We start from the raw sequence: 57,671 nt of genomic DNA on the forward strand, positions 1-57,671 counted from the left end.
AAGACTACATATCCGCCAGCTCACACCGAAAAACAAGTAAATCTATTCTAAAAAATTATTACAAGACATTAAGATTACATTCTTTAAATCTTAATTTCTGCCAAGACCTTCCTTGATATCGACACCTTGATTATGATACCGAGTTTCTACTTTAATGGTGTCGTTGTTATTTTGTATTCATACTGGAGGGAATTGTGAGGCTTAAGTTTTTAGGATTATTGCTATTAGTAATGATGATCTCTGTATCTGGCTGTAAAACTGCTGGAACAGGTAAAGGCGGAGAGACTAACTATTCAATGTTCTTTACACCTGCTGACCACATCACGCAGTTGGTACAGCAAAAAGACCTGCTTAAAGCAGAACAAGTCTGGGTGCAGAATAAAGCTTTTTTCAATGAAAATCCTGAAAACCACCCACAGTTAGAAGCACTTGCTTCATCCATAAAGCTTATGTTTCAGCCTAAACTGACAGCCTCAAAAGCTCGTGTAGATTCTATTACATGGCCTGCTACGGTTGAGCAGTGGCCCATAATTGAAGATAAACTTACAGATGCCAGCGAAATGATTGCAACCGCAACATCTCAATCAATACTTACTGCATTTAATCAGGTTCCGGCTGAGCTTGCTCAGTTGCAGTCTTCCAAAGCAGAAAAAACAAAAATCATCACTGACGGCACAGCAGCAGCATTTCAAAAATACCCGCTTTTAACAGAAAAAAGTTTTTTTGAAGTCTATCCGGTAAAACTTAACAATGCAGATTTTCTGGATTCGCAAACAGATTTCTTCACGAAGACCATCCTTGCCGCAAAAGGAACAGGCGTTCCTCATTTGATGAACACTTACGGCCCTGATCTTTCAGAAAACTTCAAAAACAATCTTGGAGCACAGTACTACAAAAATGCTCTCCGCCGCGTTGCAGGGAAAAGCACACCCTCCTTACGCGCTATAATCAAAGCTTTCCAGAGCACTACAAAAGCCGGATTCGACGTCGCTGAAATTCCGGATTGTAAAATTGCCTTCGTCAGAGTTACCAGTAAAACAATGATGAAACAGCACGGCATTGAATTCGGGCTCGGCATTGACGTAGATATGCCCATTCAGGCTGAACAGGCTGAAGCACACGGAATGTTCAATTCGCAAACCGCAAAAGATGCGGATATCGTAATCCTGATCAATGAAGCTGTTTCAAAAATAAACCGCAAAACAACCGGCTACAAAGCAGAAAAAAGTAAGCTAATCACTGGGTATCGCGAAACTTACAATAATAAATACGATAAAGCTCAGATGATTTACCAGAACGCTCAAATGGCTAACAACGGCCTCCAATACAGAATCAACCAATTTAAAGCTCAGGGACTTGGCGGAGCTCTTGCATTAATGACAATGCAGTCAGAGATTGATCTGAATGAAAAACATTTTTTATCAGCTCAGGCCAATGCCACAAATACTCCGCGCATGCTGAATCTGCCAGTCTATCAAAAATACAACTACAAAATTGTAACTGTAAAAGACGCAAAACAGGCTTCAGTTCAATACTACATCATCGACCGCCGCAATAAATCCTACTATGAAAATCATTTTGATATAACACAGCAGCGTACTTTTAAAGTTGCTTACGGTGTTCAGGATGAAGACCCGGAAGCGAATTCTATCCTGTCCAAGTTCAAAACAGAGCAGGACCTTGAAAACTATGAAAAACAGCCTGTCAGCGTCAATTTGTCCGACATTTTAGGACATTATGCTTCGCAGAGAGGCAAAGACAAAAAATATAAAAATATAGCTAAAATTCAAAAATCTATTCTCAATGACCGGAACAAGGCTTTGGCTGAATTCTACTCAAATAAATATGATTCCGACACCGGAAACGATCCACGCTTTGATTCTGTTGTCGTCGTTTTCAACCCGCAAGGCGGAATGGGAAGCGGATTCTTTGTCACAGACGATGTCATTCTGACAAACTTTCACGTGGTTGAAGGAAGTCAGTTTGCTGAAATGAAACTCCATAATAATATGGAAACATTCGGTAAGGTGATGGTTTATGACATGCACCGCGACCTTGCTCTGATAAAAATACAGACACGCGGAAAACCAGTCACATTCTACTCGGAAAGAACCTTGCCCGCAGGTGTTACTCTCGAAGCGATAGGTCATCCCGAAGCATATCCTTACACCATTACCCGCGGTGTTTTCAGCGCGTACAGAAACCTTCAAGGCATGGGCCCGGCTCCTTCAGGCCGCAAGGTTCGCTACATTCAAACTGATGCCCCCATTAACCATGGTAACTCCGGCGGACCTTTGTTCTATAAAGATAAGTTGGTCGGTGTGAACACATGGGGACTCTCCAAACAAGCAACCGAAGGCCTTAACTTCTCAGTACATTACGCCGAAGTCATCGACTTTCTTAAACAAAACGGCATCAATTATCGCAAATAGGTATTTTAAATGACAAATAAAACAAGAATATTCAGCACTCTTCTGGCAATTATAGCTTTGACAATGATCCTCTCCGGTTGTCAGTCCAGACAGCGTATGGGAATGGTCAGAGAAAAAGGCACAGGTTTGATGTATGGTTCCTACATGAACGGCAACCTGTTCATGGACCCGTCACAGTTTTCAAACCCGACAATTAAATTATCTATCCGCAACACATCCGGTGACCCTGCGGTCGACCTGAAAGCTCTTCGCAATGATATTGAAAAAGCATACATCGAAAAAGGGTACAAGATTACCAAAGGCAAAAAATACGGTATTCATATTGATATCAACATGCGTTATTCCGGCCAGATATCCACAAACATGGCTATTGAATACGGCCTGCTTGGCGCGGCAACCGGCGGTTATGTCGGAAGTAAAAGTCCGAGCAGCATGGACGGCGCAGTACTCGGCACAGCCGGAGGTGCTACAGTCGGAGCAGTTCTCGGCAGCTATTCTACCGAAGACACGTACATAATGGTCGCTGACATTGCGATAGGACTTGTTGATTCCCTTGCCAAAAGAAAAAAATACGTGATCAACTTCGGTGACACTCAGATCAAAAAATATAATGAAGAAACCGGATTCACCGCATATCGAGCCCGTGAAAAATCACAGGTTGCTGTTTATGCGGGCGGTGACAACACTCACCAGTCTGAAATAGTTAGCGGCGTCACCTCACGATTCAAAAGAATACTCGAAGACGCAATCTAACCGCCTTCAATTTAGAACGACATCAATAAAAAAGTCTCCCCATTTACAATGTGGAGACTTTTTTTAAGAAACAAGAAAAATAACAGGCACATAAAACATATATTTTATTATAGGACTAAAAAAACAGTGTTATGCAAAATAATATGGTTATTTAACTGTTGAACACTGCTCAACTTGGTGGTAGGGCGGTTTTAGTTTTTTAAATATCACATTTCAGGAAGTATAAAATATGAGCGATAAACACCACAAAGCCGGACATTCAGTAAGAGATGCCTTTACATCAAATCTTGGAATGCTTGCCGCAACTTTAGGTTCTGCTGTTGGCCTCGGAAACATCTGGAAATTTCCGTCCATGACCGGAACAAACGGCGGGGCCAGTTTCCTTTTCGTATATCTAGCCTGCACAGTTGTTGTCGGCCTTCCCGTTATGATCTCAGAAATTATGCTGGGCCGTACAGTCAAAGCAAATGCCATCACCACTCTGCGCAAACTCTCTCCCAAAGGTCAGCCTTGGGGAATTGTCGGAATATCCGGCGTTGTTGCTGCTTTTTTAATTCTCTGTTTCTACACCGAAGTAGCTGGATGGGTTTTTGCTTATATATTCAAAGGAATTTCAGGCTCAATCCTTACAACCGACCCTACAATAGCCTCAGCGGCATTTGCAGATCTTATCTCTGATCCAGTTCAATCAATAGGCTGGCAATGGTTTGTAATCATATTTGTTTCAATAATCATCACTTTCGGTATTTCCAAAGGCATTGAAAAAGTCACCATTAAATTGATGCCTATTCTCTTTTTACTGCTGCTCGTCATCTGCGGCAGAAGCCTGACTCTGCCCGGAGCAGAAAAAGGACTTGAATTTCTTTTTGCGCCCGACTTCTCCAAAATTTCCGGCTCTGTCATTTTGATGGCAATGGGGCTTGCCTTCTTCAAACTTTCCATCGGAATGGGAACCATGATGACTTATGGTTCATACTTTAAAAATTCCCAGAACATTCCTTTAACAGCAACCCGCGTAGTACTGGCAGATCTTCTGATCTCCCTGCTGGCAGGTATCGCCATTTTCCCGGCTGTATTCGCATACGGTTTTGATGTGTCAGCAGGACCTTCTCTGCTTTTCATCACAATCCCTGCGGTGTTCGCATCCATGCCTATGGGCCATCTGTTCGCAGTTCTCTTCTTTGTATTAACAGCTGTGGCGGCAACAGGAGCAATGCTGTCTCTATTTGAAGTGCCGGTTGCCTACCTTTGTGAAGCACGCCAAATGTCGCGCAAGGCAGCCACTCTCACAACAGCACTGCTGATAATGCTCCTAGGTGCTCCGGCGGCACTTTCAAGCAGTCTGACCAAAGATGTAAAAGTTTTCGGTATGAACTTCTTTGACCTTTTCGACTTTCTTTCCTCCAATCTCTGCATGCCCGCAGGAGGATTGCTCATCTGCATTTTCACCGGCTGGGTATTTGGTAAAGACAGATTCAAAGCAGAGCTTAGCAATCATGGACTCATCAAAAACGAAAAAGTTGTCGATGTGTTATTCTTCCTCATCAAGTATGTGAGCCCGTTACTTGTTGCAATTGTCATGATGAATATGCTCAAAGTTTTTTAAATAAACAAAGCTGACTCGTTATATAAAACCGAAAAAGGTCGCCTCAGATTATCTGAAGCGACCTTTTTTATTAGAAAATCGAATTAAAACTATTCAGTATCATGAAAAGTTTCACGCACTTCGGCTAGTCCTTTGCGATATCCTTCAGCATCACCATACTGGAAAAAATGACGATAACGGCTATGCACAGACTTAACCGGACGGGCATGACGAATAGGACACCAGTACTGCTCTGTTCTTGCCCCGACCTCACGCACAAACCCGATAAGTCCGTTAAAATAGCTGCAATAAAAGCAATTAGCTTTTTCGATTAAATTTAAATACTTTAGAGTATGGCGATCAAGCACAACATAATCTCTGCGTTTCACCCTCGGAATTCCGTAAACAGGGAAGCACATAAGCTGATACAGCCAGACCGTAACATCCAAAATTAAGGCCGGAACAATAGGCATCCAGATAAACGGCAGAGTTAGAATAACCCAGATCCCTGAATCGTATACATAATCAACCCATCTAGCGGCAAACTCCCGATGAGCAGCCTTTACATCTGCGCTGAAACGCACCTTTCTTTCCTGTACCGTATAAAAAAACTTATTTTGCACATTCCGCAATTCACCACGAAGATCTCTTTCAAGGTCATCAATTTTACCGAGGATTACATCTATTTTATTCATTTGCTACCTTGTCTGTGACTTTCGTTTCAGATTCTATTGTGACCTGCTTCAAGTATCAATTTCCGTTTAGCCTGACATAGTAACCATTAAAAAAATAGTGCTTTTTCTTCAAGTGCCACAAGTCGTATAGAAGTAAAAAGGCCGCTTCGCAAAAAACGAAGCGGCCTTATAAATAGAATTAAGACTCAGAGATTAAAACAAAACAATATCACTTTGAACGACATCGTCACCTTCAACCGTGGCAATAAGCTCTCCTGGTCCGACAACGGTAACATCTAAATCATAAAACAATTTATCATTAGTCGGATCATAGATAAAATAAGCTCCAGTACCAGTTGCTCCAGTACCGGTATCAGCATAATCAGCAACAGTCTGGAACAGACCGGAACTGTAACTGACAGAGCTGAACTTAAAAGTATCGTTAGCTGAAATGAAATTTGTCACAGTATCTCCTCCCTGTCCGGAAGAAGTGTAACGGATCTCATTATTACCAGAACCTACGATCAGCAGGTCAGCCCCCACTAAACCAGTAAGGGTATCATTACCGGCGCCTGCGGTGATAGTGTTAGCATTTCCATTACCAATAAGAATATCTGCATAGCCGGAGCCTATCACGTTATTTACACCATGAAGAGTATCTATCCCGATTCCTGAATAATTAGTGCCAGTTCCAATAGCCTCACCGGAACTTAAGTCTAAATCAACAGAAACTCCTCCGATTGCATCTTCGTAAGAGGTTGTGTCGGTGCCATTCATACTTTCTATAAAATCATTTCCATTGCCACCGATAAATGTAGCAGCATTAGTTCCACCGAAAAAAGAATCGCCATACATTGAGCCGATTACACCTTCAAAACTTGTCAGTGAATCAATATCATCCCCATGTGTTGCTGTCCCGGAATCCATACACACAGTAACAAGAGTCGAAGAACTGGCATATGATACATAGTCAAGTCCGTCGCCACCATTCAGGGTATTAGATCCGCTGTCACCGCCAATTGTATCATCGCCGGCTCCACCAAGAATATAATCATTCCCGTGATCGCCGAAAATATGATCGTTTCCAGTATCACCATAAAGAGTATCATTTGAACCCGCCCCATGAATTGTATCGTTTCCGCCTAGACCGTTAATATAGTCAGTATTCGCTGTTCCTATCAAAGTATCATCACCGGAAGTTCCGTAAACCCAAGTAATCCCGTCATCAGAGGTATGCGTATGCCCTTCCCCATCATCAGGAATATCACCTGTCCCGGTATTTTCGATCAACTCTAGAATATCATCGTCGGTCGGAATATCTTCCAGCTTTTGAAGTAATTCCTGCGCTGTGACTAAATCTCCCTGAGCAAGGGCTTCCAGAGCATCTTGAGCAAGTCCGAGCATAAAGGCATCAACTGATTCGCCTAAACCTAATTCACCGGCCAATTCACCACCCAGCATAACGCCGACGCCTGCCTCAAGCTCGCCTCCTTCGCCTCCTTCGGCTCCTTCAGCTCCTTCTTCGCCTTGCTGTTCGCCATCGTCCTGTTGATCCTGCTCTTCCTGATCACGCTGTTCCTGAATCTCCTGCTCAGCCTGAACAGCGGCCGGAGCGATAGACTGGAACTGTTCAAATTCCTGAATCGTCATTGGACGAACCGTACTCATAAGACCGGATGCAGCAATATCGACCAACGCACGAGGTGTTGAAATCTGACGAATCTGACCGTCGATACTTTGAATCAACAAAGCCTTACCACTGTGAATTTCTTCAACCCCGTGCTTTTCGCCATCCGGGCCGATTTCATGAACAGTAATAGTTCCTCGAATTCCGATAGTCGCAAGAGGAGAACCGACCTTGAACCTTTCTGGATTCTGCTCGGCAATCTTACCCGTCACCATACGGAAAGTTCCTTGACTCATTTTAAAGAGAAGTTCGGACGCTGTGTCATCCGTGTTATCATATATATAGTCGTCAAGGGAGATTGAAGAATCCGCCCCTTGAGAAAGAAGAGTATCGTCAACAAACCGGATTTCCGCAGTACTTCCAGGTCCGGTAATCAATTCCTCGCCCGCATAAACAGGAGCACCGGATTGAACCGTCCTCATACCGGAATCAGACTGAAGGAAAACCTCACCATTAGCGGCAAGAACAACACCGATAGAACTTAAGTCAGCATTTTGTGCAGGTGACATAATACACCTCGAGTTTTAAATTACCCCATAATATATAGTAACCCCGTTTTAAAACTTATCAAGATAGTAATAACATTTTTTTTAGAGCCTAAATGTAGTACTTAATATTTGGGTTAGATATCAAATGCTTCTTTAAAAACATTTTTTACACAATTTAATATAACATATTTAGACAAAAACTAATAACAATTAGTTAAAAAACACCAAAAGAGCATTTTTGCAAACAAAAAACCCGCATTTCCCATAAAAACAGAGGAAAATGCGGGTAATTATTTCAAAATGAGAATAATTTGTGTAAAAATATTTACCTTAATCTAAGCCTTCGCTGCCGGAGGAACAGGGCCCTTCTTAATTCCCCAGACAAAAAGTAGAAGCCCGACCAGAATCATTGGTACACAAAGCAATTGTCCCATAGTAAGCCAGCCGAAGGCAAGGAATCCCAACTGCGGATCAGGTTGTCTGAAAAATTCTACAAACGCCCTGAACATTCCATATCCAATTAAAAATAGACCGGTGGTCGTTCCTCTCGGACGCGGTTTTGCAGACCAGAACCACAAAATTAAAAATAACAAAAGACCCTCGAGAGCACCTTCATAAAGCTGAGACGGATGACGCGGCAGATCACCGGCCCGCTGACTTGGAAAAACCATTCCCCAAGGAACGTCCGTGGTCCTCCCCCACAGCTCACCATTAATAAAGTTACCTATTCTACCGCAAAGCAACCCTAGCGGCGCAAGCGGGGTCATAAAATCACCGACATCAAGAGTTGCCCTGTCAGTGGATTTAGCAAATCTCCATGCCACAATAGCAACACCTGCCGCCCCTCCGTGAAAAGACATTCCGCCTTTCCACACAGCGAAAATATCAACAGGATGCGCAATAAAATAGGCAGGTTCATATATGAGACAATAACCGACTCGTGCTCCCACAACCAAACCGACAACAAGCCATGTGATAAGGTCATCAACCTGTATAGGAGTCCAATTATTCGTCGGCTTTGAAGCGCGATAGCGACCAAGCCCCCACGCAAAGGCAAACCCTATCATATACATAAGGCCGTACCAGTTGGCTTTAAGCGGTCCAATTTGAAAAGCGGTGGTATCAAATTCCGGTAATACAATCATATTTAATTCCCTGCTATTTGAAAAAATTCAATATCAAAATCTATAACAAGTGGACTTTGTTTCCCGAACAAATTCAGTTACAATCAGACAATAGGAAATACAAGGAAATCCCATGAAAGAACAAAAAGATTTTGACATTTTAGAAATGCCTGCCGAAGGGTTGGCTGCCTATTGGCTTTCAATTAAAAAACTTATCGACGTCAAGCGCAGCAAAAAAGTACTTGATGAAGAAATTAAATACACTCGCGAACCGTTTATCAAACATCTGCTTGAAACCGCATTTTCAGAACTGGATGAGCCAATCATCCGCCGTCTGGCTGAAGCAAAATCTGAAACAATTTCTGACGAATACTCACGCAAACTGTCATCCATGTGTATTGCCCTGCTTGCAATGTCTTCACAGGAAAATCCCCGCATATCTTTCGTACGCATGGCCTCGCAATACCCGACATCGCTTATCTCTGAAAAAAAAGCATTCACTCTGGCTCACGGATTATTGGACGGATTGAATGACAAAGAATCCGACCAGAATGTTCTTCTGGAATTCGACCATAAACTTCAAGGGGACAGACTGCTCGTGAAGATGCTTTTCCACATCATACTGAGTCGCAAAGAAGGAAAACAGCAACTTGAACAATTCATACCGCACATCAAAACCCCGTTTTATGCGAACGGCCTTACTCAGGTAATTGACGGATTTGAACACAGAGTTCTCAGATTAAATTTAACAGCACAAAGTAAGGAAATATTGAAATATTCTAGCCGTAAAATGCAGATGGCTACTGAAATGTGTATTGGAATAAGAAACAAGCTTAATTATGACGACATTTTCAAAATTGCCAGAGCTTATATGCCCTGATTACTTTCTTTCCTTTTTAAATTGCAGAGCAGCCTTCACAAAATTTCCAGCCCAACATGGCGCACCGAGAGCGTGAATATGGTTGTAACCGGCATAAACATTATTTTTAATCATCCCGTCAAACCCATCAGCCATGCCTTTCCCGCGACTAAGCTTTAAAGCATAAGAGGGATTTGAATCGGTTCTGCTGATACAAAGAGAATAATGAAATTCATGACCGACAATCTCGGTTCCGACTGGAAAAAAAATATTTTCCTGAATAATTTTTCCTGCGGTATAACCAAGCCCTTGAGGTTTGGCGCATAAACAGGTTGATAGAGGCAAAACTCCTGCCATCGGATATTTCGTCCCTTCATACTCTACGTCATCGCCAAGATACATAAACCCGCCGCACTCAGCATAAATTGGAAGTCCTGAATCAGCTAATCTACTGACGTGCTCTCTTCTATCTTTATTCGCAGAAAGTTCAGGTGCAAGTGTTTCAGGAAATCCTCCACCAAGATAAAGACCATCTATTTCAGGCCAAGGATCATCCGATATAAGTGAAACTTCCTCGATTTTAGCACCGGCCTTTGTCAAAGATTCGAGATTTTCTTCATAGTAAAACCACAAAGCCTCATCACGAACCACACCGATTACAGGATGTTCTTCACTTACGAGTTCTATACCAGACCAGAGAGGTTCCTCATTTTGAGGAATATTGCCTGAATTTGAAGCAATCTCAAAAATTTTATCAAGATCAATGCAATCCTGCGCCATTTTCCCAAGGATTTCTAAGGATTCATCTTGTGGGCCGTATTCTGTATTGGAAACCAGACCCATGTGGCGTTCAGGGATAGGATTTTTGCTGAGTTTAGGAAGCATTCCAAGAACAGGAACGTCTGTATAGGTTTCGATAGATTTTTGCAGAATATTACGATGCCGATCACCGCCTGTACGATTAAGGATAACTCCTGCGAGATTAAAACCGTCTTCAAAGGCTTTGCAACCGGCTACTATGGCGGCAACAGTGCGAGTCATTTTAGTACAATCAATCGCTAAGATCACGGGTGCATTTATTATTCTGGCAAGTTCAGCGGTGGAACAGGTTCCCTCCACATCTTTACCATCAAAAAGACCTCTGTTCCCTTCTACTATTGATATATCTGCCCCTTGCCCCTTCTCAAGAAATAAGGCTTTCAGCTTATCAACAGACATTAAAAAAGGATCCAGATTTGTCGCAGATTGCCCGGAAGCCAGTCCCAGCCATTTTGCATCAATATAATCCGGCCCCTTTTTAAAGGGTTTCACACTCTTGCCGAGATTTTTAAAAGCTCTGCAAAGCCCCAGAGTGACAATGGTTTTACCAGTGCCGCCGCTAAGTCCGGCGAGAACGAGACGAGGAAAATTCATAAAACATTTACCCGCTAAGTCAACGATAGGAATTCAAAACTAAAAATGCCCTGTCCAAAAAAATTGGACAAGGCATTCAAGACTCTAGGCCTAAAAAGGTCTATTCGCCCTCAGCTCCGCCCTGTTTACCAGCGCCGGACATGCCGTACATGGTAGTGCTACCACTTGACCAATATACAACTTTTTCTTCCTTAACGAGTGCAGTCAGGACTTTTTTAACGTCACGACCCTTTTCATCAGGGAAAAGTTTGGTAAAATCATTGAAGTAAAATTTGCTTTTCGCCCCGGTCTTTGAAACTAGGAAGTCCATAATTACTACTTTTGCAGATTCTAGCTCGATCGCCATAATTAGCCCCTTTTTTTAAACAGGGCACGGCAAAGTGCCGTGCCCCTATATTCTCAATTCCTAGAACTTGAACTGAGTGGACTGACGCCAAGTGTAATAAGCTGGATCACGGAAATCATCGATAAGATGGGGAGTAAACTCGATACCAGTCTTTTCGAAGAAACGTTCCCAACCAATACGCTCTGCCCAGTCGCCCAGACGTTCGTACTTGTTAGCATCTGCTTTGTAGACATCCACGATTTTGCGGACAGTCTTAGTAAGTGTAGGCCAACGAGGAGGTTCGTTAGGAATAAATGCAACAACAACTTTAGAGAACTTAGGCATGCTGATACGGTTAGAAACCTTACCACCAACCATCAGAGCGATACCGTCGCCTTCCTTATCGGAAAGAGGCAGTGAAGGACACATAGTGTAGCAGTTACCACAGTACATGCAGCGCTCTTCTTTAATAGCAACAGTCTTGAATTGTTTACCGTCGATTTCGATCTTAGTAGGACGAACAGCACCGGTAGGACAAGCTGAAACTGCCAAAGGAATTTCGCAAAGGTTGTCGAGGTATTCATGGTCAATGATTGGAGGCTTGCGGTGAATACCGACAACAGCAATGTCGGAACAATGACAAGCACCACACATGTTAAGACAACAAGCAACTGCGATACGAACCATAGCAGGCATGTTATGGCCGGTGAACTCTTCGAAGAGATCATCCATGATGGCTTTAACAGTACCGGAAGCATCGGTTGCAGGTGTATGACAATGAACCCAACCCTGAGTATGAACGATGTTAGAAACACCAGCGCCTGTTCCACCTATTGGGAACTTGAAGCTGCCACCGTCAAACTTACGGGACTGAAGGTCTTTCTTAAGTGCGTCACATTTGTCCTTGGAATCAACCATGAACTCAACGTTATTACGTGTTGTGAAGCGCAAGTGACCATCACAATGAGCATCAGCGATGTCACACATTTCGCGGATAAGAGTAATACTCATAAGACGAGCAGTACCGCAACGAATTGTGTAAACTTCATCGCCTGATTCTGCTACGTGAAGCAGAATGCCTGGCTCGAGGATATCGTGGTATTTCCACTGTCCATAGTTATTTTTAAGAACCGGAGGAAGGAACTCATTAAAATCACGAGGTCCAATATCCGAGATTCTGTTTTCCATCGGCTTATCTGGATTATAGCCAGAAGATACGAACGCCATATCTGTCCTCCCGAGTTATCTCTGGTGTCTTTTTCTGTATTCGTTAACGTCACGTTCCCAAGGACCAGCAACCTCATCCGCTTTCCAGAAGATGTAAGGGTTGTGTCTAGGTTCTTGTACGTGTCTTGGATCAGCCTTGGTATTGGTAACTTCAAGAAGTTTCTGGAAGCCCATGCGACGCATGGTTTCACCAAGACGCTCACGGTTTTTACCTTCTTCCATCCACCAGTCCCAGATATTTTCAACAACATCTTTAACTTCGGTGAAAGGTTCTTCAACCTTGATGAAAGGAATCAAAAGAGAGCTGAGCTGAGGACCGTCAAGAATCGGAGCTTTAGCACCACAAAGGATGGATGCACCACGATCATTACCAATCATCAATGCACGAGGCATGGTGTTGATACAATGCATACAATGTACACATTCTTTGTCGTTGATTTCAAGCTTACCGTCAGTGTATTTAATACACTTACTTGGGCAATTATCAATAACTTCAGACTGGATATCAAACTTACCCCAGTTTCCACCGGAATGAGCGCCAGCATTAGGAGCGAATTCTCCGCCGATGTAAGCTGCAACAGCTTCCTGATCGATGCGGATTTCATCACGCCAGATACCTACAACTGAGAAGTCAGAACGAGCAAGTGCGCAAACACAGCTGTTAGGACAACCATCAAATTTAAATTTGAATTTGTAAGGGAAAGCTGGACGATGAAGTTCATCCTGGAATTCCATAGTCATGTCATAGCAAATTGCCTGTGTGTCGTAACAAGCGTACTCACAACGGGATTTACCAAGACATGCTGCAGGGGTACGCAGGTTAGAACCGGAACCACCAAGGTCAACATCAGCTTCATGAGTCAATTCGTAGAAAATTTCTTCAAGCTGAGGAGTTGTTGTTCCAAGCAGAACGATGTCACCAGTAGAACCATGCATGTTGGTCAAACCGGATCCACGCATGTCCCAAATGTCAGTGATCTGACGTAGGAAAGCAGTGGTGTAGTATTTACCTGTAGGCTGTGCCACACGGACTGTGTGGAAATGAGCTACGCCAGGAAATGCTTCAGGCTGATCACAGTAACGACCAATAACGCCGCCGCCGTAACCGAATACGCCTACGATTCCGCCATGCTTCCAATGTGTTTCACCGTCGTTGTAAGACAGTTCTAGTACGCCAAGAAGGTCTTCACAGACTTCACCGGGAATCTGATAATTCACGCCCTTCGCGTTTTTGGATCTAGAGCTGGCTTCCAGCTTCAAGTCAGACACAAAGCTAGGCCAGGGCCCGCTTTCTAGCTGGTCCAACAAGGGAGTTTTGTGTTTCGCCATTCCCTTAAACCTCCATAAAGTTTAATAGATATACCTACCAATACAATTAGGCATCCGGTTCAAACAACCGAAAATTCGGTCTAAACCCGGCTGCTTCCTCATCTTAATTCGAGACCCCTTAAATCATAACGATGCAAGGGAGGGCACGATACCCTTAAGTGAAAAAAAAAACAACCTAGCAGATGAGATAAGGAACTATTATGCCCTTTGTCAACTCAGGCAAGGTTTTAGAGTAGATAAACCTAGGCTTGCCAAGCATACCTTTATAAGCGTATTTACTCTTCTCGACGCCAGATGCGTCAGTAGCAATATTACCTACAAAAAAATTCAATAACCAGCAACATAAACTTGAAAAAGTGACCTTAAAGTTATGAAAGAATGCAAACAATGCGGCACATGTTGTCGCAAAGGCGGCCCGGCTCTTCACTCGCAGGACCTCCACCTTCTCAGTATCGAAGGCGGAATAGACCTGACTGACATAGTGACTCTAAGAATAGGCGAACTAGCTTATGATCAGCCTGAGGGCGCAGTTGTCCCATTAGCGAGTGAAATTCTAAAAATCAAAGGAGTCGGACAGGAATGGACATGCAAATTCCTGGCTCCCTCAACTCAGGCTTGTCGTATTTACAAAGATAGACCTATTGAGTGCAAGACTCTTTTTTGCGGAGATCCTGAGCCTCTTCGAAAAATGTATGACAAAGACAGAATCACCAGAAAAGATGTGCTTCCTGAAGGACATCCGGTCTTTGAAATTATCGAAGAACACGAACTTAAATGCGCTCCTCTACAATTAGCGGAACTCGCTAAAAAAATCCTTGAAAACTGGGAAAACAGCGCTGAATTACAGGTAGATCTTCTTGAAATGCTGGTTTATGACAAATCAATAAGAGATTTACTTGTTGAAAAATCAGGATTACCTGCGGATTCAATGGAATTCTTTTTCGGCAGATCACTAAACAGAGTCCTTTCAGGATTTGGAATTATCGCAACACCTAACGGTAGTTCTTTTTCACTTCGCAAAACAAAAGGGAGTGCCTAAATATGAAAGATGAACGCGGATTATATTACTATCCATCCCTCCAGACCCGAGAAACCCGCATGTATGTCAGGGAAAGCCAAAACGGTGCTGACATTGAATTCAGACTGTGGAGCAACGAAAATTCTACCATTTGGGATAAACACGAATGGCTTCCATATGATGTTATCCTTGAAGCAGCCGAAGAATATAAAGAGCGCGGTTCAGACCGCAACCCGCTGGGTCTCTACGATTTGAATGTTGCCAAGCAATTGATTAAAGAAAATAAAATTATTCACTAAACTTGCTTAGCTGTTTCGTTTTCTAAAGCAATTAAAATCCCCGGAATCATTCTATTTGCGATGATCCCGGGGATTTTGTATTAAACAGATTCGACAGTTATTCCATTCTCTTTAAGCATCGCGGCGAAAAGTCCGTCGCCAGCAATCAACTTACCACTGAAAGTTCCATCATATATCTTACCGTATCCACACGATGGAGAGCGGGATTTAAGGATTGCTTTTTTTGCACCGACCAGCTTTGCTAACCGCAAACCTTCTTCAGCGCCTTTTAAAAACTGCTCACTTACATCTATACCTAAAGTTGTAAGCACTCTGTCCCCGACAAATTCGCAACAGGGACGAGGCGTTGGCAGCCCTCCTAACTGTTCAGGGCATACGGGAATAGCCTTGCCTTGTTTCACCAGCTCAACAACAGTTTCATCAGTGCTTTCTGTACCATTATATTTACATTTAATCCCTGCAAGACAGCCGGATACAACTATCATTTCCATCACTCCATAAGCTAAAACTTGTTTGTTCAAAATCATCCAATATGCTAATAGCAATTTCATAATCATATTCCATGGTCAAGGAGGGTTCTATGACCGCTATCACTACTTCTGTTTTTGAACTTTTTAAGATCGGCCCGGGACCTTCAAGCTCACACACTATCGGCCCCATGAAAGCAGGCTTCAACTTCAATGAATCAGTTAAAGATATTCAATTAAAAAAAGATCCTACTTCAATAGAAGTGAGGCTTTACGGGAGCTTAAGTGCGACAGGTAAAGGACATGGAACTGATAGAGCCGTAATTGCGGGATTACTTGGAAACTCCCCGGACGCAGTTGATTGCGACTTTCTGGACAGCCTTGCCGACGGCACTGAACATCAATTTAAAAGCGGAAAAATTTCTCTGCCGCTCTCTATAAAAAATATTATCTTTGCCGAAGTTAAAAACGACTTTCCCTATAGTAATACTCTGTTAATACGTCTTAAAAACGGAGAAGAAATTCTTTTTGAACAAGAATATTATTCTATCGGTGGCGGTTTTATTAAATGGAAAGGTCAAAAACCTGCTCTTACACGGGCCCCCATTTATAAATACGGCAATATGGAAGAACTGAAAAAAATTCTTACAGATACGGAAAAACGTCTCCATGAAGTGATCCTTGAGAATGAAAAAGCCATTACCGAAACTTCTGAAGAAGACGTACTGGCAAAGATCGATAACCTTTTGGATATTATGAAAAAGGCCGTAGACAAAGGGCTGGCCGCAACAGGTGTTCTTCCCGGGACATTAGGACTGCACAGAAAGGCGAAAACGCTCATCACCTCCACCCCCAAAGGGTATGAAGATCCATCTAAATTTTTGATCAGGTTGAACGCTTATGCCTTTGCTGCATCCGAAGAAAATGCGGCAGGACATATTGTCGTAACAGCACCGACCTCTGGTTCAGCAGGGGTTATCCCAGCTGTAGTCTACGCCCTTGAAGAAGACGCAGGGGTAAGCCGCAACATGGTTCGCAGAGGAATGCTCGCCGCGGCAGCTGTGGGTTTTATTGCCAAACATAACGCGAGCATCGCCGGAGCTGAGGTTGGATGTCAGGGCGAAATCGGAGTTGCATCTTCAATGGCGGCAGCTCTTATCACCTACGCTGCAGGATTCAAGTTCTGGCGCACTGAGAATGCCGCTGAAACAGCTTTGGAGCACCACCTTGGAATGACGTGTGATCCTGTAGGCGGATACGTGCAAATCCCATGTATTGAAAGAAATGCCATGGGAGCAGTGAAAGCTTATAACGCATTCCTGATCGCGACCGTTGAAAACAGAAAATTCCACAAAGTAACTCTGGATGAAACAATTGCCGCCATGGCCCAAACCGGCAAAGATATGAGCAGTAAATACAAAGAAACTTCAGAAGCAGGTTTAGCTGTATCCGTCCCGAATTGCTAAAAAAAACCCCGCCATTTCTTAAGGGCGGGGTTTTTAATTACTTGTCTGAGACCTTTCGGTTTCTATTCGCCAGATAAACCCCTGAAATATTATGCCACAAGCTGAAAAGAGCTCCGGGTAAAGCACTGGCAGCGCCAAAATATTTCGTAGCCAAAGCAACCCCGAGGCCGGAATTCTGCATCCCCACTTCGATGGCAAGAGTAAGACTGTCTTGATGTGACAAGCCCGTAATCCTGCCTCCCCAGTAACCAGCAGCAAGCCCCCCGAGATTATGAAGCACAACGGCAACAAAAACCAACACAGGGAAAGTTGCCAGCATGTCATGATTAAGCCCGATAATACAAGCAATCAGCAAAGCTATAACCAAAATAGAAAGACTCGGGAATATATGTATAATCGGGTCAATTTTTTTGCGGAAAAGTTTTCTGAATACAAGCCCGTCAACAAGCGGAAAAACCACAATCCAGAATACTGATTCAACCATCGGTAAGAACGGAATTTCAATCTGTTGATTCAGCACGAGATAAATAATCGCGGGAGTGAGAATTGGTGACAGACAGGTTGAAATCAAAGTCATGGTTACGGAAAGAGCTACATTGGCTTTAGCTAGATGTGCTATAACATTAGAAGCCGTTCCGCCGGGACAAGCCCCCACCACGACCATTCCGATCACCGCCTCTTGCGGCAACCCTAACAGCGACGACAAAGTAACTGCCAGTATCGGCATAACTGCATACTGCAAGGCAACTCCAAGCCCCACAGCCTTATAATTCCTGATGGCGGAAGCAAAGTCTTTAACTTCCAGAGTAAGTCCCATGCCGAACATAATGATGCCGAGACATAAAGCTATATGCGGCTTCAACCATGTAAACAATGTTGGTTCGATATATGCGGCAGCACTGAGAGCCATCGCTAATAACAAAAAATGACGCTCAATAAGTCTGCAAATGGAATTAATCATTTTTCTCCCATACAAAACATTTATTTTTTACCCGTGCTCTATTTTAAAAAAAGCGACTGCGCAAGCTCGATTTTTTGTAATTAAATTTGGAATATTTTATAAATATGAGTTAGATTTAAGTGAGCACATGTAACCCCAAAAAATATGAATACAAACAAACTTCCAAAATTTAAATTTATTCCGGGCACGGATATAAATATTGAAAAAGATCTTTCGAAAAAATAACATTGATTCGGATTAATGAGGTTCTTGTAGGACAGGAGAAGAAACCCTTTGTCAAAAGTGACTAAAGGGAAGAAGCGGAAAGAAATATCATTGATTATTACCACAATTTAGGCCCTGACAGAGCTTGCTGCGGTAATGCTTCCTAGACTTAATTCTGCATAGATTTCAGCTCTTCAAGATACAAACGATATCTGGCAAGCAACGGAGCAAGAGCGTCGTTCATTCCCATTTTAGCAACATCCTGAATAGCCACCCCAAGTTTACGAAGAGGCTCCAGATTGAAATTTGCGGCAGCTCCTTTTAAGCTATGTCCTAACCGGCTGACTTCTTCCATGTTGCCATTTTCCAGATTTTTTTCCATCAGTTGCAATTCAGCGTATTGATGAATTACAAAATGAGGAATCAAAGATCTCACACTTTCATCAATTGTGAATATTTTTTTCTGCACATTATCTCCAAGCTTCGACTACTCTAAAACTTTAACTTCTTTCGGGAATTTTCCACCTTCTGCAACAGCCATCACCACAGAACGGATAGTCTCCCCCTTTATCGGCTTAGAAATAAACCCATCACACCCGGCATTAAAACTCTCAGACTGTGAATTACCCAAAACATGTGCCCCCAGAGCTATAATTTCAGCCCGAACTCTACCTTCTGCGTCCTCGATTTCGCGTATCTTTAATGCGGCTTTAAGACCGCTCAACACGGGAAGATCCACATCCATAAAAACAAGATCATATTGATTAGCCGCAAACAGCTGTACTGCTCTAAGTCCATCTGTAGCAGAAGCAACTTCCATTCCCGTGTCTTTTATGAAACGTTCCAGAATATTTCGATGAGCTTCGTTATCTTCTACCAAAAGAACTTTTAAAACGGGACTGATCTTACCCTGCTCCTTCCTTTCAGGGAAAATAATTCCAGAAAGACAACGGACAAGATCAACATCAAAAACAGGCTTAATCAAAACAAAATTAGCACCTTTTTCTTTTGCTTCACGACGTTCTTGTTTTGTGCAACCTGCGGAAAACATTATCGCAACGAGACCTTGAAGCCACCCTTCTTGCTGAGCCTCGAAAAGAAAATCAACTCCTGACATGTCTGGCATTTCACTATCGATAAGAATTAGATTATATAATTCATTACGATCCTTAGCTCCCTTCAGATAATCCAGCCCTTCTGCAGCATTTACTGAAACGGTTGCTGAAACACCCAGAGCCTGTAGCCTGCGAGCAAGAACTTCCCGAACCGTATTATTATCATCAATCAGTAAAGCCTTAGTTCCTGAAAAATCAACCACGCCTATATCAGGTTCATAAACAGACTTCCTGAACGGAATTGAAAAATAAAAAACGCTTCCTTTCCCCCGCTCGCTTTCAAACCAGATTTTGCCATCCATCAGTCCCGCCAGACGGGAAGCAATAGCAAGTCCAAGCCCGGTTCCACCGTACTCACGACGGGTTGAACCGTCCACCTGAACGAAACTATCAAAAATATTACTGAGTTTACCTTCAGAAATACCTATTCCTGTATCCCGGATTGTAAATAAAAGCTGATCATGATCTTCACTTGACTCTTGAAGACTGAGCCGAACTTCAACTTCCCCGCTGGAAGTAAATTTAACGGCATTAGATACAATATTCATCAGAATCTGCCGCACCCTCACGGGATCTCCGATCACCTGAGCAGGAACATTCATATCAACGTCACAAATAATCTCAATATCACGAGCATGAGCGGAATGAGCAACGCTTTTGCACACGCTCTGAACATCACGCGAAGGATTGAAAGGGACAGGAACAAGATCTATCTGACCGGACTCAATTTGAACAAAATCTAAAATATCATTGATAATTTTAAGTAAAAGTTCCCCTGAACCTCTGAAAATTTCCACATATCCCATCTGCTCAGAATCAAGACCTGTCTCAATAAGCAAGTCCCCCATTCCGAGAATAGCATTCATCGGGGTTCTTATTTCATGACTGATCATGGCAAGAAATTCACTTTTAAAGCGACTGGCCGTTTCAGCTTTTTCTTTTGCCTTCTCAAGCTCCTGAACTGCAAAAGAAAGTTCATCAAGAACTGAGGTTAAATTATTCTGAACCCGTACACGTTCTTTATTCTCCTCACTTAGCTTAATATTTGCATCACGAAGCTCTCTCGTTCGCTCAACTACCATCTCTTCCAATTCAAAATTAAGCTGAGAAAACTTATCACTCGCAGTATTAAGGGCTAAAGCAAGAGAACCAATTTCATCTGTCCGGTTCATACCGTCAAGTTTTTCAAACCTGTTCTGGCCGATGTTGACAGCCTGTTTGGACAACTTGATTATCGGAGAAATAAAAAATCTACCCAAAAAGAAATTTATACTCACTCCCGCAACAATAAGGACAGCCAAAAAAATTAAAACTAGATTACGTATGGCTACGCTAAAGCTTTTATCTACTGAATCTGTAAGCATTCCAACACGAACAAATCCGAGCAATTCTCCATCTTTTAAAATGCGTTTTTCAACATTCAAAATATTGTCGACAGATACGGAAGAAATATTTCCGTACTCACTATATATAGAGCCGTCAGGTTGATAAATAGCGCAATAATCAACTTCCGGAGCGATACAAACCCCTCGCGCCAGCTCATCCAATCGGTAAAATTTAAACTTAAAAATGGCTTCACTGCTTGCAAAAGCCACAAAGGAAACTATCCCCTCACCTCTTGAATAAAGAGCCTGAACGGAAGATTCATGATGTCGAGTTGCTGCGAAATAGCCTAAAGGGACTAAAACCACAGTCATTATCAACAACACGCCGAGGGTTATCCCATATCTTATTTTAGACAATTTAAACATTCAGATCAATGCCGCCAACTTATATCCCCGAGCAGTCAAAAACGATCTTTCCAGATACTAAATCCTGCTCCATGATTTTAAGCTCATCTCTAATCTTTTTTGAGATCAGATGCCTACTGAACTTCATATCTGTAAGTGCTACGCCACCGTTCAACAGATCATATTCCTTCACACCGGGAGTAAATTTTCTCTTCAAAACAGATACAACTTCTTGATAAACAGCTACATCAAGAAGCTTCATCATACTTGTAAGAACATTACCTTTCGCCATGTAGTCTTGATTGGAATCAACACCAACCACATAGTTTCCAGATTCCTGTGCAGCATAAATAATTCCGTTACCCGAAAGCCCGGCTACCGAATAAATAATGTCCACACCTGAAGCGTACATAGCTTTAGCCAATTCATTTCCGTGATGGGGGTCTTCAAAACCCGTTACCGAAAGACCTTTTCTAACAAATTTGACATCCACATCAACTTTTTCACCGGCAAGCTTCACGCCCTGCTTAAAGCCACACAAAAATTCCAATATAACAGGACTCTCGTTACCACCTATAAAACCAATTTTTCCAGTTTTGCTTTGCCACGCACAGAGGGCGCCAACCAGACACGACCCCATTCTCTGCCCAAAATGAAGAGAAGAAACATTGGGATAACCGGTAACAGCCACCCCATTCAAAATAAAAATAACATCTGAATGAGTCTTCACCGCTGCAACAATAAGATCACGATGAGTTGAAGCATTAATAACGATTATTTTTATTTCTTTATCAAGTAATGAATTAAGCCCCTTTGCAAAGGATTGCGCAGTAAATCCTCCGCAGCGAACTTGAACTTTAACATCATAATCACTTTGCAAACGTCTTAAACCAACAACAGTCATACAGTTAAAAGAATCATCGTCCAAGGCTGATCCGTCCGTAATAAAACCAATTACAACGGAATCGGCAAAACACGTCTCTGATACGGAGCTAAAAATAACTATCGCCCCAAATGCAACAAGAAGAAAACAAAATTTTCTAGCCCCATTCATGATATCACAGCCTTTAATAATTCTTTTATCTAAGAATGTTGCAACAACATATCTCTATCTGGAGCTATCCTCATCAGGTTCAAGCATCCCCCCAAGATCAGGTCCCAACACCCTTCCAGGCCACTTATAGAAACAATACCCATGCTTTTCAACAAACTTACGAATCTTCTGCTGTCCACCACGTGCAAAGGGAAGAGATGAAAATCCAATATGCTTTTTGGTTACATCAATATCACCGAAAAGATACATTAAATTAAAAGGTACAGCTTTTTCAGGATAAATTTCAGCAGGGACCACCAAATGCATTGCCCGTGAATTACTTCCTCTGAAAACATTAATTTTCCCGCTTATGACATCCTTCTCTTCAGCTTCATCTTTAAAGAAAGGCTCAACCAATCTTTTCAACGTGCCGTCAACCTTCGCAGCAGCCAGACCGTAATTAGTGATAGGCACCTGCTGTCTTTCACAATCACGTATACGCCTAAGCATATCAACCCGTTCTGTCATACAGGCACCACAATGAACAACCAGTTGATAACTAGAAAGATCAAGCGGAAGACCGCACCCTGTTTTTAATTCAAAAGTTACTTTCTTACCGGAATATCCTGCAATACGATCAGGAATCATCTCTTTGCTAAAATCTTCAGCCTTTGGATGATGCGGACAGGCTTCAACGATTAAAATCCTGTCACCATCTTTAAGTTGGTCAATAGCATTTGCGCCCTGAACAAGTTGCTCAAGGTTCCCCTTATGGCGGGCAAATAAAATAGGGAAAGTGGTTAAAAGAACATCCGCAGGAATAATATCCATAACCTTTTTCACTGCTTGCGAATCAGCAATAACCAATGCAGGTCGTCTTTTCTGTCCGGAAATAGTTTGAAAAAGCTCTCCTTCCTTAACAAGAACAGCAATTCCCCCGACATCAAGGATTTCACGCAAGACCTGCGATTTTGGCAGTCCGAGCCTTCCCTTAGGCGAAACCGGGTCATCTGAAATAGCACAAATTACGTAATCGCCCTTGCCTATCAGGTCACGGGCAAGAACCGGGTCCAATAAATTTTCTTCAGGAGCCAAAGCCATTATCGACTTTTTAAGCCGCTCAATCCCCCGCCCGTCAACTGTTGACGTGGCAACGAACCTGATCCCTCTTGATCCGCAAAACTCCATATCAGCAAGGCTGGGCCGCCTTATGTCAGCCTTATTAAAAACCATGACACAAGGAATTCTTCTTTCAAGCAGAAGGGTCGTAAGTTCCCGCTCTTCATCAGCAATGCCGGATTCATCCGTAACGACTACGGCGACATCTACACTGTATAAAGCCTTTTTAATCAATATTGTTTTGTCATCGCCAGGAACATGAGCATCGGTATCATAAATCGTTACCGGTCCTAACGGAGAAATCTCAGTTCTGGTCAGAGGATACATTTCATCCTCTTGAGCAACGGGGAGGACTTCATCCCCTTCAACCCCCGAAAGGGCCCGGATAATTGAAGACTTGCCTGCATTACTCCGTCCGGCAATTGCAATAGCAAGTCTGGAACCGTTATCAATTTCAGGACTCATCCTCCGACCTCCATTTCATGAAAAAAAACATTTATCACCTTTTTAAATAATAAATTTATCAACTCATTTAATATGTACTGAATAACATTTTTAAAAAAATGTTTCACCCTTCAAACAGCAGTAAAAAAATATTTTATAAACAAAATAAGTATTCTCTAAAAACAAAACTGCCCGGAAATCAAAAAAGATTTCCGGGCAGAACGAATTACATTAATCGCCTGAGTGCAATTATATTTATTTGCCGCCCTGCTTTTTTTCTATTTTTTTCCAAGTATCTCTGAGAGTTGAAGTCCTGTTAAAAACAGGCTTTTCAGGAGTGGAATCTTTATCTACACAAAAATAACCAACCCTTTCGAACTGACATCTGAATCCGGGCTCAACCTCGCCCAAAATTGGTTCAACATAACATTTAGGCAAAACTTTAAGAGAATCTGGATTAATATGATCTTTGAAATCAGATCCATCTTTGTTATCCATCGGATTTTCTCTGGTAAACAGATGTTCATATAAACGCACTTCAACTTCTTTTGCATGAGCTACAGAAACCCAGTGCAAAGTTCCTTTTACTTTTCTTCCGTCTTTGGACCAGCCGCCCCGAGTGTCAGGATCATAAGTACAGCGCAGTTCTACCACTTCGCCGTTTTCGTCCTTAATAACATCAGTGCACTTTACATAGTAGGCATAGCGGAGACGAACTTCACGCCCCGGAGCAAGCCTGAAAAACTTTTTCGGAGCATCTTCCATGAAATCATCGCGTTCAATATAAAGAACCTTCGAGAAAGGAACCATGCGTGTTCCGGCTTCCGGATCTTCGGGATTGTTCTGAAATTCAAACTCTTCGGTTTTATCTTCAGGATAATTCTCAATAACCACTTTAAGAGGGTTGATAACTCCCATATAACGCGAAGAATGAGCATTGAGATCTTCACGGACAGAAAACTCAAGAAGAGCAAAATCAACCATATTGGTTGCCTTTGCTACACCGATACGCTCGCAGAAATTACGAATAGCAACTGGAGAATATCCGCGCCTTCTCATACCGGAAATAGTAGACATTCTCGGATCATCCCAGCCGGAAACGTATCCTTCTTCAACAAGCTGAATCAGACGGCGCTTACTCATTACAGTATAACTGAGGTTCAGCCTTGCAAACTCAATCTGCTGAGGTCTGTATATGCCGAGATTCTCAAGAACCCAATTATATAAAGGACGGTTATTTTCAAATTCCAGTGTACAAACAGAATGAGTAATCTTCTCAATTGAATCAGAAATACAATGCGTAAAATCATACATGGGATAGATGCACCACTTATCGCCGGTGCGATGATGATCCACCTTTCTGATTCTGTATAAAGCTGGATCACGCATTATCATATTAGGTGAAGCCATATCGATTTTTGCGCGAAGCAAATGTTCACCATTTGCAAACTCACCATTTTTCATCCGCTCAAAAAGATCCAAATTTTCGTCGATCGAACGTGTACGGTATGGACTGTCTTTGCCCGGTTCGGTCAGAGTACCGCGATATTCACGGGTTTCTTCCGCACTGAGACTATCTACATATGCCTTGCCGTCTTTAATCAGCTGCACTGCAAAATCATACAACTGCCCGAAATAATCTGACGAATAATAAAGCCGCTCTTCCCAATCAAAACCCAGCCAGCGGACATCATCTTTAATTGACTCTACATACTCGACTTCTTCTTTTGCCGGGTTAGTGTCGTCGAACCGGAGATTGCATGTTCCGCCAAAATTCTTGGCCAGTCCGAAATTCAGACAGATAGATTTAGCATGCCCGATATGAAGATATCCATTCGGCTCAGGAGGAAAACGAGTCGCAACTCTTCCGTCATACTTTCCAGTTTCATTATCCTTCTCAATAATAGCTGCAATGAAGTTTTTCGGACCTGTGGACTCGGTAATATTATCTGACATCGATTTATATCCTTAAATGAACATTATTTATTTTTTACATATAAATTTTGAACCATGCGCAAAAACGCTCAGTCCCATCATATTCTGAAATATTCAACTACTTAAATTTGAGCAGACGGTCAAACCTGCTCCACATGAAAGAAACCATTAAAATTTCAGCATTAATTGACAAAATACTCATCAACGGCATAGAAAAAAGATTCACTTAAACTAATTTTCAGTTTAGATTCAAACCCCTTTGAACAGCAAAGAGTTACTCAGTTTACAAAAAATAACCTCGTAAGAGGTTTATCCGCAAAAATATAATTTATGGACATAGCTAAAATAAAGCACTCATTTTTTATTGCCAAAAGGGTAAAAATACTTTTACTTCTTGAGTTATAATTATATTAAAACAAAAAGCAAACATTGCCTTCCGTTAATTGCGAGGCAATTTCATAGTAATTCAATATCACTATTTATTTTTTTTAAATAAGAACTTTTTTAAGGAGTCTTGTAATGAACGTTGAACTGGCAAAGCCATTCATAAAAGCAACCATAGATATTCTCTCTATGATGGCTATGGTCACCCCAAAGGCCGGAAAGCCCTTTGTAAAAAAAGGAAACATTGCTTCTGGAGACGTGACTGGAGTTGTTGGATTTACAGGGAATGTAAACGGAAGCATCTCTATCTCATTCGAAAAAAAATGTGCAGTTCAGATAGTAAAAAACATGCTTGGAGACGATATTCAAGATCTCATGCAGGATGTCAAAGACGCTGTGGGTGAAATAACCAACATGGTTTCAGGGCAGGCAAGAGCGGGTTTAACCGAACAAGGCTACAAACTTCAGGGCTCAACCCCGACCGTTATCATAGGTGACAATCATACTATCACACATGTAACATCCTCGGCTGTTATGGCTATCCCCTTCACAACCGATAACGGCAAGTTCACAATTGAATTCTGCTTTGAATAGAAAAGTGAAAAAGCCCGGATTTCTTTTCGGGCTTTATAAAACATATCTGCCCTATTAAGATCATATCAATCCATCAGGAGCGAGCTGCACCTTCACCAGATTACGCCCGGCATCCTTTGCGGCATAAAGACCAAGGTCAGCCGCCTTTAGCAGATGCTCCAAGGTACATATTTGTTCATTCACAGTAGCGACACCAATACTCACAGTTATGGTAAGGGCTCCAGAACGTGTCTGCATTTTAGCTTGTTCAATCTCATTTCTGATTCTTTCAGCAACCAGAACAGCTCCGTCAATATCTGTATCCGGCAAAAGTATGGAGAATTCTTCTCCGCCAATTCTACCGAACACATCTACATTTCGCAAAACTTTAAGCCCGACGACAGACAAAGCTTTCAAAACATCATCCCCGGCATCATGCCCATAGGTGTCATTAACTTTTTTAAAGAAATCAATATCCAGCATCAACAACGATAAACTTCTGTTGTATCTTCGAGCTTTTTCAAGTTCTTCCTCGGATCTTTCCATAAAAAACCGACGATTGCTTAACCCTGTCAAAGGATCAGTTGTGGCAAGCTTGCGCAACGCATCTTCGGCTTCTTTACGCTCCGTAACATCTCTGATTGTCCCGACAACCCACCAACTGTTATCTCTTCGCAAAGGTGATAATAGAACTTCCGCAGGAAAAACATTCCCATCTTTTCGCCGTACATTTACAGTAAAAGAACCATACGAAGAAAATAACCTGCTTTGACCTTCTTTTTCCTCATAAGAAACGTTTAAATCATCAACGTTGTCTTCAAGCCACACGCAAGCCCGCAAGTCTTTGCCCATCATTTCAGCAGATGAAAAACCGAAAATCTTTTCAGCAGCCGGATTCCAAAAATGAACAAGGCCTTTATCATCCATAAGTATAAGAGCATCCTGAACGGAATCACTTATGCTCTGAAGCATATCTTCTCTATCCTGTAAATCCTGCAAAGCTTTTCTCTGAGCTGTTATATCAGAAGTCGCTCCTCGAAATCCGGTAACATTTCCAGCTTCATCAAGAACAGGAACACCGTTAAACTCCAGCCACAGCTTATGACCATCACGATTAACAAATTTAGACACCAAAGAATTAAAATTTCTGCCTTCCTGAGCTGCATCAAGAAACTCTTTTCTAACTTCCCACGAAGACTCTTCGTCAACAAAATCAAACGGGGATTTGCCGACCAGCTCTTCAGCGCTATATCCCAAAATATTCTCTGCCCGGCCGGTTACAAAAATAAAACTTCCATCCGGTCCGGTTTCCCATATAAATTCACCGGCAGCATCGGTAATATCCAGAAATCTTTTTTCACTTTCTTTCAAGGCATTGCTTATACTATCTTTTTCAATGGAAAAAAGAGTTCTGCGCCAAAACAGAAAGCCGCTCCAAAGAAATAAAATTATAATCAAAAAAACAGTAATTTTGTTCTGCGGAACAAATAGTTTTTCAGACGGAACATAAGTAATAATTTTCCAGTGTTCATTGAAACTTACATCTGAATCACGCAACGCTGGTGGTGCTCCCTCGTATACTGATTTATATGTATAAAGACCATTGGAACCAAAAAATTGCCCTGCTGAAGCTGACGAAATTATTTCCCATTCAGCAGGAAACTGATCTTTCAACAAAGCCCCCTGCTTTCCAAAAACAAATCTCCAATTATAATCTTCGTCTGGACCTATAATCCATTGCCCTGAACTATTAATAAGGAAAATTTCCCCGAAAGACTCCGCTGCAGGCGCTTCAAGCATCCTGATCAAAAACTTCCCGGAATAGTTAATCGCAACAACCCCGAGTTCGGCACCATCCGGCCCAAATACTTTTTTCAGAAACCTTATAACAGGGATATGCGGAACCTCAATTTCCCCATGCTCTGTATTAAGATCAAAACTTGAAATATATACGCCTTTTTCCAAATTCAAAGCGTCTTTAACATATTCACGATCGCTTTTATTCTGCAAAAAATCGCCATAAAGACGTTCCGCAACATTGTTTTTAATATTAACGCGGACTAACTCTCTCCCTTCCTTAGAAATGTATCGTAACTGAAGGCAAATATCCCTTTGCTCTCCAAAAGCAGCGAACATATCCGCAACATCGTCAAGTTTTGCAGCCGAATCGCCGCCTTGATTCAAACGTCTTTCCAATAAACTGCAAACAATACCAACATCCTCAACACCAGCTTCAAGCCAAAAACTAAACTCTTTGCAACTATTCTTAACTAGATTTGTTTCATGTTCTTTAATATGATCAACATACTGTTTTTTCTGAGTAAACATCACCCCAATTGCCACAGCTAAAATAATAACCGCAACAAGAATATATCTTTTAAAAAATAGTTTTAATGCGTTACGGCTATTTTTTGAACTCATAATAATCAGACTCTCTCAGCAATTGGTACACCAGGCAAACATATAGCTTCAAACACAGGTCCATACTGACTATCAATCGATTTGGAATAATTGGGCAAGTTACATATATTTCACACTCAATTACTATTATATCATTTTCGAATCATCCTCAACACAAGCTGAAGGTGTTCGCATTCTTTGCGCTGTTCTGACCGAAACACCAAATCGTTCGGCAACTTGAGAAGGAGTTGCCCCCCGTTCAAAAGCCTGCTTTACCCGCTCGCGAACCCTGATTTTCTGTAATTCTTCAATATTAGGAACCGAAACCCTTGTTCCACCCCAGTAATATATTATTCTCTCAGCTCCTTCATGTCCTAAAACTCTTATAAGTCCTTCTACAGACATAACCCTCTTATCATTTAAATCCGGAAAATCTAAACTATTCGAACCGAACCCCAATATCATAAGACCTCCCCAGGAATCACGAACATCAAAAAACAGTTTACAAAAGAGACTTCAACAACAGCAACAAGAGTGTAGATATTAACAACTTGATTTTTTAGCAAGCCATTTTGTAAATAATATTTACCAGTTGGTAAATATTATTTACAAAAATCCAACAAACAAGCTTTAAGTAATAATTTAAAAGAGGACATTTTTAGATAAATAACATACATAATACCAATAAGGAGAGAATATGAGTTTTTATTTTGATCTTGTTGAAGGGATGAAAAACATGATTGGTCATAACAAAAAATATGCAAACCCAACTCAGATGGCTAAAGCCTGCGGAGTCGCTCCTAATCAAATCATTCGCTACATCAATCAAGAAAGAGGAAAATATATACAAGTTCTTGCAAAAGTTCTGGATACAATTGGCGCAAAAATAATATTCCCGACAGATGACGCAAATAATGACATGGATAAATTTCACCATGTGCCTAAAGTTCTTGCACGTCCGAGCGGTGGAGGCGGAAGTTTACAGACCGACGATACCGTGGAAGACACCTATGCTTTCAAACTTGACTGGTTAAACAAAAAAGGAAGGCCTGAATGCATGAAATTAATGGCAGTAACAGGTGAATCAATGGCCCCCCGAATAGAAGACGGTGACCATATATTAGTCGATGAATCTCAAAAAGACTTATACGAAGGACGTATTTACGTTGTTCGTATTGATCAGGAAATTGTTGTAAAAAGAATTGCTAAAGAACCGGGCAAAATACTTCTCATGTCAGACAATCCTGATGCTCAGCCCAAAAGGATTGAGATTGATTTAAAAGACCAGTCTCTCAGTTGGGAACCAATCGGAAGAGTCCTATATGTATCCAAAGATTTAAGATAAAAAAAAGAGACAGGATTTTCAAAAAAAACACCGCTCTGCTGTTGACAGTTTTCAATAATGTCTTACTTAGATTCAATCCGTTTAGACCTTATTTTATTCAGATAACATTTTATCTTTGTCGAAACGGATTAAGGGCTTTCGCCCGAACTACAAACATAATGTAAAATAATATCTTATTGGAGGATGAAAAATGAAACTGAAGCCGCTAGGTGACCGTCTTTTGGTTAAACGCCTTGAAGTGGAAGAAAGAACCATTGGTGGAATCATTATCCCTGACTCTGCTAAAGAAAAACCTCTTAAAGGCGAAGTCGTCGCTGTCGGTCCCGGCAAACTTGACGATTCCGGTGCAAGAATAGCTATCGGTGTAAAAGAAGGCGAAATCGTTCTTTTCGCTAAATATGCCGGAACAGAAATTTCCATCGACGGTGTTGATCATCTCGTAATGCGTGAAGACGACATCCTCGCAGTAGTCGCAGCCTAGTAACTATAATTATATAATTCATTTTTCTAAGGAGATAAAAACAATGGCTAAACAGATTCTTTTTGATGCCAAAGCACGCGAAAAACTTAAAATCGGCGTAGACAAACTTGCCAACGCAGTAAAAGTTACCCTCGGACCTAAAGGTCGTAATGTCGTAATCGACAAATCTTTCGGCTCCCCAGTTATTACAAAAGACGGTGTTTCCGTAGCTAAAGAAATCGAACTTAAAGATAAGTTCGAAAACATGGGCGCTCAGATGGTTAAAGAAGTTGCTTCCAAGACTTCTGACATCGCCGGTGACGGAACAACTACTGCGACTATTCTTGCTCAGGCTGTTTTCACCGAAGGTGTAAAACTCGTTGCAGCTGGTCGTAATCCAATGTCTATCAAACGCGGAATCGATAAAGCTGTTGAAGCTATCATTGATCACCTCGAGACTCTTGCCAAACCTACACGCGACCAGAAAGAAATCGCACAGGTCGGTACTATCTCTGCAAATAATGACGTAACCATCGGTAACATCATTGCAGAAGCTATGAATAAAGTCGGAAAAGAAGGTGTTATCACCGTTGAAGAAGCTAAAGGTCTCGACACAACTCTCGACGTTGTTGAAGGCATGCAGTTTGACCGCGGTTACCTTTCCCCTTACTTCGTAAGCAATGCTGAAAAGATGATCTGCGAAATGGATGAGCCTCTCATCCTCATCAGCGAAAAGAAAGTTTCCAACATGAAAGAACTGCTTCCAGTTCTCGAGCAGGTTGCTAAAATGAGCAAACCTCTCATCATCATCGCTGAAGACATCGAAGGCGAAGCTCTCGCAACTCTCGTTGTTAACAAATTGCGCGGAACACTGAACGTTGTTGCTGTTAAGGCTCCAGGTTTCGGCGAACGCCGCAAAGCAATGCTGAACGACATCGCTACCCTCACCGGTGGATCTGTTGTTTCTGATGATCTCGGCCTCCAGCTTGAAGGCGTTACCCTTGAAGACCTTGGCTCCGCAAAACGTGTTGTTATCGACAAAGATAACACCATCATCGTTGACGGCGCAGGTAACGGCGACACTATCAAAGCTCGTGTAAGCCAGATTCGTTCAGAAATCGAAGGAACTACTTCTGATTATGATCGCGAAAAGCTTCAGGAACGTCTTGCCAAGATCGTTGGCGGAGTTGCAGTAATCAACGTTGGGGCTGCTACTGAAACTGAAATGAAAGAAAAGAAAGCTCGCGTAGAAGATGCTCTTAACGCAACTCGCGCAGCCGTTGAAGAGGGCATCGTCCCCGGCGGCGGAACAGCACTTATTCGCTGTCTCCCAGCTCTCGAAAACGTAACCGCTTCTGACGATGACGAAGTTGCAGGTGTCAACATCATCCGCCGCGCTATCGAAGAACCTCTTCGCCAGATCGCTGCGAATGCAGGCCTCGAAGGCTCTGTTGTTGTTGAAAAGGTTAAAGTATCCAAAGACGGAAACGGCTTCAACGCTGCTATCGGCGAATACGAAGACCTCATCAAAGCAGGCGTAATCGATCCTAAAAAGGTTACCCGTATTGCTCTCCAGAATGCAGCTTCCGTAGCTGGCCTTCTTCTTACTACTGAATGCGCAATCGCTGAAAAACCTGCGAAGGCTGCTGACGCCGGAATGCCTGCTGGCATGGGTGGAATGGGCGGCATGGGTGGAATGGGCGGCATGGGTGGTATGGGCGGAATGGGTGGCATGGGCGGAATGTACTAAACATTTCCCCCGAACCATTCATCGGCTCAAAAACCGAAATAAAACCCCCGACAGGCAAATGCTTGTCGGGGGTTCTTTTTTTGAAAACGTAGAAATTATAAATTAGAAATCAAGCTTAATAACTTTGGATGCATTAGGCTTCTTCGCCGGCTCCTTACGGGCAGACTTCTTGGAAGTCGAACTGCCTCCACCGAGATCAAAATTTATTGACCCTTTAGTTGTGGAAGTCGAAGATCCTGCACTTTTAGCTTTAGCAGACTTCATATCGGTAGAAGTTGCCCCGGGTTTGTAGCCTCTTCCATAAATTTTAGGTCCTAAACGATCAGATATCTTCTTTCCTTCACGACTGAGCGGATTAAGTTTCAAAGCTGCGGCAGCTGCGTCATAAGCTTCAGCATACATTCTCTTTGCGAGAAAAAGTTTAGACTGACGAACAAAAATACTTTCATTCGCACCGAAACGCCGGACTATATCTTTTATGACCGCAAGCGCCTTATCCTGTTCGGTAAGCATCTCCCAAGCGAGGAGCAATGAGATGTAGGGACGACTGTCAGTAGGATTTTGCGCTATAGCTCTCTCAAGATACTCAACTCCATCTTGAGCAAATCCCGCTTTAACAAATCTCCCGCCAACATCCTGCAAAAGCCCGCGTTCTTCCGGGAAAGCCTCTGTAATTTTACGGAAATACTTTTTAGCTTCCTTGGCATCTTTACTTTCAAGACACTTCTGACCGCTCAAAGTATACTTATCTATCTGATTTTTCTGCTTTCTAACTTTATCGACAGCAGCTTTTTCAATGGCATTTTTGATAGTGTCATGAATCTTACGAAGGACTGCCGATAATTTTTTTTCGTGCCCACGAGTATATTTTAATCCGCGTGGAAGAATACTTTTAAGCTCATCCATAGCCAGAAGCTGCCGAAATACTTCATCAACAAGGATTCCAATTTCAAATTTTTCGCGACCAAAAACCTGACTGTCAGCCAGTTCCTCAAGGGAAATACTTAACGCATAAAGACAACGCATATAGTCCTTACGCTGACCATACGCTTTAGCGCGTGCAACATTTTCCTTGATACTTTTAGGTGAACTCATACAGCCTTTCTCCCTCAAAATTCTTTCTAAAAACAATATAACACTATACTTAAATTATCCAGTAGCACACGGTAATGACTTTTCAATACGAACGAATTGTTTTTGCAACCAGTTTGAAACATTATAATTGTTTCTTCTCTGTCACATCTTGTCAAGTACCTCAACTCACGAAAGCTATAAAGCCCTTATTTTTAATTAAAAAGAACTACACGCACAATATCTATTTAGCAGATTGACGCCCCACTGCCTACAAGGTAGTTTTACGCCCTTGATATAAAATCTAAACCCTAAAAAAAAAACAAAAAAAAATGAACATATACTTTTTTATCATAATATTCTCTTTGACTGCGGCCTGCCTTTTAGGCCTGATTTCCAGAAAGCTGAATCGTAGCGCCCTTTCTCCCGAACTTCCGGAGGAATTTAAAGGAACATTCGACGCTGATAAATATCGTAAATCTCAAGACTATACTAAAGCGGGTATAGGTTTCGAAAACATATCCAGCACTTTTATGACTCTGGTAACTTTATTATTCATGATTTGCGGAGGATTTAACATCCTCGATATATGGGCAACCAATTTCGGATATAATGAAATTATCACAGGGCTGATTTTTTTTGCAGGACTGGCAATCCTCAGCGATTTGATATCATTGCCATTTTCACTATACCAAACCTTTGTGATCGAAGAGAAATTCGGGTTCAACAAAACCAATTTGAAAACATTCTTCATGGATAAAATAAAAGGATACCTTCTCGGAGGAATTATCGGAGGAATCCTTTTAAGCGGAATCCTACTCTTTTTCAGCCTTGCCGGACAATTTGCATGGGCTTGGTGCTGGCTGTTCATTGTCGTTGTGACTCTTGCAATTCAATATATAGCCCCCACATGGATTCTCCCTCTGTTCAACAAATTCACCCCTCTTGAAGAAGGTGAACTTAAAGATAAAATAGGGCAATTTGCAAAAAATAACGGCTTTGAAATTTCCGGCATTTTCATGATTGACGGTTCTAAACGTTCCACAAAAGCCAACGCATACTTCACAGGATTCGGTAAGAAGAAACGGATTGCCCTTTTCGACACACTTATCAAAGAACTTTCAACAGATGAAATTGTTGCGGTACTTGCTCACGAAATAGGTCACAGCAAACTGGGCCATATCCGCAAAATGATCCTCATGAGCATAATAAATACCGGTATAGTTTTTCTGCTTATGTCTTTTTTTCTTGGCAATAAGGATTTATTTGCGGCCTTCGGCATGCAGAACATTTCCATTCATGCTGGCTTGATATTCTTTGCGCTTCTATACACCCCCGTATCAGTGGTACTCTCTGTTTTCAGCAATGCTAAATCTCGCAAACATGAATTTGAAGCGGATAATTTCGCAGCGGAAACTACCAAGGCTCCATTTGCCCTTATCGGAGCTTTAAAAAAATTATCTGCAAGCAATCTGTCAAATCTTACTCCGCATCCTTTCTATGTCTGGCTTGAATACAGCCATCCACCGGTTTTGAAACGAATTGAAAATTTAAAGTCACACAATGCATAATTAATTATTTCAAATAAAAAGATAAGGACTACTACAATGCTGCTCGAAGATGAAAGAAATTCCGTTGTAAAATATGGCCGTAAAATGATTGAAGCGGGATTAACGACAGGGACAGGCGGAAACCTAAGCGTTTTAAACCGTGAAAAAGGATTAATAGCCATAAGCGCCAGTGGACTGAATTACCTTGAAACCACACCTGCCGATGTTGTTGTTATGGACCTTGACGGGAAAATACACGATTCAAACCGGACGCCTTCTAGCGAAGCCGGATTTCACACTGCGCTATACAAACATCGCACGGACATTAATGCAGTAGTCCATACACATTCAGTCTATGCTTCAACTGTAGCCTGCCTGAACATGGAACTACCTGCTGTTCATTATCTCGTAGGTTTTGCAGGTAATAAAGTTCCCCTTGCACCATATGCAACTTTCGGCTCCCCGGAACTTGCTGAAAACGTCATCAATACCATTGAAAATTACAACGCGGTTCTGCTTGCAAACCACGGCCTGATTACTGTAGGAGCCGCTATACAGAACGCATTTGATGCCGCCGAAGAGCTTGAGCTTGTCGCCAGAATTTATATTCAAGCCCTTTCCGTCGGCACTCCTGTAATAGTTCCCGAAAATGAAATGAATAAAGTAATCGAAAAATTTTCAACGTACGGTCAAGCCGGCGGAAAAAAATAAGAAAGGAATCTCCCCATGCAGTACGAAACAATTCGCGCGATAATCGAAATCGCCTTTCCTCTCATTCTTATCATGGACCCGTTGGGTAATCTTCCAACGTGCCTGTCGATGCTGAAAGAGTTTTCGCCTGCACGTCAGAGAAAAATACTTTTAAGAGAACTTCTATTTGCGCTGGGTATCATCATCCTTTTCATGTACCTTGGCTCCGGACTCATGAAGATGCTCAATATTCATCAGTCAACGCTCCGTATCGCAGGTGGGGTAATCCTCTTCATCATTTCCATGAAAATGGTCTTCCCACAGCCGGACAACTTAAAAATTGCACCTGAAAAAGACCCTTTCATTGTTCCCATAGCTGTTCCGCTCTTTGCCGGTCCATCCCTTTTGGCAGCAGTCATGGTTTACGGCTCCAAAGAAAGCGCAACCCTGACCGTACTGGCGGGAGTAATGCTGGCGTGGGGTGTATCATTCGGTATTATGATGATCGGGCCGACTTTAGCCAGCTTTCTGGGTAAACGCGGACTAAGGGCTTGTGAAAGGCTTATGGGACTGATTCTGATTCTTCTTTCAGTGCAAATGCTTGAAGACGGGATTGAATTTTATATCAGGAATGTGCTCACGAAATAAGCGTAAATTTATTTTTTAATTTAAGTACTTAGAGATCATATCTTTAAGTACTTCCATCCGTATCGGCTTAGTAATAAATTCATTAATACCCAGCAAAGCCATTTGCTCGGTATTAATGTCAGCGCCGTAGCCACTAAGCACAACAATTGGTACCCGCTCTTTGCCTGACTCGTTATCACGAATAGTTTTTATTGCTTCAAAACCGTCCATCTCCGGCATTTGGATATCCATCAGCACAAGATCGTAAGCCCTATCTTTTAAGCACGTTAAAACCTCAATTCCTGTAGAAGCAGTGCGTACAGTATAGCCCCATTTCTCAAGCTTTTTCCGCATCATAAACTGACTGCTTATATCGTCTTCTGCCAGCAAAATACTCTTCTTTATACTCGCAAAACTCTCTACTTCGTCTGCCGAACCGACAATAAAGCCGGTTTCTACCTTGAACCCGATTGTAAAATTATTATCCAATTGAGAATAAACTTCTCCCTCAATTTTATTGACCGCATCCTTAAATCCATTCGACAATTGATTGTCGCTAAATTCAATACTTCCACTTAAACTGTCAGTAACAAAAAAAGAAAATATAGCTTTGTTTACAGCTAAGCTCTGCATATCAATTCCTGCGACAAGCTTTGTTCCCTTCATGAGGGATAGCCCGTTACCAATCAGGCCGAAAAGAGCCTGTGACAGTTCCTGGCTGTTTCCTAAAATTTTTTCTGGAATATTTTTAGTAATAATAAGTTCAATACTCTTACCTTCAAGTTCAACGGCGGGAATATATATATCCAATATCTTTGAAAAGGCAGTGGCTGGATTAAACAAGCTATTTCCAGTGACAACAGATTTTTCACCTGAAAAATCGTGCAAAAAACCATTAAGTGCATCCTTAAATCTTTCTGCTGATTTCAAAGCCTTAAAAGCATAAGGCTTAGCACTTTGCGGCAAATCTTCATCATTAAGTGCCTTTAAACTTCCAATTATACCAACGAAGGGAGTTCTCAATTCATGACACAGGTTGCTTAAACAAAAAGGAATGTCTGATACACTCTCTACCTTGCTTTCAACCTTTCTGGCATACCCGATAATAGCGGCTGGTTCTCCCTCTGAATTTCTAAACAAGGAGTGCTGAACATCAAGATTTAGACCATTTCCCTGACTATCATCTGCAGAGAGCATAAAAGAACTATCCTCTCCCGTTAATACAACATTTGAAATATCATCTAAAAGAGCTGTGGATAACTGAGGAGAAAGATAATTATAAACGTTACTGCCCACACAAAGCTCAGGGTTATCCACCCCGGCATGATCCGCAAAAACACGGTTAACTTTCAAAAATTTACCTTCAAGGTCTTCAATAAAAACACTTTCAGGGGAATTATCCATCACTGCTGTCAAATAACTCTTTTCCAGTGCCAGCTCTTTCTCAATTCTCTTAATATCCGAAATATTTTTTACCACTCCGACAAAACCTGAGGGGGTCCCGTTCAAATCGAATAGAAGTTTAGCATCCTCGGTAATATGAATAAATTTCTCATTCGCTACCGAAACACAGGACTCAAATCCTTGAACTTCACCACCAGATAAAAGCTGATCCATAAAAGCCTTACGTTTCTCGGAGCCTTCACAAAGAGGAAATATAATCCCCTGTTCTTTATTTTTATTTAACTTACTAAAACATTTAGATAAACTTTCAAAACAATCGTTTGTGTATAAACACTTACCATTAAGATCCGCCCGATATAATCCGACATCAGCATTACGCATTATCTCAGAATAGAAATCTTCATTTACTTTATTTCTATGGCCCCATGCTCTCCCAACAAGAGTTATTCCAAAAATTAAAACACTTATCGCTCCAATTGCGCAAATTAATGCAACAACAGGATACGCTGCATGCAGAATGCCTGCTAAAAAGGCCCCTAAGAGAGAAATTGCGAATAAGGTACTATAAAAGATACGTTGCATGGCAGAATTATCATTACTCTTGCATGTAATTATTTTTGAGACACTATTAATAAATTATAAATCAATTTAATTACTCAATATTAAAAAAGCACTCTATTTCACTACATACTGTATAGCAAGCATTTATCCCATTTAAGAATAAATAATCAAACAATATATATGTGCTTAACTATGTCTCATCAAGCAATACAATTCAACAAATCTTCGTCATCAGTTTTTTAGATAGCATAATTAAAGCCCACCCCCGAAAAACGAGGGCGGGCCACATGGTTGACCGTTGTATGGATAAAATACCGTATAGTTAAATATACTTAATTAATTTAAAGATTAAGAGTCATGCCTTGCTCTGGGTTTACCTCGGGAACAGCTTCAGCGGAAGACTCCTGATGCGCACTCTTAAGCATAGCAAGCTCTTCCACGGATAAGATCTTATTAATATCAAGGATTATGACAAAATCATCATCCTGTTTACCCATTCCGCGAATAAAATCAGTCTTAATCGTAGTGCCCATTCTAGGAGGTTCTTCAATCATATCTTCCGTAAACTCAATAACTTCCCTGACTGAATCCGCAAGAGCGCCCATAACAGTGCTATCACCATCAAAAAGGACTTCAACAATGATGATACAAGTGTTTATAGTATCCTCAGTCTTGCTCATACCGAATTTAAGCCGCATATCGACGACAGGTACAGCATGTCCACGTAGATTAATAACTCCCCTCATAAACTTCGGAGTCCTTGGAATCCGAGTTATAGGAGTCAATTCCAGAACTTCCCTGACACTTGAGATATCAAGAGCATAGATATCTTTATTCAAGGTAAAGGTCAGATACTGATTCATTGTGCTGTTCATTTCATCACTCATCACTTACCTGCTTTATTTAAATAACAATCAATTTTATTTCAACTCAGCATATAACAATTAAAGATTAAAACTTCATCCAATAATTATTAGAATTTTTCAAAATCTGAATCTGAAAAATCTCCACTCATATCAAGTGCGACTCCTGGTGATTTATCTCTGGCTGGCTTTTCAGTCGCCACAGTCTTAAACTCAGGAACCTTACGTACTGGAGGACGATGAGAAGGCAATGCTCTCATTGGTGCTGAAGATTGCGAGCCAACCCTGAAGAAGCTCATTACCTGCTGAAGCTGCTCTGCCTGACTCGATAATTCTTCTGAAGTGGAAGCCATTTCCTCGGAAGCAGAAGCATTTTGCTGAGTCACCTGATCAAGCTGCTGAACCGCCTTATTGATCTGCTCTGCCCCGGAAAGCTGCTCATTGCTTCCAGCCGCTATCTCCTGAACTAATTCTGACCAGAACGAAACCAACTGGTTAAGCATTTCTCCGGCTTTTTCAGCAACATTCACGGTGGTTGAAGAAAGATCACCTATTTCTCCGGCGGCTTCTCCACTTCGTTCCGCCAGCTTCCTGACTTCTGCAGCTACAACGGCAAACCCTTTACCATGCTCACCTGCACGAGCTGCCTCAATTGCAGCATTAAGAGCAAGCAAGTTGGTTTGACGGGCAATCTCTTCAATAATAGATATTTTTTCTGCAATATTTTTCATTGCAACGACAGCCTGAGTTACTGCGGCCCCGCCATCTTCTGCCTGCTTTGCAGACTGCAACGCAATCCGCTCAGTCTCATGAGCATTTTCAGCATTCTGCCTGATATTCGCGGTCATTTCTTCGATAGAAGAAGAAACTTCTTCAACATTCGCAGCCTGTTCAGTTGAAGCCTGTGAAAGATTTTCAGCGGTTGCAGACAACTCTTCACTTCCCGCGGCAACATTTTCAGTAGAACTGCCAACTTCAGTAACAACGGAAGAAAGTTTGCTCACCATGTTATTCAAGGCGGTTGCAAGTATTCCGATTTCATCCTTCTGATCTATATCCAGAGTTCTTGTGAAATCTCCTTGAGCCATACGTTGTGCAAAAGTTACACCCATACCAATAGGTCCGGTAATTCCTCTTGTCAGAAGGATTGCAGTAAGAACTCCGAGAACCAGAGCTATACAGGCTCCAACCACCAAAATCATATTCGAGAAATCCATTTGACTAAGCATCTTTGCTTTCTGATCAGCGCGGGCGTCACGGCATTCATTTTCAGCTTTACGTGCAGCGACAACCATCTGTTTCTCTGCCAGCACTTGATCATTCATTAAATTTGTATAATTTATAAAATTCTCCTCATAACCAGTAATTGCTTTTAAAATGGACTGAACCTGAGCAACATTGACTGGATTTGAAAATCTTCCAGACAGATCATTCATAAGTTCAACAATGTTTGCCACATCATTTTTAACCATATCTAAATATTTACTGTCGGAAGAAATTATGTACTCTTTCTCATTCTTACGGGTTGTAATAAACCACTTGATAGATCTATTGGCATCATCAGCCTTTTGAAGCTTATCATCAATACCGGCTTGCCCTTTCTGATAAAGCCCCCCAATCTGATCTGTTTGTCCACTCTGCATCGCACTTGCAATATGCGATCTGGTATCAGTCATGATTCCATCAAGCTGTTTTTTCTGATCAGATCTAATCTGCTCAAGTTCCTTAAGCGCTGAACGAGCTTCAGATCTCATCATCTCCATAGTTTTAGTTCGCTCGGTGACAAGTGAAACATAATCAGAAAAAGCTTTTTCATATTCAGTTACAGCCCCATTAACTGCAGCCATCTGATCATTATTTATTTTATTAGTAAATTTTTTGTCTGTCGCTGCAATCAGAGCTTTAATGTCAGAAATATTATTCTGATGCTCTTTTAAAAATTTTTCATCACCACGCAGCATAAAATTCTTTTCATCAATCCTTACTTCAAGAAGAGATCTAACCATACGATTAACATCATCTGCTTTGTCGACCCGCTCTTGAACCCCTGTCATTCCATTGAATCCGACAAAAGCCATTATAGCGGTCAGTAAAATCATCAACGCAAAGCTTAACCCAAGTTTTAGTCCCAATCTCATATTCTTAAACATACCTTACCCCTGCGCCATCTCAGCGCTAAAATAATAGATAAAATAACTCTACCTCTGTTTTCTTCTGTAACATACCTGCCATTTATCTGAAACACTTTAATAGATTGCTTATCAAACTTAATTATTCGAATTTAAAATTACCCTGAAGAATATCATAAAAAAACCCCTTCCGATACAATCGGAAAGAGTTTTTTAACAAAACCTGAATTCACAAGAATTTCAAAAATCGGTTTTCGTGTACGCCCAAATATTCTTTCAGTTCCCAACTCTCTATCACCACCAAGATGACAAAAAAACGCCGCCTTATTAAAAACTTCACTCGACATCATTGCTATCTACCATTTGCAATTCAACAAACCTTCGTCATCAGTTTATTAGAGAACATAATTAAAGCCCGCCCCCGAAAAAACGAGGGCGGGCCTTATACTGACCATTGTATGGATAAATACCGTATAATTAAATATACGTAATTAATTTAAAGATTAAGAGTCATGCCTTGCTTTGGGTTTACTTCAGGAACAACTTCAGCAGAAGGTTCGTGAGGTGCACTCTTAAGCATAGCAAGCTCTTCCACGGATAAGATCTTATTAATATCAAGGATTATAACAAAGTCATCATCCTGTTTACCCATTCCGCGAATAAAATCAGTCTTGATTGTCGTGCCCATTCTAGGAGGTTCTTCAATCATATCCTCCGTAAACTCAATAACTTCCCTGACTGAATCCGCAAGAGCGCCCATAACAGTGCTATCACCATCAAAAAGGACTTCAACAATAATGATACAAGTGTTTATCGTATCCTCAGTCTTGCTCATACCGAATTTAAGCCGCATATCGACTACAGGTACAGCATGTCCACGTAGATTAATAACTCCCCTCATAAACGTCGGGGTCCTTGGAATCCGAGTTATAGGAGTTAACTCCAGAACTTCCCTGACACTTGAGATATCAAGGGCATAGATATCTTTATTCAAGGTAAAGGTCAGATACTGATTCATTGTGCTGTTCATTTCATCGCCCATCACTTACCTGCTTTATTTAAATAATAACCATTTATATTTCAACTCAGCATATACCAATTAAAGAACAAGTCTTCATCCAGTAATTATCAGAACTTTTCAAAATCTGAATCTGAAAAATCTCCACTCATATCAAGTGCGACTCCTGATGATTTTCTGACCGGCTTTTCAGTGGGCATAGCTTTAAACGCAGGAACCTTACGCACAGGAGGACGATGAGAAGGCAATGCTCTCATTGGTGCTGAAGATTGCGAACTAACCCTGAAGAAGCTCATTACTTGCTGAAGCTGCTCTGCCTGACTCGATAATTCTTCCGAAGTGGAAGCCATTTCCTCGGAAGCAGAAGCATTTTGCTGAGTCACCTGATCAAGCTGCTGAACAGCCTTATTGATCTGCTCTGCCCCGGAAAGCTGCTCATTGCTTCCAGCCGCTATCTCCTGAACTAATTCTGATGTCCGCTTGATATCCGGGACCAGCTGGTTAAGCATTTCTCCGGCTTTTTCAGCAACACTTACAGTTTTGGATGAAAGTTCTCCGATTTCACCTGCTGCGGCACCGCTTCGCTCAGCTAATTTTCGAACTTCTGCAGCTACAACAGCAAACCCTTTACCATGCTCACCTGCACGAGCTGCCTCAATTGCAGCATTAAGAGCAAGCAAGTTGGTTTGACGGGCAATTTCTTCAATAATAGATATTTTTTCCGCAATATTTTTCATTGCAACAACAGCCTGAGTTACTGCGGCTCCGCCATCTTCTGCCTGCTTTGCAGACTGCAATGCGATTCGCTCAGTCTCATGAGCATTTTCAGCATTCTGCCTGATATTCGCGGTCATTTCTTCGATAGATGAAGAAACTTCTTCAACATTCGCAGCCTGTTCAGTTGAAGCCTGTGAAAGATTTTCAGCAGTTGCAGACAACTCTTCACTTCCCGCGGCAACATTTTCAGTAGAACTTCCAACTTCAGTAACAACGGAAGAAAGTTTGCTCACCATGTCATTCAAGGCGGTTGCAAGTATTCCGATTTCATCCTTCTGATTCACATTTAAAAATTGCGTAAAATCTCCAGCTGCCATCCTTTCTGTGAAAGAAACCCCCAGTCTAACTGGCCCTGTTATAGCTTTTGTTATGATCAAAGTTGTGATGATACCAGCCAGCAATGCTATCGCTAGGCCAATGGCTATAACAGAAAGAGCGGAACTAATTACTTTTGCAGATTCTGCTTCTTGGGATATCAAAATATCGTGACTTAAAACTAATACATGTTCACCTACAGCAACCATTTCCTTAAGTTTACTATTTTGAACTTTCAGTTTTTCAGCTATTAAATTAATACCTTCGAGGTACCTCCGTGCGGTACTAGCTAACTCTGCAACTCTCTCAGCTTTTTCCTTAGTGACGTATGCACTCTTGCGCAAAAAATCAGCCACATCAATAATTTCGGCAATATATAGCCTTACAGATTTCAAATCATTTTCAGATCCACTTCCCAAAAAGGACTTGGCAACGCTACGCGCGTTGCGAAAGGAACGGTCCATATCAATTATTTTAGTATAAAATAAAAAAGATTCATCAGAATTGCCATCGAGACCTTGTAAACTCCGGTTATTCTGAACTTGTAGCTTACTATCTTTATCCATCGCATTTAAAGAATTATAGATTTTATCTACTGCTACAAGGCAACTCCCGAGAGCTTCATCCTTTTCTTTGCTGGCCAGCACGTAACCATCAAAAGCATCTGCATACTCCTGCACATTTTTTGAAATATCGACAATCTCAGTATGTCTTTTACCTGAAAATTTTTCTTTATTGTCTAAAAAACCCTTGCTCAATTCGCCAATGGAATCATGAAAGGAGTCTATATAATCTGGAGTACCTTTTAGAGTATAATATAAAACCATCAACCGTGCAGAATAAACATCTCGTACAACTTTGTTAACAATACTAGTCTGATCGGATTGCTCAGAGACTTTAGACATCCCCAACCACCCGACAGAACCAACTAAAAGGGTAAGTATGAGTACAATTCCGAATCCACCGCCAATTTTCCACCCAAGCTTAAGATTTTTAAACATGCCTAACCCCTGCGCCATCTCAGCGCTAAAATAATAAATAAAATAACTACGTCGCGTTTTTATTCTTTACCATACCTGCTATTTATCTGAAACAATTTAATAGTTTGCTTATCAAACTTAATTATTCAAATTTTTAATTTCCCTAAACCATATCGTAAAAAAACCTTCCGAAACAATCGGAAGGTTTTTACAAAATCTAAATTCACAAAATTTTCAAAAATCAGTTTTTGTGTACACCCAAATATTCTTTCAGCACTTTTAAAGTTTTTTCCAGCTCATTTACAATATCCGGAAAGCACGCTCTCACTTTCTCAAAGTCGCCTTGTCTTGCTGCCAATTCAATTATCTCAGAAATGCGGGCAATTTTTTCAGCACGTATTGTTGCAGATATTCCTTTAAGAGCATGAGAATATTTAATTACAAGATTCTGGTCATTCTTCTCAACAGCCTCTGAAAGCGAACGGAGCCGGTCTGGAGCATCAATCAGATACACATCAAGTATTTCCGCTCCCAACTCTCTATCACCACCAAGATGATTAAAAAACGCCGCCTCATTAAAAACTTCACTCGACATCATAGTTATTTACCATTTGCAACAAATTAAATATTAAATCGGCACTGTTAAACTTAAGACTAAAATTTACCATATATCTCAAGAATTAACTATTTCAAAATTTATGTTAACTTCTTTTTCAATTTTACGAATCCAGAATCGTTCACACCCTGCAACCATCGCTTTCTTTTTAGAATTTTCCAATTCAGAAAGCCCCTCATCCAACCTAAAAACCTTCAAATTAACTATTCCCAGTTCTGCGCTGATTCTCCAGTCATCAGGACGGTGCAGGGACAAATGAGACAAAAATCCCAGTCGCATAGACTCTGCCCCGGCGATTCCGGCAAGTAATGATTCAAGACTTCTATAGACTTCAAGATTCTCAGGATCAAGATGTAACGCCACAAGATAACAATCCGCTGCACAGGCTGGCAAATCCTTCTCTTCGTTAAAAAGCACACCGGATCTTATATCTGTTCCGACTCGAGATAGTTCCTGCCCCCAAAGCATAAGCAAATGGACTATGTCTAATGGCTTCTCTTCTTTACCGGGCCTGACCTTTGCACAATAACGATACCAAAAATATTTAGCCAGATCCCAGTTTCCAATTTTATTACTACCTACCGAAGCAGACATGTTGAAATAACAGTCGTCGTTCCCCGTCTCACTGTTTAAATATAAATTAGCGGTATCCATAAATTCCTTCGTCATCCGCCCTTTCGCAAAAATACGAAGTAAGGCTGCATCACTCTGGATTCCGGGTCCGCCTCTCTTTAAACCTTCGATTACAATCTTCCATGAAACAGTTCTATCTCCGCTTTCTCCAAGAACTGCCTGCGTCTGATAATATAAAAAATCGGATTCCGATTCATTAATACTTCGAGGAACAATTTCCTGCGCAAAATCTAAAATTTTCGCAACCCTGTTGGCCGGCATATGATCTCGCAAAATACGTTCATACGCAGCCAGCCCCATTGAAGCTGCCAACTTAGGATTAACCTTAAAACGGTCAAGTATATCTTTCAGTTCTAAAACATTATTATAAACAGCAATTTCTTTACCATCCTCAAAAAGCTCTCCCAACTCATCACCCACAAACGGCGTAACAACAGCGCACCCGCAGGAGCAGCCCTCAAACAGCCTAAAGTTAACTTCTCCGAAAAGAGCCTCATTCGGAACAATTCGAGTCTCTTTATAAAGAGACATCATCTGAGAATAATTCAAACCATCTACCATATTCAAATTGTAATTGGTCTTCAAAAAATCAACAAACCACTTCCGCGAAGGCCGTTGCGGTGACACCCGCCCGACAAAAGTAAGCTCGTGCTCACGCTTAGTATAAGGAATAAGCCCTGCCTCAGTACCGGTCTCCGGCCCAAGACGTCCCCCCATCCACGGAACCCAGCAAATTTTCGCGGTGCAGACTTTCTCAAGCTGTGAAACATATTTCTTCTGAGTCGTCAGCACACCATCAAACATTGATCCATACAAACCGTGCCAGTGCATGTTCATATGAGTATCAACCGACCAGAACAACCGCACGCATTTAACTGAAGCTAAACCGTGTAAAAAAACTCTGCTGCCAAGTGACTCCTGCTGCAAAAGAATATCAGGATGAAATCCAAGCTTATCCAACTCACAGGGAACATCTACGTCACGTTCAGCAGTAAAAATATAGCGAACGTCATGCCCTGCGGCTTTGAACGCATCGACCATCGGCTTGCGGCAATTGATTAAAAACAATTTCTTCATAACGGATTCTATAACCTAATGATCCTTAACTTTAAAGAAATTGCTCGTCCGAAAATTGCCTGCTGTTTTGTAGCAACGACACCAGCGGACAGTTATGCAATGCTCTCTAACTATCTTTCACCTTAATTGTTGCAAAAGACTTCCCAAGACCATTGCCCCAATTCATGAGTCCATCCACAACAGAAAGAAGGGATGCGTCTAAAAACTGCATATTATTATAAGGCACCTGAACAACGTGACCGACTCCGGAGGTCGGAGAGGACGGAACAAAAACCACGGCCATATTTTCACCGCTTCGCTCAATGAAAAGGCCCAGAACGGAAACTTCCCCACCTGAAAGAGTGAATAAAACAGGTGCAAAATTTTCAGTACCAGCTCCACTGGTCTGGTCAATCACTCTCTTAATAATGTTAAACAAAGGAACCTTACCCAGCAGTCTATCAAGCAAACCTACCGAATACCCTCCAACCTTTGTTCTGATGATCATACCGACCACAAAGCAAATCAAAATAACTACGACAGCTCCTGCTAATAAAATAAGCGCATGAAGCAAGGGGCCTTCAAGCCCGAGAGCGTCAGTCATCTCATCCGTAAAGGCTATAAATATCTCAATACCTTCGTATATGAGAAAAGCTATTACACAAATGGGAAGCAAAACAAAAAAACCACCCATAACAGCTGATTTAAAAAAGTCGGCAATCGATTTCACGGGTTATCCTCCTATTAAGGAAAACATACCCTATACAAAATTCTTCCGCTACTAATCTTAATACTCACTCTACTCAAAAAAATAAAAGCCGCCCTTCCATACGGAGGGGCGGCTTTTCTCATTAACAATTAAGCTGACTCTGGACTAATGCCCGGCAGGAGCAGCTCCGCCGTTTGGATGACATCCGGCGCAAGTTACAGGTCCTTTATCTTTCTCGATATGACAGTTTGAGCAAAGTTTGTGATAACCATTACGAAGTCCTGTTTTTCCAGCTTCAGGTTTAACCTGATGACAGGATGAACATTTCTGGTCTTCGGAACTTTCGTCTTCAACAATCTTTCCGTCTGCCCATACATGATGACAAGTTGCGCAATCTTCGATACCGGCCTTTTCGTTGTGCCCATCATGAACGAACACAGCAGCAGGTCTTTCGGGATGAACAAAAGCCGGATCCAGCAGGAATGTTATATCATCCTGACAGAATGCGGGAACCATATAGAGAAAGACACAGGCGACAACTGCCGCGATAGTTAATACTCTTTTTAACATTGTAATCTTCCTCCTATTCCACTTCAGGCTTTTCCATGAGTTCATAGATAAGATCGCCGAAGAATTTAATGTCCATGCCAAGTTCATAGTAATGGACTATATCTTCAAGCCCACCGTGACAGTTATGACAAGGTGCAAGGATAGTCTTTACGCCGGTAGCTTTTAACTGCTCAGCCTTAACTCTGTTACCTTTCATTCTGACATTTTTAAATGGAGGACCACAGTTGATAACACCACCACCTGCAGTACAACAATAGTTATGCTCAAGGTTAGGGTGCATTTCCACTACGTTTTCACAAAGTGCATGAGCAAGTTTACGAGACTGTTCCATCAAACCACGTCCGCGAATAATATTGCAAGGATCGTGTATGGTGATCGGCTCTTTGAACTTTTCACGAATTTTAATTTTACCTGAATTGATGAGATCCCAGAAGAATTCCACGGAATGGACTACTTCAATAGGATACATATCCCACCCGTCCCAACGGTTACCCTGATCATAAACAGAGCGGAATGCGTGACCGCACTCACCCATAACAATCTTTTTAACCTTGAGATCAAGAGCTGATTCGAAATGACGTTTCTTAAGTCGTCCCATCATTTCAAAGTCACCGGAATACATACACATATCGGAGTTATCCCAGCCTGGTTCGGTAGGCATGGTGAAATCAACTCCGGCAGTGTTCATAATATAAGCAGCCTGATAGATTAACTGAGTACGGAACTTAGGTTCAGGAGCAATAACGGAATAATAGATTTCTGCGCCTTCCTTATCAAGAGGAATGCGAAGATCCGGCATTTCGTCTCTGGCTTCATCTTCCTGCCATTGCAGGGTATCCATCCATTCGTCATCTTTCAGCCACATCTGGTTCATTGTAACAGAATGACTATTTGCAGTGTCCTGAAGGTACTGAGGAATTACACCGAGTTTGTGGCACATACGGCGCACAGTACTCATGATGTAACCAGTATCAATTCCTATTGGACAATAATGAACACAACGACGACAGAGATTACACTCTGTATAGGCAATCTGAGCCATCTGATAAACAAACTCAGGAGAAACCTTACAATCTTTGCGTAATATTTCGCCCAAAGTCATGTGAACCTTACCTGCTGGAGAGTAGGAAGGATCTTTGTCATGGGACATATAATAATGGCAGGCTTCAGAACACAAACCGCAACGCATGCAGGTTTCTGCATACACCTTAAGCTTGGCTCCGGTTTCTCCTTCGAGAACCTGCCTTAGAGTTTCTTCGATGCGTTGAGGAGTCAAACGGGACACACCCCGTTCGAGCCCGGCATCCGCAATTTTCCTGTCAAAAATCATTTGAATACTCCTTTGGGGATGTGGTTACCAATCCTTTGTACGGCGAACGCCACCGAACTCAGACCCCATGTAGGCTCTAGTGAAAAAGCCGAACAACATATGGCTGAGGCGGGAGAAAGGAATGCTGATAAGCATGATTTCTCCACAAAGGATATGCAGTACAAGCATTACCTTGTCGTTTCCGATCTGGTGGTATGCCAGAACACCGAAAAGGAAAGTCAAAGAAGGAATAGCCAGAGCTACCCAATCTTTACCGGTGGTAAGAAAACGAACATCGGGCTGCAAAAAGCGGCGCAGTCCAAAATAAATGCAGCAAGCTACGAATACGATGGACATGATGTCGGCAACAGTATCTGGGAGAGTCGGCCAAGTAATACCGAAAAACTGATCCCAGAGAACCACGTGTCCCAGAAGGAACAAAGGAACAATAACAAGACAAATGTGAAAAACAAAAGTTACCATTGCAGTATAAGGACTGCTCTGCCAACCGAGGGTTCCTACAGGATTGAGCCAGTGCAGAATTGAACGCATTCCATACTTAAAACTCATGTAATGCAAGGACGAAGCGTCCTTTTCTTTAGCAAGCTGGTACATTGAAACCATCTTGTATAAGGAACCAAAAATAAACACGCCCCAGGCGATCCACGCCAGAGGGCCTACAACGAATGCATAAAGAGTGTTCATGCGTATTGCCTCCGGCTGTTAAAAATCGCTCACATCAGCTACAATGCGGACAAACTTTCCGCCATCAACTGCGCGGATAAGAACTTTAGTGGAACAAGGACTGAAAACAGGCTCCCAGCATTGTTCAAAATCCTGCCCATAAGCCTTCCCGTCAAGAACAATTGTAAAGCGGCCTTTCTTTTCAACCTTAGCGGCAACTTTAGTGCTGTCAGGACTGAAAACAGGCTTCCAAGCCATATCATAAGAATCGTTCCAAACCTTATCATCACAACTGACTGTGTAAACATAATCAGTCTTTCCAAGAGCTGCAGCGCGATTTCCATCAGGACTTACAGCCAGATCAAGAACAACAGGAACTTTAATATTCCAAGGAGTTCCATTCTTGGCAACGGTAAATTTACCTATGCTGGTAGCGACAATAGCCCAAAGGTTCTTACCGTCTGCACTGAACTGCTGATGCCAACACTGAGCAAACTCAGCCGGCCAGATAACTTCTCCATCCTGAGCCATTCCCCATTTTCCGCCAAGACGGACAGGAGCAGCGATTGCACCAGTTACGGGGTTGAAGCAAGGATCCCATACACACTGAAATTCACGTTGCCAGATTCTTCCGTCAACTGCGATTGTGTAATCGTAAAGAGTCCTTCTGACTTCGCAGGCGACTCTTTCACTTTTTGCGTCAAACACAGGAGAGTAGCAGTTCATGAAAACACTGTCCCAAGCTTCACCATTCACAGCAATGGTAAAGGCACCTTTATCAAAGGTCTCAATATCAGCCTGAGCAATAGGTGTTACCTGAACAACAGCAGCTGTTTTCGTGCCATCACCACTGATTGTAAAATTGTTAGCATTAACAAATAGATTTTCCCAAAGAACGCCATCAGTACCCATTCCATACTCACCGTCCTGCTGAACAGCACAGTTAATGGAACCGTTGGCACCAAACATAGTTCTCCAGATATAGCCGTACGTTTCAGGCCAACTTACGCCGTCAACAGCTAAAGTCCATTCGCCATCCTGTTGAGTGATAACAGCCAATCTACCGTCTGGAGAAAATTTAAGGTAAAAAACCCTTTCATATCTATCTTCCCAGGCTTGACCGTTAACGCAAGCAGTAAATTCTCCTTCGCCTGTCTTTACGACTGCTCCGACCTTTTCACCGTCGGAACTGGCATAGAATTCTTCCACTCTCTCAAATTTACTGGACCAAGAACTAACGTCTTGGACCTCTCGCCTACCGGGATTCCAATCCCACGTGGACGCATTAGGCATCTTATGCCTCCTCATTCCGAAAATTTGGTGTGTCCGCCAACACTGCCAAATCACGCTCGGTTTTTCGGGTGCCTCGCACCCTGTTTTCTAACCAAATCTAATCACATCTATTGGTCGAAACTAACCTCACCACATAAGCCCAAAGACCCTACTGAACTTATAACTGGTGGTTAAATCGCATATTTTATAAAACAGGACAATAGTAACCATGAGGATTGTCTCTCTAATCCTTCAAAAAAAACAGGACAACTACGGCTGTAAACCGCAGTCGCCCCACATGTAAAAACATAAAAAACAACATGTTAGCGCTATTTACTTTACAAAAAGTAACTCAAAACAGTATTCATAAAAGTAAAAGATATATTTTTATTCAGACTCTAATGGTATACTATTAGAGTTCCAATTTCTCAAAAATATAGTCATAATCAAGCTCTGAATTAACCAAACTGGCTCCATGATTAATCTTAATCATGTCTCTGAGTTTGTAGCTTTCCTGAATTGCTTCCATTTTCTTTGCCACAGAATAGGTATCATCCCGAACAACAATAACAGGAATCTCAAGCACCTCAGAACGGGTCAATATAATATCATTAGGATAAAGATTCCCTGTAAGAATAAGACAAGGACAATTTCCTTCCAGTGCGACAAGCTGAACGTCTGCCCTGTCTCCACCGACAATGACTGCAGAATTTTTATGCCGCCTGAAGTGAGTAATAAAATTTTCAACCTGCATAGTGCCGATCAGGAAATTTTCAACAACCCTGTCCGCCTTAGTATGGGCAGAAATAATTTTTCCGAACAAACGCTCCGCAAGGTCGCTTACTTTAATCGCTCCCATAAGAGGATCGCGAGGAATCACGCCCAGAACTTTAACACCTTTCTTTTCAAGAAAAGGAATGAGCAGAGATTTAAGTTCATCCATATAGTGTTCAGGCACATCATTAAAGACAACTCCGAGGAAATCATCTCCGAGGTCCTTCTGAACACGAAGCACATAATCATACTTCAGTTCTTTTGAATACCGGTCAACAAGAATGGTCTTGGCCCCAAGCGCACTTGCCACATCCGGACCGCTGACTCCGCAATAATTTCCAGAACTTAAAAAACTTCCTGACCCGCCGATAATCATGACATCTTTGTCCTGACTCAGCTCCTCATATGATTCTACAATCGACGGCTTCAAATCTCCGAGATCTTCGGTAAAAGCTTTTATCGTAAAATCTCTGGTGACCAGTACAGGAGTAACTTTTCCAGGGTCCTGTTCAAGACCCAGCACTTCCTGAATAAAAGCTGCATCGGCATCGCCCGGCCTGTTTCCGTCCATATGCGGAACAGCTCCCACAGGTTTCATATAGCCGACATTGAAGCCGCTGTTGCGAAACTTCAATCCTAAAGACATGGCCAAAAGGTTCTTACCCGAATATCCGGTCGTAGAACCTATATAAATACCTACCATTTATGCCTCCTTTGAAAGGTCTTCATCTATGATCAAATCTGATTCTTTCCCGGCTGACGGAAGCTCGACTATAGTCATGCGGGCATCCGCGACCAGCGCCTCGTCCGAGCTTACAAGCACAGGATTAAATTCAGCTTCATATATCTCAGGAAAATCATCAGCCAGACAAGACATTCTGATCAAAACATCAGTTATTGCATCGAAATCAGCAGGCTCGCTCCCTCTGACTCCTTTCAACAACATATATGAACGAATTTCGCGCACCATATCTCCGGCATCTTCAACCGAAAGAGGTGCGAGACGAAACGAAATATCTTTTAAGATCTCAACATAAACACCACCAAGTCCGAACATCAATAAAGGTCCGAACTGATCATCCCTGCGAAAACCGATAATAACTTCCCGTGCGTCTTTTGATGCCATCTGTTGAACCAGACACCCTGCAATATACGCACTTGGTTTAAGCCGCTGTGCCTGTGCCGTTATCTGCCAGAAAGCATTACGGACTTCTTCCGCAGTTTTAAGATTCAGCCAAACTCCGTTTACATCCGACTTATGCGAAATATCCGGAGAAGCAATCTTAAGAACTACAGGAAAACCTAGTCTTTCAGCCAAGAGAGCAGCCTCATCACCGGAACGGGCCAGATCAGATTCAGGAGTGGGCAGACCATATGCAGTAACAATATCCCGGGCCTGAAATTCCACAAGTTCTGAACGTCCGGAACTTAACGCAGAATCAACAACCTCTCGCGCAGCTTCATAGTCCCGGTCAGGAATTTCAAAGGTTCTTGAGGCGCGCCCTTTCCAGACGGCATATCGGTACATGCTGTCCATAGCCCTGACCGCCTGCTTCGGAAAATCATAAACCGGAACCCCGGCTGCAGCAAAAACACTTCTGGCTTCTTCACTGTTTTTGCGACCCATAAGGCAGCAAAAAACAGGTTTGCAGATTTCAGAAGCACAAGTTGCAACTGTTTCAGCAACTTCTTTGAGATTCATATTCTCTGACGGGGCAATAATGACTAGGACACTGTTAATAACCGGATCATGACCGACAACTTTTATGGCCTTGCGATAACGGTCCGCATCAGCTCCCCGCAATAAATCGACAGGATTATAAATTGAGGCATAACCCGGCAGCATGGGTTGCAATTCTGCGATGGTCGGGGATGAAAAAGAAGGCATACGTAAACCATATTCGCCGCAAGCATCAGCCGCAAGTATACCGGGACCACCGGCATTTGTGACTATTCCTAAATTAGGACCGAAAGGCAGTTCCTGACAGGAAAAGGCTTTAGCCAGATTGAAGAGTTCTTCCAGCCTGTCAACTCTGATAATCCCGGACTGACGAAACGCCGCGTCGCAAGCCTGATCAGATCCGGCAATAGCTCCTGTATGAGATGAAGCGGCTCTTGCTCCGGCGGCAGTTATCCCGGCCTTCATCATAATAATAGGCTTCTTCATAGAAACCTTGACGGCCTGCTCCATAAAGTTACGCCCGTCTGCAATATTTTCCACGTACCCCAGAATTACTTTAGTTTCCGGGTCATTCCCCAGATATTCAATAATTGAGGCTTCATTTATAACGGCCTTGTTGCCAAGACTTACAAACTTGGAAAACCCGACTCCAGCCTCCAGCGCCCAATCAAGAATAGCTACGCATAATGCGCCGGACTGCGAAAAAAATGCGGTTGTTCCGGGCAAAGGATTGCCGGTGGCAAAGGAAGCGTTTACCCCTCCTGATGAATTAATAAGCCCCAGACAATTGGGGCCAAGCAGAGAAATTCCGTTCTTTTCAGCCAATTCCGTAATTTGTTTTTCAAGCAGCCATCCTTCACGGCCTACTTCACTGAAACCGGCAGAAATAATTGCAACCGAACGAACTCCTGTTTCAATCAAGTCCTTTAAAACTCCGAGTACAGAATCTCGAGGAACAGCTATAACAGCCAAATCCACAGGATGACCTATTTCAGAAGCACTCTTAAAAGCTTTCAGATCGCATATTGTTCCCCCGCGGGGGTTCACCGGACACAGCTCTCCCTTGTATCCGGCATTTTGAAGATTCGTAAGAATCGTATTCCCGATTTTACCGGAAACAGCCGAAGCGCCTACAACGGCAATTGATGATGGAGTAAAAAGACTATCCAAACTTTCTCCCGAAACCCCTTGAAATATAATAAGAGGGGATATGCGTTTCCTGAGGAAAATGATACGGCAACAGAACTTATTCCTGCTGAAGTTTAGCACTCATCCAGTGCAATATCGATCATTTAATCCTTACAGAGGATGAATATAGTCAGAGTACGGTGGTCATTGCAAGAATTGAACGCACTCCAACCCGATAGAATAGGTAAAAAATTAATAAAATATGAATCTATACTGATTTTATAACAGATTCATATTTATTCAAGCTTCCCCCCATTGCCCTTAGGTACCATTTGATGATAATAAAATTAATAATTATAAAAACACGATGCGCATATAAAATATTTCTTAGCAAAGAATATACTCAGCTAAAGAGAGTCAGAATATGAATAAGGTAAAAAGCAACTCGACGATAGAAGAAAGTTACTGCTCAATTTCAAGCGCTATTTTCAAATTTCTACCTAAAACGGGACTTCCTTTCTGCTTATATCGAATGAACCCGCAAACCGGGCAGTTTTCACCTGCGACAACTGCGGGAAAAACAATCATTTCTGCTGAAAAACTAAGTATATTCAATGACTGTGAAAAAGATCTTATTTTTATAAAAAGTACCGACATTTCTGACTGTAAACCGTATTTCGCCACAAATTTAGAAACGGTTATTACCGACATGTCACATTCGATCTCAGATGAAGATATGGCCCAGATCATTATTGAAGGGCTCAAGGATTCTTCCGTTAAAATTTTTAAAGACTCTCTTAAAAAAAACTTTGACTATTTTCATACAACACTGATTGCAGCAGGGGAACTTGTATATAAAAACCCTGACATTATTTGGGACATGCTCCCGCTTCTGTGCAAAGACCACTCTCTAACAAACAAATCAATTTCAAACGGCATCATAGGCGCAGGGATATGCCTGCATGGCAGAGAAGGCAAACCTGATCTGGATTCTTTTATGGAATCGCTTATAGCCTTATTTCTATGTGATATAGGAATGAGCTGTCTGCCGGACTTTGTACTTGGTAAAGAATTTTCCTTAAGCATAGACGAACAAAAGCGCATACGGAATCACCCCATCAATTCCGTTGAGATTCTCAGCCTGACACAATCTCTTACCAAAACGTCTCTCAGAGCAATACTTGAACATCATGAGAGAATGGACGGTTCAGGTTACCCGCGCGGTGTGACATGCGACCAAATTTCATGGCTGGGAAAACTGTGTGGCGCTGTTGATTCTTTTGTGGCAATGACAATGGAGCGTCCCGGGAAAAAGAGTATGACCACTGTTAACGCTCTAAAAATGCTATACAAAGAATCAGCCCTATATGATCCGAACATTATTTATGCCCTCGAAAAAGTTACCTACAGAGAATAAAGTAAGCGCAGCCATTTTAGCTGGCGGAGAAGGAAGCCGGATGGGATACAAGGACAAATCGTGCCTTGAGATCTCCGGTGAAAAGATAGTCAGCAGAATAATTCGTCAACTGTCAGGACTTTTTACCGAAATTTTTGTCATTACCCGAACTCCTGAACATCATACGAATTTAGGAGTCAGACTTGTCGGAGATATTTATCAGCAGAGAAGTTCCCTTACAGGAATACATGCTGCCATAAGCCATGCTGAAACCGACCATGTTTTCATAACAGCCTGCGACTCACCTTTTCTGAATAAAAATCTCGTAACAAAGATGCTCTCGCTTCTTTCACCTTCGGACGATGTTCTTATCCCCATACACGATAACTGGAGGTATGAGCCGCTTTGCGCCGTATATTCAAAGCGCTGTCTTCCCTTCATTGAAGAAAATCTTAATAATGAAATATTTCAAATCATCAGATTTTTCCCTGAAGTAAAAGTACATGCTGTTGATGCCGAAATACTTCAGCAACATGATCAGGATCTTGAATCATTTATCAACGTAAACACCCCGGAAGAACTCAGCAAAGCGTGTGAGAGAGCAAAAAAATGCAACAAGATTTAGAAAAAAGCGCAAATTATCCGCAAAACATCACCCGCCGAAAAGCCCTCGAAATTCTTAAAATACAACTTTCGCCGATTATTGAAAAAACCATCCCCGTGACCGATTGTTGCGGAAGCGTTGCTGCCCAAACCATCTGTTCCGAAATATCCATGCCTGAACATGACCGTTCTGCCATGGACGGTTTTGCTCTCACAGCATCCGAAACATCTTCAGCGTCCGTTGACTCGCCTATCATTTTCACGGTTTCAGGAGAAATAAGGCCGTCATCCAGCGGATCTGAAAAAACACGTCCGAACGGTGCAATAAAAATTTTGACCGGTGGGATCATCCCTCAAGGCTGTGATTCGGTCATCCCCTTTGAGCAGGTGACTATTTCAAGTAATAAAATTTCAATATTCTCTCCCGTCCAAGAAGGAGCTTTCATTCGTCCGGCTGGTTCAGATGTTCTACCCGGAGAAACCCTCATCGCTGAAAACACCCATATTTCAGCATGCGCGGCAGCCCTTCTGGCATATGCCGGAAAAAACCATATACGTGTGCGTCAGGCTCCATCTATAGCGGTCTTAGCTGTCGGCAACGAACTTTGCGATCCAACTAAAACAGGCCCGGAAGGATTAATCCCCGCTGACAATCT

The 57,671-nt window shown here is 42.0% G+C and carries 49 protein-coding genes (2 of these 49 cut by a window edge); 18 read left to right on the plus strand and 31 right to left on the minus strand.

The genetic code is table 11. The annotated features are described in order from the left end of the window. The 4 genes from BLT41_RS14870 to BLT41_RS14885 all read left to right on the plus strand — a co-directional run. On the plus strand, positions 1-40 hold the final stretch of the coding sequence (locus BLT41_RS14870; protein ID WP_092162574.1) for an acyl-CoA dehydratase activase. It extends 4,205 nt beyond the left edge of the window; 40 of the gene's 4,245 nt are visible here — the last part of the coding sequence; its start codon lies beyond the left edge, outside the window; it ends in the stop codon at positions 38-40. A gap of 154 nt (positions 41-194) precedes the next feature. Beyond that, entirely contained in the window at positions 195-2,432 is a 2,238-nt protein-coding gene (locus BLT41_RS14875) for a S1C family serine protease (protein ID WP_244512299.1), read from the plus strand. A gap of 9 nt (positions 2,433-2,441) precedes the next feature. Beyond that, positions 2,442-3,185 (plus strand): complement resistance protein TraT, encoded by a 744-nt coding sequence (gene traT, locus BLT41_RS14880; protein WP_092162575.1) that lies wholly within the window; start codon positions 2,442-2,444, stop codon positions 3,183-3,185. Between the two features lie 229 nt (positions 3,186-3,414). Then, complete coding sequence (locus BLT41_RS14885) at positions 3,415-4,791, plus strand: sodium-dependent transporter (protein WP_092162576.1); 1,377 nt, start codon at positions 3,415-3,417, stop codon at positions 4,789-4,791. Between the two features lie 89 nt (positions 4,792-4,880). On the opposite strand, the gene BLT41_RS14890 is transcribed toward BLT41_RS14885, so the two are convergent. From BLT41_RS14890 to lgt, 3 genes are all read right to left on the minus strand, one after another. Then, positions 4,881-5,465, minus strand: a complete 585-nt coding sequence (locus tag BLT41_RS14890; protein ID WP_092162577.1) for a hypothetical protein — start codon at positions 5,463-5,465, stop codon at positions 4,881-4,883. 192 nt (positions 5,466-5,657) lie between these two features. Further along, on the minus strand, positions 5,658-7,640 hold the full coding sequence (locus BLT41_RS14895; protein WP_092162578.1) for a FecR domain-containing protein: 1,983 nt from the start codon (positions 7,638-7,640) through the stop codon (positions 5,658-5,660). Positions 7,641-7,954: 314 nt separating this feature from the next. Further along, positions 7,955-8,764, minus strand: coding sequence for a prolipoprotein diacylglyceryl transferase (gene lgt / locus BLT41_RS14900; RefSeq protein ID WP_092162579.1), 810 nt, complete (start codon positions 8,762-8,764; stop codon positions 7,955-7,957). Positions 8,765-8,876: 112 nt separating this feature from the next. Between lgt and BLT41_RS14905 the strand changes: the two genes are divergently transcribed. Next, positions 8,877-9,623 (plus strand): MotA/TolQ/ExbB proton channel family protein, encoded by a 747-nt coding sequence (locus BLT41_RS14905; RefSeq protein ID WP_092162580.1) that lies wholly within the window; start codon positions 8,877-8,879, stop codon positions 9,621-9,623. Here the strand turns inward: BLT41_RS14905 and BLT41_RS14910 are convergent, their stop codons facing one another. The 4 genes from BLT41_RS14910 to dsrA all read right to left on the minus strand — a co-directional run bounded on the left by BLT41_RS14910 (position 9,624) and on the right by dsrA (position 13,896). After that, positions 9,624-11,015 (minus strand): cobyrinic acid a,c-diamide synthase CobB, encoded by a 1,392-nt coding sequence (locus BLT41_RS14910; RefSeq protein ID WP_092162581.1) that lies wholly within the window; start codon positions 11,013-11,015, stop codon positions 9,624-9,626. A gap of 100 nt (positions 11,016-11,115) precedes the next feature. Next, positions 11,116-11,361, minus strand: coding sequence for a dissimilatory sulfite reductase D family protein (locus tag BLT41_RS17705; protein ID WP_092162582.1), 246 nt, complete (start codon positions 11,359-11,361; stop codon positions 11,116-11,118). Between the two features lie 60 nt (positions 11,362-11,421). Next, complete coding sequence (gene dsrB, locus BLT41_RS14920) at positions 11,422-12,567, minus strand: dissimilatory-type sulfite reductase subunit beta (protein ID WP_092162589.1); 1,146 nt, start codon at positions 12,565-12,567, stop codon at positions 11,422-11,424. 15 nt (positions 12,568-12,582) lie between these two features. Next, positions 12,583-13,896 carry a dissimilatory-type sulfite reductase subunit alpha gene (gene dsrA / locus BLT41_RS14925; RefSeq protein WP_092162590.1) on the minus strand — a complete coding sequence of 438 codons (1,314 nt, stop codon included), beginning with the start codon at positions 13,894-13,896 and terminating at the stop codon, positions 12,583-12,585. Positions 13,897-14,266: 370 nt separating this feature from the next. Between dsrA and BLT41_RS14930 the strand changes: the two genes are divergently transcribed. Both BLT41_RS14930 and BLT41_RS14935 read left to right on the plus strand, forming a co-directional pair. Next, a complete protein-coding gene (locus BLT41_RS14930; protein WP_092162591.1) occupies positions 14,267-14,935 on the plus strand; it encodes a YkgJ family cysteine cluster protein in 669 nt (222 codons plus the stop codon). A 2-nt stretch (positions 14,936-14,937) separates the two neighbouring features. Further along, positions 14,938-15,213, plus strand: a complete 276-nt coding sequence (locus BLT41_RS14935) for a hypothetical protein (RefSeq protein ID WP_092162592.1) — start codon at positions 14,938-14,940, stop codon at positions 15,211-15,213. An 80-nt stretch (positions 15,214-15,293) separates the two neighbouring features. Here BLT41_RS14935 and BLT41_RS14940 read toward each other — a convergent pair whose 3' ends face one another. Beyond that, on the minus strand, positions 15,294-15,698 hold the full coding sequence (locus BLT41_RS14940) for a 2-thiouracil desulfurase family protein (RefSeq protein WP_092162976.1): 405 nt from the start codon (positions 15,696-15,698) through the stop codon (positions 15,294-15,296). A gap of 95 nt (positions 15,699-15,793) precedes the next feature. Here BLT41_RS14940 and BLT41_RS14945 point away from each other — a divergent pair, with 95 nt between their 5' ends. Next, on the plus strand, positions 15,794-17,146 hold the full coding sequence (locus BLT41_RS14945; RefSeq protein ID WP_092162593.1) for an L-serine ammonia-lyase: 1,353 nt from the start codon (positions 15,794-15,796) through the stop codon (positions 17,144-17,146). 37 nt (positions 17,147-17,183) lie between these two features. Here the strand turns inward: BLT41_RS14945 and BLT41_RS14950 are convergent, their stop codons facing one another. The 6 genes from BLT41_RS14950 to BLT41_RS14975 all read right to left on the minus strand — a co-directional run bounded on the left by BLT41_RS14950 (position 17,184) and on the right by BLT41_RS14975 (position 25,708). Next, on the minus strand, positions 17,184-18,107 hold the full coding sequence (locus BLT41_RS14950; protein ID WP_092162594.1) for a bile acid:sodium symporter family protein: 924 nt from the start codon (positions 18,105-18,107) through the stop codon (positions 17,184-17,186). A 373-nt stretch (positions 18,108-18,480) separates the two neighbouring features. Beyond that, on the minus strand, positions 18,481-18,780 hold the full coding sequence (locus tag BLT41_RS14955) for an Hpt domain-containing protein (RefSeq protein ID WP_244512300.1): 300 nt from the start codon (positions 18,778-18,780) through the stop codon (positions 18,481-18,483). An 18-nt stretch (positions 18,781-18,798) separates the two neighbouring features. Beyond that, entirely contained in the window at positions 18,799-21,123 is a 2,325-nt protein-coding gene (locus BLT41_RS14960) for a response regulator (protein WP_244512301.1), read from the minus strand. 73 nt (positions 21,124-21,196) lie between these two features. After that, a complete protein-coding gene (locus BLT41_RS14965; protein ID WP_092162596.1) occupies positions 21,197-22,210 on the minus strand; it encodes a BMP family lipoprotein in 1,014 nt (337 codons plus the stop codon). A 54-nt stretch (positions 22,211-22,264) separates the two neighbouring features. Then, complete coding sequence (gene hydF / locus BLT41_RS14970) at positions 22,265-23,773, minus strand: [FeFe] hydrogenase H-cluster maturation GTPase HydF (protein WP_092162597.1); 1,509 nt, start codon at positions 23,771-23,773, stop codon at positions 22,265-22,267. 234 nt (positions 23,774-24,007) lie between these two features. After that, a complete protein-coding gene (locus tag BLT41_RS14975) occupies positions 24,008-25,708 on the minus strand; it encodes a glutamine--tRNA ligase/YqeY domain fusion protein (RefSeq protein ID WP_092162598.1) in 1,701 nt (566 codons plus the stop codon). Positions 25,709-26,206: 498 nt separating this feature from the next. On the opposite strand from BLT41_RS14975, the gene BLT41_RS14980 reads away from it, so the two are divergent. Continuing rightward, positions 26,207-26,665, plus strand: coding sequence for a chemotaxis protein CheX (locus tag BLT41_RS14980; protein ID WP_092162599.1), 459 nt, complete (start codon positions 26,207-26,209; stop codon positions 26,663-26,665). Positions 26,666-26,725: 60 nt separating this feature from the next. Here the strand turns inward: BLT41_RS14980 and BLT41_RS14985 are convergent, their stop codons facing one another. Both BLT41_RS14985 and BLT41_RS14990 read right to left on the minus strand, forming a co-directional pair. Further along, positions 26,726-29,065: a sensor domain-containing diguanylate cyclase gene (locus BLT41_RS14985; RefSeq protein ID WP_092162600.1), complete on the minus strand. Its 2,340-nt coding sequence runs from the start codon at positions 29,063-29,065 to the stop codon at positions 26,726-26,728. Positions 29,066-29,191: 126 nt separating this feature from the next. After that, positions 29,192-29,509 (minus strand): helix-turn-helix domain-containing protein, encoded by a 318-nt coding sequence (locus tag BLT41_RS14990; RefSeq protein ID WP_092162601.1) that lies wholly within the window; start codon positions 29,507-29,509, stop codon positions 29,192-29,194. Between the two features lie 232 nt (positions 29,510-29,741). On the opposite strand from BLT41_RS14990, the gene BLT41_RS14995 reads away from it, so the two are divergent. The 3 genes from BLT41_RS14995 to groL all read left to right on the plus strand — a co-directional run bounded on the left by BLT41_RS14995 (position 29,742) and on the right by groL (position 32,599). Further along, positions 29,742-30,389: a S24 family peptidase gene (locus BLT41_RS14995; RefSeq protein WP_092162602.1), complete on the plus strand. Its 648-nt coding sequence runs from the start codon at positions 29,742-29,744 to the stop codon at positions 30,387-30,389. A 190-nt stretch (positions 30,390-30,579) separates the two neighbouring features. Continuing rightward, complete coding sequence (gene groES, locus BLT41_RS15000; RefSeq protein ID WP_092162603.1) at positions 30,580-30,870, plus strand: co-chaperone GroES; 291 nt, start codon at positions 30,580-30,582, stop codon at positions 30,868-30,870. A gap of 43 nt (positions 30,871-30,913) precedes the next feature. After that, positions 30,914-32,599, plus strand: coding sequence for a chaperonin GroEL (gene groL / locus BLT41_RS15005; protein WP_092162604.1), 1,686 nt, complete (start codon positions 30,914-30,916; stop codon positions 32,597-32,599). A 102-nt stretch (positions 32,600-32,701) separates the two neighbouring features. Here the strand turns inward: groL and BLT41_RS15010 are convergent, their stop codons facing one another. Continuing rightward, positions 32,702-33,694 (minus strand): tetratricopeptide repeat protein, encoded by a 993-nt coding sequence (locus BLT41_RS15010; RefSeq protein WP_092162605.1) that lies wholly within the window; start codon positions 33,692-33,694, stop codon positions 32,702-32,704. Between the two features lie 308 nt (positions 33,695-34,002). On the opposite strand from BLT41_RS15010, the gene BLT41_RS15015 reads away from it, so the two are divergent. From BLT41_RS15015 to BLT41_RS15025, 3 genes are read left to right on the plus strand one after another with little or no spacing between them, the layout of a single operon-like run. Then, positions 34,003-35,241 (plus strand): M48 family metallopeptidase, encoded by a 1,239-nt coding sequence (locus BLT41_RS15015; protein ID WP_092162606.1) that lies wholly within the window; start codon positions 34,003-34,005, stop codon positions 35,239-35,241. A 36-nt stretch (positions 35,242-35,277) separates the two neighbouring features. After that, a complete protein-coding gene (locus BLT41_RS15020) occupies positions 35,278-35,931 on the plus strand; it encodes an L-fuculose-phosphate aldolase (protein WP_092162607.1) in 654 nt (217 codons plus the stop codon). A gap of 15 nt (positions 35,932-35,946) precedes the next feature. Then, a complete protein-coding gene (locus BLT41_RS15025; protein ID WP_092162609.1) occupies positions 35,947-36,558 on the plus strand; it encodes a MarC family protein in 612 nt (203 codons plus the stop codon). Positions 36,559-36,573: 15 nt separating this feature from the next. On the opposite strand, the gene BLT41_RS15030 is transcribed toward BLT41_RS15025, so the two are convergent. The 14 genes from BLT41_RS15030 to BLT41_RS15095 all read right to left on the minus strand — a co-directional run bounded on the left by BLT41_RS15030 (position 36,574) and on the right by BLT41_RS15095 (position 55,058). Beyond that, a complete protein-coding gene (locus tag BLT41_RS15030) occupies positions 36,574-38,523 on the minus strand; it encodes a response regulator (protein WP_092162610.1) in 1,950 nt (649 codons plus the stop codon). Between the two features lie 320 nt (positions 38,524-38,843). Further along, on the minus strand, positions 38,844-39,389 hold the full coding sequence (locus tag BLT41_RS15035; RefSeq protein WP_092162611.1) for a chemotaxis protein CheW: 546 nt from the start codon (positions 39,387-39,389) through the stop codon (positions 38,844-38,846). Positions 39,390-39,475: 86 nt separating this feature from the next. Then, positions 39,476-41,515 carry a HAMP domain-containing methyl-accepting chemotaxis protein gene (locus BLT41_RS15040; RefSeq protein WP_092162612.1) on the minus strand — a complete coding sequence of 680 codons (2,040 nt, stop codon included), beginning with the start codon at positions 41,513-41,515 and terminating at the stop codon, positions 39,476-39,478. A 475-nt stretch (positions 41,516-41,990) separates the two neighbouring features. Beyond that, the gene (locus tag BLT41_RS15045) at positions 41,991-42,536 is read right to left on the minus strand and encodes a chemotaxis protein CheW (RefSeq protein WP_092162613.1); all 546 of its coding nucleotides are present in this window, start codon (positions 42,534-42,536) and stop codon (positions 41,991-41,993) included. 86 nt (positions 42,537-42,622) lie between these two features. Continuing rightward, a complete protein-coding gene (locus tag BLT41_RS15050; RefSeq protein ID WP_092162614.1) occupies positions 42,623-44,605 on the minus strand; it encodes a HAMP domain-containing methyl-accepting chemotaxis protein in 1,983 nt (660 codons plus the stop codon). A 220-nt stretch (positions 44,606-44,825) separates the two neighbouring features. Further along, positions 44,826-45,182 carry an Hpt domain-containing protein gene (locus BLT41_RS15055; RefSeq protein ID WP_244512302.1) on the minus strand — a complete coding sequence of 119 codons (357 nt, stop codon included), beginning with the start codon at positions 45,180-45,182 and terminating at the stop codon, positions 44,826-44,828. Positions 45,183-45,257: 75 nt separating this feature from the next. Beyond that, complete coding sequence (locus BLT41_RS15060; RefSeq protein ID WP_092162615.1) at positions 45,258-46,910, minus strand: glycosyltransferase family protein; 1,653 nt, start codon at positions 46,908-46,910, stop codon at positions 45,258-45,260. A gap of 106 nt (positions 46,911-47,016) precedes the next feature. Then, complete coding sequence (locus tag BLT41_RS15065) at positions 47,017-47,619, minus strand: DUF502 domain-containing protein (protein WP_092162616.1); 603 nt, start codon at positions 47,617-47,619, stop codon at positions 47,017-47,019. Positions 47,620-47,763: 144 nt separating this feature from the next. Then, entirely contained in the window at positions 47,764-48,168 is a 405-nt protein-coding gene (gene tmcA, locus BLT41_RS15070; RefSeq protein ID WP_092162617.1) for an acidic tetraheme cytochrome c3 TmcA, read from the minus strand. 13 nt (positions 48,169-48,181) lie between these two features. Beyond that, positions 48,182-49,498 (minus strand): electron transfer complex ferredoxin TmcB, encoded by a 1,317-nt coding sequence (gene tmcB, locus BLT41_RS15075; RefSeq protein ID WP_092162618.1) that lies wholly within the window; start codon positions 49,496-49,498, stop codon positions 48,182-48,184. A gap of 24 nt (positions 49,499-49,522) precedes the next feature. After that, entirely contained in the window at positions 49,523-50,182 is a 660-nt protein-coding gene (gene tmcC, locus BLT41_RS15080) for a TmcC family electron transfer complex membrane anchor subunit (RefSeq protein WP_092162619.1), read from the minus strand. A gap of 18 nt (positions 50,183-50,200) precedes the next feature. Further along, positions 50,201-51,454, minus strand: a complete 1,254-nt coding sequence (gene tmcD, locus BLT41_RS15085) for an electron transfer complex subunit TmcD (protein WP_092162620.1) — start codon at positions 51,452-51,454, stop codon at positions 50,201-50,203. A 391-nt stretch (positions 51,455-51,845) separates the two neighbouring features. Then, on the minus strand, positions 51,846-52,910 hold the full coding sequence (locus BLT41_RS15090) for a phosphotransacetylase family protein (protein ID WP_092162621.1): 1,065 nt from the start codon (positions 52,908-52,910) through the stop codon (positions 51,846-51,848). After that, a complete protein-coding gene (locus BLT41_RS15095; RefSeq protein ID WP_092162622.1) occupies positions 52,911-55,058 on the minus strand; it encodes an acetate--CoA ligase family protein in 2,148 nt (715 codons plus the stop codon). A 382-nt stretch (positions 55,059-55,440) separates the two neighbouring features. On the opposite strand from BLT41_RS15095, the gene BLT41_RS15100 reads away from it, so the two are divergent. The 3 genes in view from BLT41_RS15100 to BLT41_RS15110 are tightly spaced (each overlapping or abutting the next) and all read left to right on the plus strand, a layout consistent with a single transcriptional unit that may run on beyond the window. Further along, a complete protein-coding gene (locus tag BLT41_RS15100) occupies positions 55,441-56,433 on the plus strand; it encodes an HD-GYP domain-containing protein (RefSeq protein ID WP_092162623.1) in 993 nt (330 codons plus the stop codon). Next, positions 56,402-57,037: a molybdenum cofactor guanylyltransferase gene (gene mobA, locus BLT41_RS15105; protein ID WP_170830386.1), complete on the plus strand. Its 636-nt coding sequence runs from the start codon at positions 56,402-56,404 to the stop codon at positions 57,035-57,037. Before BLT41_RS15100 ends, mobA begins: the two co-directional genes overlap by 32 nt. Then, on the plus strand, positions 57,022-57,671 hold the 5' portion of the coding sequence (locus BLT41_RS15110; protein ID WP_092162627.1) for a molybdopterin molybdotransferase MoeA. It continues 592 nt past the right edge of the window; only the first 650 of its 1,242 coding nucleotides appear in the window; it begins with the start codon at positions 57,022-57,024; its stop codon lies off the right edge, out of view. Before mobA ends, BLT41_RS15110 begins: the two co-directional genes overlap by 16 nt.

Origin of the sequence: Maridesulfovibrio ferrireducens (assembly GCF_900101105.1) — a bacterium.
Lineage (GTDB): Bacteria > Desulfobacterota > Desulfovibrionia > Desulfovibrionales > Desulfovibrionaceae > Maridesulfovibrio > Maridesulfovibrio ferrireducens.

Excerpts from the sequence above, each read along its gene's own strand:
- BLT41_RS14905 (WP_092162580.1), top strand. The coding sequence starts at position 8,877 with ATGAAAGAACAAAAAGATTTTGACATTTTAGAAATGCCTGCCGAAGGG.
- BLT41_RS15100 (WP_092162623.1), top strand. The coding sequence starts at position 55,441 with ATGAATAAGGTAAAAAGCAACTCGACGATAGAAGAAAGTTACTGCTCA.
- traT (WP_092162575.1), top strand. The coding sequence starts at position 2,442 with ATGACAAATAAAACAAGAATATTCAGCACTCTTCTGGCAATTATAGCT.
- BLT41_RS14975 (WP_092162598.1), bottom strand. The coding sequence starts at position 25,708 with ATGTCAGATAATATTACCGAGTCCACAGGTCCGAAAAACTTCATTGCA.
- BLT41_RS15040 (WP_092162612.1), bottom strand. The coding sequence starts at position 41,515 with ATGTTTAAGAATATGAGATTGGGACTAAAACTTGGGTTAAGCTTTGCG.
- groES (WP_092162603.1), top strand. The coding sequence starts at position 30,580 with ATGAAACTGAAGCCGCTAGGTGACCGTCTTTTGGTTAAACGCCTTGAA.
- BLT41_RS15050 (WP_092162614.1), bottom strand. The coding sequence starts at position 44,605 with ATGTTTAAAAATCTTAAGCTTGGGTGGAAAATTGGCGGTGGATTCGGA.
- BLT41_RS14945 (WP_092162593.1), top strand. The coding sequence starts at position 15,794 with ATGACCGCTATCACTACTTCTGTTTTTGAACTTTTTAAGATCGGCCCG.
- BLT41_RS14890 (WP_092162577.1), bottom strand. The coding sequence starts at position 5,465 with ATGAATAAAATAGATGTAATCCTCGGTAAAATTGATGACCTTGAAAGA.
- BLT41_RS14910 (WP_092162581.1), bottom strand. The coding sequence starts at position 11,015 with ATGAATTTTCCTCGTCTCGTTCTCGCCGGACTTAGCGGCGGCACTGGT.
- mobA (WP_170830386.1), top strand. The coding sequence starts at position 56,402 with ATGCCCTCGAAAAAGTTACCTACAGAGAATAAAGTAAGCGCAGCCATT.
- BLT41_RS14990 (WP_092162601.1), bottom strand. The coding sequence starts at position 29,509 with ATGATATTGGGGTTCGGTTCGAATAGTTTAGATTTTCCGGATTTAAAT.
- tmcA (WP_092162617.1), bottom strand. The coding sequence starts at position 48,168 with ATGTTAAAAAGAGTATTAACTATCGCGGCAGTTGTCGCCTGTGTCTTT.
- BLT41_RS15015 (WP_092162606.1), top strand. The coding sequence starts at position 34,003 with ATGAACATATACTTTTTTATCATAATATTCTCTTTGACTGCGGCCTGC.
- BLT41_RS14995 (WP_092162602.1), top strand. The coding sequence starts at position 29,742 with ATGAGTTTTTATTTTGATCTTGTTGAAGGGATGAAAAACATGATTGGT.
- BLT41_RS14885 (WP_092162576.1), top strand. The coding sequence starts at position 3,415 with ATGAGCGATAAACACCACAAAGCCGGACATTCAGTAAGAGATGCCTTT.
- BLT41_RS15035 (WP_092162611.1), bottom strand. The coding sequence starts at position 39,389 with ATGAGTGATGAAATGAACAGCACAATGAATCAGTATCTGACCTTTACC.
- BLT41_RS15090 (WP_092162621.1), bottom strand. The coding sequence starts at position 52,910 with ATGGTAGGTATTTATATAGGTTCTACGACCGGATATTCGGGTAAGAAC.
- BLT41_RS14985 (WP_092162600.1), bottom strand. The coding sequence starts at position 29,065 with ATGAGTTCAAAAAATAGCCGTAACGCATTAAAACTATTTTTTAAAAGA.
- BLT41_RS15020 (WP_092162607.1), top strand. The coding sequence starts at position 35,278 with ATGCTGCTCGAAGATGAAAGAAATTCCGTTGTAAAATATGGCCGTAAA.
- tmcB (WP_092162618.1), bottom strand. The coding sequence starts at position 49,498 with ATGATTTTTGACAGGAAAATTGCGGATGCCGGGCTCGAACGGGGTGTG.
- BLT41_RS15025 (WP_092162609.1), top strand. The coding sequence starts at position 35,947 with ATGCAGTACGAAACAATTCGCGCGATAATCGAAATCGCCTTTCCTCTC.
- dsrB (WP_092162589.1), bottom strand. The coding sequence starts at position 12,567 with ATGGCGTTCGTATCTTCTGGCTATAATCCAGATAAGCCGATGGAAAAC.
- BLT41_RS14950 (WP_092162594.1), bottom strand. The coding sequence starts at position 18,107 with ATGATTAATTCCATTTGCAGACTTATTGAGCGTCATTTTTTGTTATTA.
- tmcC (WP_092162619.1), bottom strand. The coding sequence starts at position 50,182 with ATGAACACTCTTTATGCATTCGTTGTAGGCCCTCTGGCGTGGATCGCC.
- BLT41_RS15045 (WP_092162613.1), bottom strand. The coding sequence starts at position 42,536 with ATGGGCGATGAAATGAACAGCACAATGAATCAGTATCTGACCTTTACC.
- BLT41_RS15010 (WP_092162605.1), bottom strand. The coding sequence starts at position 33,694 with ATGAGTTCACCTAAAAGTATCAAGGAAAATGTTGCACGCGCTAAAGCG.
- BLT41_RS14960 (WP_244512301.1), bottom strand. The coding sequence starts at position 21,123 with ATGACTGTGGTTTTAGTCCCTTTAGGCTATTTCGCAGCAACTCGACAT.
- BLT41_RS17705 (WP_092162582.1), bottom strand. The coding sequence starts at position 11,361 with ATGGCGATCGAGCTAGAATCTGCAAAAGTAGTAATTATGGACTTCCTA.
- hydF (WP_092162597.1), bottom strand. The coding sequence starts at position 23,773 with ATGAGTCCTGAAATTGATAACGGTTCCAGACTTGCTATTGCAATTGCC.
- tmcD (WP_092162620.1), bottom strand. The coding sequence starts at position 51,454 with ATGCCTAATGCGTCCACGTGGGATTGGAATCCCGGTAGGCGAGAGGTC.
- dsrA (WP_092162590.1), bottom strand. The coding sequence starts at position 13,896 with ATGGCGAAACACAAAACTCCCTTGTTGGACCAGCTAGAAAGCGGGCCC.
- BLT41_RS15060 (WP_092162615.1), bottom strand. The coding sequence starts at position 46,910 with ATGAAGAAATTGTTTTTAATCAATTGCCGCAAGCCGATGGTCGATGCG.
- BLT41_RS14935 (WP_092162592.1), top strand. The coding sequence starts at position 14,938 with ATGAAAGATGAACGCGGATTATATTACTATCCATCCCTCCAGACCCGA.
- BLT41_RS14965 (WP_092162596.1), bottom strand. The coding sequence starts at position 22,210 with ATGAATGGGGCTAGAAAATTTTGTTTTCTTCTTGTTGCATTTGGGGCG.
- BLT41_RS14980 (WP_092162599.1), top strand. The coding sequence starts at position 26,207 with ATGAACGTTGAACTGGCAAAGCCATTCATAAAAGCAACCATAGATATT.
- BLT41_RS14940 (WP_092162976.1), bottom strand. The coding sequence starts at position 15,698 with ATGATAGTTGTATCCGGCTGTCTTGCAGGGATTAAATGTAAATATAAT.
- BLT41_RS15030 (WP_092162610.1), bottom strand. The coding sequence starts at position 38,523 with ATGCAACGTATCTTTTATAGTACCTTATTCGCAATTTCTCTCTTAGGG.
- BLT41_RS14895 (WP_092162578.1), bottom strand. The coding sequence starts at position 7,640 with ATGTCACCTGCACAAAATGCTGACTTAAGTTCTATCGGTGTTGTTCTT.
- groL (WP_092162604.1), top strand. The coding sequence starts at position 30,914 with ATGGCTAAACAGATTCTTTTTGATGCCAAAGCACGCGAAAAACTTAAA.
- lgt (WP_092162579.1), bottom strand. The coding sequence starts at position 8,764 with ATGATTGTATTACCGGAATTTGATACCACCGCTTTTCAAATTGGACCG.
- BLT41_RS14930 (WP_092162591.1), top strand. The coding sequence starts at position 14,267 with ATGAAAGAATGCAAACAATGCGGCACATGTTGTCGCAAAGGCGGCCCG.
- BLT41_RS15055 (WP_244512302.1), bottom strand. The coding sequence starts at position 45,182 with ATGATGTCGAGTGAAGTTTTTAATGAGGCGGCGTTTTTTAATCATCTT.